Source organism: Candidatus Binataceae bacterium (assembly GCA_035294265.1).
GTDB lineage: Bacteria > Desulfobacterota > Binatia > Binatales > Binataceae > DATGLK01.
In genome coordinates, this window is sequence record DATGLK010000030.1 from 1 (window position 1) to 57,671 (window position 57,671).

Annotated in this window: 50 protein-coding genes and 1 tRNA gene (1 of these 51 running past the window's edge); 39 read left to right on the plus strand and 12 right to left on the minus strand. The window is 62.0% G+C overall.

Annotation, left to right across the window (positions count from 1 at the left end; translation table 11 throughout):
• The 3 genes from VKV28_05430 to VKV28_05440 all read left to right on the plus strand — a co-directional run.
• The coding region (locus VKV28_05430; GenBank protein HLH76233.1) for an ATP-binding protein at window positions 1–1,078 on the plus strand (1,078 nt) is incomplete at its 5' end.
• 250 nt (window positions 1,079–1,328) lie between these two features.
• Window positions 1,329–1,583 (plus strand): hypothetical protein, encoded by a 255-nt coding sequence (locus VKV28_05435; GenBank protein ID HLH76234.1) that lies wholly within the window; start codon window positions 1,329–1,331, stop codon window positions 1,581–1,583.
• Window positions 1,584–1,719: 136 nt separating this feature from the next.
• Window positions 1,720–1,795: transfer RNA gene (locus VKV28_05440), tRNA-Asn, on the plus strand.
• Between the two features lie 281 nt (window positions 1,796–2,076).
• On the opposite strand, the gene VKV28_05445 is transcribed toward VKV28_05440, so the two are convergent.
• Window positions 2,077–3,315 (minus strand): flavin-dependent oxidoreductase, encoded by a 1,239-nt coding sequence (locus VKV28_05445; protein HLH76235.1) that lies wholly within the window; start codon window positions 3,313–3,315, stop codon window positions 2,077–2,079.
• Window positions 3,316–3,499: 184 nt separating this feature from the next.
• Here VKV28_05445 and VKV28_05450 point away from each other — a divergent pair, with 184 nt between their 5' ends.
• Both VKV28_05450 and VKV28_05455 read left to right on the plus strand, forming a co-directional pair.
• The gene (locus VKV28_05450) at window positions 3,500–4,747 is read left to right on the plus strand and encodes a Rieske 2Fe-2S domain-containing protein (GenBank protein ID HLH76236.1); all 1,248 of its coding nucleotides are present in this window, start codon (window positions 3,500–3,502) and stop codon (window positions 4,745–4,747) included.
• A 31-nt stretch (window positions 4,748–4,778) separates the two neighbouring features.
• The gene (locus VKV28_05455; GenBank protein HLH76237.1) at window positions 4,779–6,077 is read left to right on the plus strand and encodes a Rieske 2Fe-2S domain-containing protein; all 1,299 of its coding nucleotides are present in this window, start codon (window positions 4,779–4,781) and stop codon (window positions 6,075–6,077) included.
• A 77-nt stretch (window positions 6,078–6,154) separates the two neighbouring features.
• Here VKV28_05455 and VKV28_05460 read toward each other — a convergent pair whose 3' ends face one another.
• Entirely contained in the window at window positions 6,155–7,126 is a 972-nt protein-coding gene (locus VKV28_05460; GenBank protein ID HLH76238.1) for a hypothetical protein, read from the minus strand.
• A 246-nt stretch (window positions 7,127–7,372) separates the two neighbouring features.
• Between VKV28_05460 and VKV28_05465 the strand changes: the two genes are divergently transcribed.
• From VKV28_05465 to VKV28_05510, 10 genes are all read left to right on the plus strand, one after another.
• Complete coding sequence (locus VKV28_05465; protein HLH76239.1) at window positions 7,373–7,981, plus strand: TetR/AcrR family transcriptional regulator; 609 nt, start codon at window positions 7,373–7,375, stop codon at window positions 7,979–7,981.
• Between the two features lie 49 nt (window positions 7,982–8,030).
• Window positions 8,031–9,482, plus strand: a complete 1,452-nt coding sequence (locus VKV28_05470) for an efflux transporter outer membrane subunit (protein ID HLH76240.1) — start codon at window positions 8,031–8,033, stop codon at window positions 9,480–9,482.
• 19 nt (window positions 9,483–9,501) lie between these two features.
• A complete protein-coding gene (locus VKV28_05475; protein HLH76241.1) occupies window positions 9,502–10,527 on the plus strand; it encodes an HlyD family secretion protein in 1,026 nt (341 codons plus the stop codon).
• A gap of 70 nt (window positions 10,528–10,597) precedes the next feature.
• Window positions 10,598–12,175: a DHA2 family efflux MFS transporter permease subunit gene (locus VKV28_05480; GenBank protein ID HLH76242.1), complete on the plus strand. Its 1,578-nt coding sequence runs from the start codon at window positions 10,598–10,600 to the stop codon at window positions 12,173–12,175.
• 109 nt (window positions 12,176–12,284) lie between these two features.
• Window positions 12,285–13,622 (plus strand): aspartate aminotransferase family protein, encoded by a 1,338-nt coding sequence (locus tag VKV28_05485; GenBank protein ID HLH76243.1) that lies wholly within the window; start codon window positions 12,285–12,287, stop codon window positions 13,620–13,622.
• 94 nt (window positions 13,623–13,716) lie between these two features.
• Window positions 13,717–14,985 carry a Rieske 2Fe-2S domain-containing protein gene (locus VKV28_05490; GenBank protein ID HLH76244.1) on the plus strand — a complete coding sequence of 423 codons (1,269 nt, stop codon included), beginning with the start codon at window positions 13,717–13,719 and terminating at the stop codon, window positions 14,983–14,985.
• Between the two features lie 23 nt (window positions 14,986–15,008).
• Window positions 15,009–16,274, plus strand: a complete 1,266-nt coding sequence (locus tag VKV28_05495; protein HLH76245.1) for a Rieske 2Fe-2S domain-containing protein — start codon at window positions 15,009–15,011, stop codon at window positions 16,272–16,274.
• 96 nt (window positions 16,275–16,370) lie between these two features.
• Window positions 16,371–17,051 carry a hypothetical protein gene (locus VKV28_05500; protein ID HLH76246.1) on the plus strand — a complete coding sequence of 227 codons (681 nt, stop codon included), beginning with the start codon at window positions 16,371–16,373 and terminating at the stop codon, window positions 17,049–17,051.
• Window positions 17,052–17,127: 76 nt separating this feature from the next.
• The gene (ilvA, locus tag VKV28_05505; protein HLH76247.1) at window positions 17,128–18,333 is read left to right on the plus strand and encodes a threonine ammonia-lyase; all 1,206 of its coding nucleotides are present in this window, start codon (window positions 17,128–17,130) and stop codon (window positions 18,331–18,333) included.
• A complete protein-coding gene (locus VKV28_05510) occupies window positions 18,323–19,357 on the plus strand; it encodes a tetratricopeptide repeat protein (GenBank protein ID HLH76248.1) in 1,035 nt (344 codons plus the stop codon). Before ilvA ends, VKV28_05510 begins: the two co-directional genes overlap by 11 nt.
• 11 nt (window positions 19,358–19,368) lie before the next feature.
• Here the strand turns inward: VKV28_05510 and VKV28_05515 are convergent, their stop codons facing one another.
• On the minus strand, window positions 19,369–21,120 hold the full coding sequence (locus VKV28_05515) for a chloride channel protein (protein ID HLH76249.1): 1,752 nt from the start codon (window positions 21,118–21,120) through the stop codon (window positions 19,369–19,371).
• A 210-nt stretch (window positions 21,121–21,330) separates the two neighbouring features.
• Here VKV28_05515 and VKV28_05520 point away from each other — a divergent pair, with 210 nt between their 5' ends.
• The 12 genes from VKV28_05520 (at window position 21,331) to VKV28_05575 (ending at window position 36,052) form a co-directional block, all read left to right on the plus strand.
• Window positions 21,331–22,524, plus strand: a complete 1,194-nt coding sequence (locus tag VKV28_05520) for an LLM class flavin-dependent oxidoreductase (GenBank protein HLH76250.1) — start codon at window positions 21,331–21,333, stop codon at window positions 22,522–22,524.
• 44 nt (window positions 22,525–22,568) lie between these two features.
• Window positions 22,569–24,131, plus strand: a complete 1,563-nt coding sequence (locus VKV28_05525; protein HLH76251.1) for a cyclic nucleotide-binding domain-containing protein — start codon at window positions 22,569–22,571, stop codon at window positions 24,129–24,131.
• Between the two features lie 9 nt (window positions 24,132–24,140).
• The gene (locus VKV28_05530) at window positions 24,141–25,028 is read left to right on the plus strand and encodes a hypothetical protein (GenBank protein ID HLH76252.1); all 888 of its coding nucleotides are present in this window, start codon (window positions 24,141–24,143) and stop codon (window positions 25,026–25,028) included.
• Window positions 25,029–25,036: 8 nt separating this feature from the next.
• Window positions 25,037–27,244 carry an NAD(P)-binding domain-containing protein gene (locus VKV28_05535; protein HLH76253.1) on the plus strand — a complete coding sequence of 736 codons (2,208 nt, stop codon included), beginning with the start codon at window positions 25,037–25,039 and terminating at the stop codon, window positions 27,242–27,244.
• A 74-nt stretch (window positions 27,245–27,318) separates the two neighbouring features.
• Window positions 27,319–28,788, plus strand: a complete 1,470-nt coding sequence (locus VKV28_05540; protein HLH76254.1) for a SagB/ThcOx family dehydrogenase — start codon at window positions 27,319–27,321, stop codon at window positions 28,786–28,788.
• Between the two features lie 167 nt (window positions 28,789–28,955).
• Window positions 28,956–29,132: a hypothetical protein gene (locus VKV28_05545; protein HLH76255.1), complete on the plus strand. Its 177-nt coding sequence runs from the start codon at window positions 28,956–28,958 to the stop codon at window positions 29,130–29,132.
• 456 nt (window positions 29,133–29,588) lie between these two features.
• On the plus strand, window positions 29,589–31,247 hold the full coding sequence (locus VKV28_05550) for an APC family permease (protein ID HLH76256.1): 1,659 nt from the start codon (window positions 29,589–29,591) through the stop codon (window positions 31,245–31,247).
• Between the two features lie 67 nt (window positions 31,248–31,314).
• On the plus strand, window positions 31,315–32,151 hold the full coding sequence (locus VKV28_05555) for a protein phosphatase 2C domain-containing protein (GenBank protein ID HLH76257.1): 837 nt from the start codon (window positions 31,315–31,317) through the stop codon (window positions 32,149–32,151).
• 54 nt (window positions 32,152–32,205) lie between these two features.
• Window positions 32,206–33,222, plus strand: a complete 1,017-nt coding sequence (locus tag VKV28_05560; GenBank protein ID HLH76258.1) for a serine/threonine-protein kinase — start codon at window positions 32,206–32,208, stop codon at window positions 33,220–33,222.
• Window positions 33,219–34,637 carry an ammonium transporter gene (gene amt / locus VKV28_05565; GenBank protein HLH76259.1) on the plus strand — a complete coding sequence of 473 codons (1,419 nt, stop codon included), beginning with the start codon at window positions 33,219–33,221 and terminating at the stop codon, window positions 34,635–34,637. Before VKV28_05560 ends, amt begins: the two co-directional genes overlap by 4 nt.
• Before the next feature lie 171 nt (window positions 34,638–34,808).
• Entirely contained in the window at window positions 34,809–35,459 is a 651-nt protein-coding gene (locus tag VKV28_05570) for a response regulator transcription factor (GenBank protein HLH76260.1), read from the plus strand.
• 152 nt (window positions 35,460–35,611) lie between these two features.
• Window positions 35,612–36,052: a hypothetical protein gene (locus tag VKV28_05575; GenBank protein HLH76261.1), complete on the plus strand. Its 441-nt coding sequence runs from the start codon at window positions 35,612–35,614 to the stop codon at window positions 36,050–36,052.
• A gap of 96 nt (window positions 36,053–36,148) precedes the next feature.
• On the opposite strand, the gene VKV28_05580 is transcribed toward VKV28_05575, so the two are convergent.
• Complete coding sequence (locus VKV28_05580; protein ID HLH76262.1) at window positions 36,149–38,242, minus strand: (Fe-S)-binding protein; 2,094 nt, start codon at window positions 38,240–38,242, stop codon at window positions 36,149–36,151.
• A 191-nt stretch (window positions 38,243–38,433) separates the two neighbouring features.
• On the opposite strand from VKV28_05580, the gene VKV28_05585 reads away from it, so the two are divergent.
• The gene (locus VKV28_05585) at window positions 38,434–40,062 is read left to right on the plus strand and encodes a lipase family protein (GenBank protein HLH76263.1); all 1,629 of its coding nucleotides are present in this window, start codon (window positions 38,434–38,436) and stop codon (window positions 40,060–40,062) included.
• 28 nt (window positions 40,063–40,090) lie between these two features.
• On the opposite strand, the gene VKV28_05590 is transcribed toward VKV28_05585, so the two are convergent.
• The 3 genes from VKV28_05590 to VKV28_05600 all read right to left on the minus strand — a co-directional run bounded on the left by VKV28_05590 (window position 40,091) and on the right by VKV28_05600 (window position 42,737).
• The gene (locus tag VKV28_05590; protein HLH76264.1) at window positions 40,091–41,062 is read right to left on the minus strand and encodes an electron transfer flavoprotein subunit alpha/FixB family protein; all 972 of its coding nucleotides are present in this window, start codon (window positions 41,060–41,062) and stop codon (window positions 40,091–40,093) included.
• A 43-nt stretch (window positions 41,063–41,105) separates the two neighbouring features.
• On the minus strand, window positions 41,106–41,855 hold the full coding sequence (locus VKV28_05595) for an electron transfer flavoprotein subunit beta/FixA family protein (GenBank protein HLH76265.1): 750 nt from the start codon (window positions 41,853–41,855) through the stop codon (window positions 41,106–41,108).
• Window positions 41,856–41,954: 99 nt separating this feature from the next.
• Window positions 41,955–42,737: an IclR family transcriptional regulator gene (locus tag VKV28_05600; GenBank protein ID HLH76266.1), complete on the minus strand. Its 783-nt coding sequence runs from the start codon at window positions 42,735–42,737 to the stop codon at window positions 41,955–41,957.
• Window positions 42,738–42,993: 256 nt separating this feature from the next.
• Here VKV28_05600 and VKV28_05605 point away from each other — a divergent pair, with 256 nt between their 5' ends.
• A complete protein-coding gene (locus VKV28_05605; GenBank protein HLH76267.1) occupies window positions 42,994–43,407 on the plus strand; it encodes a VOC family protein in 414 nt (137 codons plus the stop codon).
• Between the two features lie 52 nt (window positions 43,408–43,459).
• On the plus strand, window positions 43,460–44,575 hold the full coding sequence (locus tag VKV28_05610) for an aldo/keto reductase (protein ID HLH76268.1): 1,116 nt from the start codon (window positions 43,460–43,462) through the stop codon (window positions 44,573–44,575).
• On the opposite strand, the gene VKV28_05615 is transcribed toward VKV28_05610, so the two are convergent.
• Window positions 44,572–44,997, minus strand: a complete 426-nt coding sequence (locus tag VKV28_05615; protein ID HLH76269.1) for a CYCXC family (seleno)protein — start codon at window positions 44,995–44,997, stop codon at window positions 44,572–44,574. The genes VKV28_05610 and VKV28_05615 overlap by 4 nt on opposite strands.
• Window positions 44,998–45,135: 138 nt before the next feature.
• On the opposite strand from VKV28_05615, the gene VKV28_05620 reads away from it, so the two are divergent.
• Together VKV28_05620 and VKV28_05625 are read left to right on the plus strand one after the other, a co-directional pair.
• Window positions 45,136–46,101: an LLM class flavin-dependent oxidoreductase gene (locus VKV28_05620; protein HLH76270.1), complete on the plus strand. Its 966-nt coding sequence runs from the start codon at window positions 45,136–45,138 to the stop codon at window positions 46,099–46,101.
• Window positions 46,102–46,217: 116 nt separating this feature from the next.
• Window positions 46,218–47,204 carry a hypothetical protein gene (locus tag VKV28_05625; GenBank protein HLH76271.1) on the plus strand — a complete coding sequence of 329 codons (987 nt, stop codon included), beginning with the start codon at window positions 46,218–46,220 and terminating at the stop codon, window positions 47,202–47,204.
• Between the two features lie 10 nt (window positions 47,205–47,214).
• On the opposite strand, the gene VKV28_05630 is transcribed toward VKV28_05625, so the two are convergent.
• Together VKV28_05630 and VKV28_05635 are read right to left on the minus strand one after the other, a co-directional pair.
• Window positions 47,215–48,849 (minus strand): response regulator, encoded by a 1,635-nt coding sequence (locus tag VKV28_05630; protein HLH76272.1) that lies wholly within the window; start codon window positions 48,847–48,849, stop codon window positions 47,215–47,217.
• A 196-nt stretch (window positions 48,850–49,045) separates the two neighbouring features.
• Window positions 49,046–50,434 carry a sigma-54 dependent transcriptional regulator gene (locus VKV28_05635; GenBank protein ID HLH76273.1) on the minus strand — a complete coding sequence of 463 codons (1,389 nt, stop codon included), beginning with the start codon at window positions 50,432–50,434 and terminating at the stop codon, window positions 49,046–49,048.
• A 263-nt stretch (window positions 50,435–50,697) separates the two neighbouring features.
• Here VKV28_05635 and VKV28_05640 point away from each other — a divergent pair, with 263 nt between their 5' ends.
• On the plus strand, window positions 50,698–51,468 hold the full coding sequence (locus VKV28_05640) for a hypothetical protein (GenBank protein HLH76274.1): 771 nt from the start codon (window positions 50,698–50,700) through the stop codon (window positions 51,466–51,468).
• A gap of 463 nt (window positions 51,469–51,931) precedes the next feature.
• On the opposite strand, the gene VKV28_05645 is transcribed toward VKV28_05640, so the two are convergent.
• Entirely contained in the window at window positions 51,932–52,153 is a 222-nt protein-coding gene (locus VKV28_05645) for a hypothetical protein (protein HLH76275.1), read from the minus strand.
• Window positions 52,154–52,226: 73 nt separating this feature from the next.
• Between VKV28_05645 and VKV28_05650 the strand changes: the two genes are divergently transcribed.
• The 6 genes from VKV28_05650 (at window position 52,227) to VKV28_05675 (ending at window position 57,625) form a co-directional block, all read left to right on the plus strand.
• On the plus strand, window positions 52,227–52,487 hold the full coding sequence (locus tag VKV28_05650) for a cold shock domain-containing protein (GenBank protein ID HLH76276.1): 261 nt from the start codon (window positions 52,227–52,229) through the stop codon (window positions 52,485–52,487).
• Window positions 52,488–52,560: 73 nt separating this feature from the next.
• Window positions 52,561–53,073: a molybdenum cofactor biosynthesis protein B gene (locus tag VKV28_05655; GenBank protein HLH76277.1), complete on the plus strand. Its 513-nt coding sequence runs from the start codon at window positions 52,561–52,563 to the stop codon at window positions 53,071–53,073.
• Window positions 53,070–53,759 (plus strand): molybdenum cofactor biosynthesis protein MoaE, encoded by a 690-nt coding sequence (locus VKV28_05660; GenBank protein HLH76278.1) that lies wholly within the window; start codon window positions 53,070–53,072, stop codon window positions 53,757–53,759. Before VKV28_05655 ends, VKV28_05660 begins: the two co-directional genes overlap by 4 nt.
• Before the next feature lie 38 nt (window positions 53,760–53,797).
• A complete protein-coding gene (gene ispH, locus VKV28_05665; protein HLH76279.1) occupies window positions 53,798–54,736 on the plus strand; it encodes a 4-hydroxy-3-methylbut-2-enyl diphosphate reductase in 939 nt (312 codons plus the stop codon).
• 88 nt (window positions 54,737–54,824) lie between these two features.
• A complete protein-coding gene (locus tag VKV28_05670) occupies window positions 54,825–56,801 on the plus strand; it encodes a mechanosensitive ion channel domain-containing protein (GenBank protein HLH76280.1) in 1,977 nt (658 codons plus the stop codon).
• A 176-nt stretch (window positions 56,802–56,977) separates the two neighbouring features.
• Complete coding sequence (locus VKV28_05675) at window positions 56,978–57,625, plus strand: deoxynucleoside kinase (protein ID HLH76281.1); 648 nt, start codon at window positions 56,978–56,980, stop codon at window positions 57,623–57,625.
• A gap of 13 nt (window positions 57,626–57,638) precedes the next feature.
• On the opposite strand, the gene VKV28_05680 is transcribed toward VKV28_05675, so the two are convergent.
• Window positions 57,639–57,671 carry the final stretch of an NUDIX hydrolase gene (locus VKV28_05680; GenBank protein HLH76282.1) on the minus strand. 420 nt of this gene lie beyond the right edge of the window, so the window shows 33 of its 453 coding nt (coding positions 421–453); its start codon lies beyond the right edge, outside the window; it ends in the stop codon at window positions 57,639–57,641.

Below are 57,671 nucleotides of genomic sequence, written 5' to 3' on the forward strand. Positions count from 1 at the left end.
GTCCGACCGCATCCGCTGGGAGAACGAGCGCGGCAATGTGGTCGGCTCGATCCGCGCGATGACCGACGCAGCGCTCCTGGTGGACGGCGAAGGCGTTCTGCTGTTCGCCAACCGCGAAGCCCGGGAGCGCTTGGGCCTGGACGCCAACGGACTCAACGAGGGCAAGCCGTTGCGTTTGCTGCTGGGCGCCGCCCACCCCCTCATGCAACTGGTAGAGCCCGCCTTGAGCACCGGCACCGAGGTGCGCGGGGTGGCTTTTCGCCTGGATCGCGCCCATGGCGAACGAACCTACCTAGTGTCAATTTTTTCACTGGGCCAAGCCCAAGAATCCGCCGGCCTGCTGGTCATCATGCGCGACTTGCAGCAAGTGCGCGAGCTGGAATCGATCATCGAGCAATCCAGCCGCTTAGCCCGTTTGGGCGGCCTGTTGTCGGGCGTCGCCCATCAGATCCGCAAGCCGCTTAACGTGATGGTGTTACAGTTGGAGCTACTGCGTCAGGACGTGGAGGCAGGCAAGGCCCTGACCCCGCGAATCGAGCGCATCCGGCATGAAATCCGTCGTTTGGATGGTATAATCGATGCGCTGATGCGGTTTATGCGACCTGAGCAATTGAGACTTACGCAAGTTGACGTCAATCAACTGTTGCGGGAAATTGGCGCCCAAATAACTGCCAAGACCCGCGTCGAATACCAACTGGCCGAGACATTGCCATCGATTCAAGCCGACCGCGACCTGCTCGCCGAAGCCCTCAAGAATATCGCCAACAATGCGGTCGAGGCGATGGCCGAGGGTGGGGTTTTAAGTTTGCGTACCAGCAACTCGGGCGATGGTTTCGTCACGGTTCGAATAAGCGATCAGGGGGAAGGGATCGCGCCCGAAAACCTAGCCCACATCTTCAACCTCTATTTCACCACCAAAGAGGGTGGCAACGGGCTTGGCTTATCGCTGGCCGCGCGAGCGATCGACGTCCAAGGCGGATCGATCGATGTGGCCTCAGAAGTGGGCGTGGGGACCACCTTTACCATCAACTTGCCGACAGGCCAGAAAGCTCATGACCGGCTGGACGCCCAGGCGTAAGCCGGCCGGCTTGGCCTGCACTGCGATCCTGGCGGTGGGCTTAGCTGGCTGTACGACGCTCCCTGGCTTGCAAGCGTGGTGGCAGCCAGCGCCGCCCAAACCGCCGCCATCCGCGCCCGCCTCGAGCATGGTCCCCGCCGCGGTCTCGCAAGCGCCAACCGCGCCGCCGCCGCCGAAACCGCACACCGCCGCGCGCCGCCGCAAACCGACGCACAGCACGCCACCACCCACTGCTCCTAGCGCTCCGCCAGTGATCAGTTCCGACAGCGGCCTGGGGCAGGAGGATCGCCTGATAGCGCAGGCGGCGATCGACGCCGCCCAGCGGCAATTGCAGTCTGTCGGCCCTGCCAACCGGGCTCAGTTGGGCACCGCGCGGGCGATGATCGCCAGCGCTCGGCAGGCCTTCGCCGACCAGGATTATCTGAGCGCCCGCAGTTTGGCTCAAAAAGCCAGCGTGCTGGTCAGCCAAAGCACGAGCACCCCAACCGCCACTCCCTCGCGTTAGGCCTTTGCAGGACAATAAGCCACGACGGGGTAGATGTCATGACTTCCAAGCCGATAAATTGGCGCGCGCCCGGCAGGTCACGACTTGCTTTACCCCCGGCGAGTCGCTAGCTAAATAAGCTCCGCATGTTCGATGCTCCCCGGTAGCTCAGTCGGTAGAGCGGACGGCTGTTAACCGTCATGTCGCTGGTTCGAATCCGGCCCGGGGAGCCAACATTCTCTTAAAATAGAGCTCGGTAGGGCCGCGGACCGAGACCCCCATCATTGGCGGTCTGCCAGCAGCTCGGACGGTCTCCCAGGGTGCGCGCAGCGGATGCAAGCTGCTGTGAAAAATGGCGGCTGGCTGGGCGCGTGGCCTTAAGCCTACGCTATTGTCATCCAATGCATGGATGGCTCGCGCAGACCCAAGACGCCCCGACCCTTAGGGGAAGAAAGCCGCCTTTTACAACGGTGGCTGTTTGGCACAGCGTGCCTTGTCTCGCCCCGACCGGGGGTCAGCGCCGCTCGCCCAGATCTTCCATCGCAAAGCCGGCGATCTGCTTGTACTGGTTGGAGAGCGCCTGCAACTGGTCTTGTGTAATGTAGCGGTCGAGATCTTCGAAGGGGCGGTCGCCGACCAGCTCTTCCACCCGGATATTGATAATGTCGGGCGGATTGCTGCGGTTGGTGCGTACCACGCGGTTGGCGGCCGGCAGCCGACGGTTTTCGTATTCCTTGAGCGCGCGCGGAAGGCTCTCGTATTGCGCCAGGCTTTCGGCCAGCGTGCGCGCGTCGATCACACCTTGCGCCGCGCCGTTGGATCCGCGGGGATACATCGGATGAGCAGCGTCGCCCGCCAGCGCGACTCGCCCAAAGACCCATTGCTCGATGGGGTCCTTGTCCACCATCGGATATTCCAGGATGAACTCGGCCTGGCGGATCATCGCCGCCACGTCCAACCAATCGAAACGCCAGTTCTGGTAGATGGGATAGAAATCTTCCAATCGCCCTGGCGCGTTCCAATCGTTCTGGGTGAAGCGATCGCCCTGAATCTCCGCCATCCAGTTGATCAGTTGATTGCCGGCACCGTCATAGTTGTCGATGATCGGATAGACCACCAGCTTGCCGGTCATAATCGAGCCGATGCGCATGTAGCTGCGGCCGGTTAGGATCGGGGCGTGGCGGCTGACTCCACGCCAAGTGTTGATCCCGCCAAAGGCCAGCTTGTCATCGGGATAGAACTGCTTGCGTACCGCCGAATTCACCCCTTCGCAATCAATCACCGCGTCGGCTCGTTGCGCTTCTAAAGCCCGCCCGCTGGTGCTCTCCCTGAGATAGACCACAACCTGCTCGCCGTCTTGCTCCACGCGTACGCATTGATGGTTGGTCAGGATGCGCTCGGGCCCCAGTCGCTTGAGCGCCGCGCGGTAGAGAATCAAGTGTAGGCGGCCGCGATGGATTCCCACCTCGGGATAAGGATTGCCCCCAAACTTGCCGCGCGCCTCCTTGTAAATGAGTTGGCCGAAGCGATTGAAGAAGCAGCTCTCCTGGTTCTCAATCCCCTGAGCCAGCAACTCCTGGCTCAGCCCCAGGGCCGCGAACTCGCGCATCGCATGGGGCAACAGGGTGATGCCCACCCCCAGCTCTTTGACTTCGGCGACACGCTCGAAAACCCGGCAGGCGATGCCGCGCTGATGCAGATGCAGAGCCAAGCTGAGGCCGGTAATGCCGCCACCAATGATCGCAATTTCCACCGTAGGCGCGCTCCTTCTTCCGATTTTTGAAATCGTAGCGCCCGCAAACCCCGGGTGCCAGTGGCGACTCAGGGTTAACCCACGGTTTTCACGCGGCCAAAGATTTACTATCTTAAACAGGAGTTGATGCATCCGACTACGGGCCGGTGCGGGCCGAGTCAATCCTTATTCGGAGGCAAGGCTGATGTTGACCCACGCGGACAACGAGCTGCTGTGCCGGGTTGGACCTGGCACCCCGATGGGAGCGCTGCTGCGCGAATACTGGATGCCGGCGTTGCGCAGTGCAGCGCTGGAGGCCGACGGAGCTCCGGTGCGAGTGCGTCTGCTGGGCGAGAATTTTGTAGCCTTTCGCGCAACCGACGGTCGCGTGGGCTTCTTCGACGAAGGCTGCCCGCATCGCTGCACCTCCTTGGCCTTGGCGCGTAATGAAGACAATGCACTGACCTGCATCTTCCACGGCTGGAAGATTGACGTCTCGGGCAAGGTGGTCGAAGTCCCCTCTGAGCCGCCCGAGCGGCGCACCGAGTTCGCCGCCAAGGTCCGCGTGCGCCATTATCCGGCGCGCGAAGCCGGCTCAATGGTGTGGGTCTACCTGGGCACGCGCCCGCAACCGCCGCGCTTTTACGACTTTGAATTCAACCTCCTGCCCGACAGCCACGTCATCGCTATGCCGGCGATCATGCACGCGAACTGGTTCCAGGGATTGGAGGCGGTGCTCGATTCGGCCCACCTCGGAATCCTGCATTCGGGCCACATGCGACAGGCCGGAGCGTTTTCCAACAACGTCGCGATGTCGTCGATCAGCAGCCCCACCTTTGAGTTCGTGTTCAAGCCCTACGGCTTTCGCGAAGGCGCCCTGCGCGCCCTGCCCGACGGCCAGATTTACGCCCGTATCCGCGAGTATGTCGCCCCTTTCTTCTCGTTCATCCCCTATCCGCCCGATCGGCCGGGTTCGATTTTCATCTCCGTCCCGATCGACGACGAATGGACCAAGCAGTGGATGGTATATTGGTATAACGATCGAGCCTTGACCGCCGAGGAACGGCAATGGTTTTTGGATGCGGGTTCGGGCAACCCCGATAATTTTTCCGCTACCCTGGGCAGCGTTGATAATCTCTGGCATCAGGATCGCGCGTGGTTGAAGCAAGGGCATTGGACCGGAATCAAATCGATCCCCTATGAAGACTTCGTGGTCGAGGAATCGATGGGCGCCATTGTGGATCGCAGCCGCGAGTATCTGGGCAGTAGCGACACAGTGATTATCCGCGCCCGCCGCATGATGCTGGAGGCGGTCCGCGGCTATCAACAAGGGCAGGTGGCACCGTGGCTGGACGAGAACATCGATTTCCGCAAAATCCGGGCTTTGGCGATCAAATATCCTGAGAGTATGGACTGGCGCCAGATTGACACGCTTAATCCGCCTCAGCTCTGAGCGCTCAGCATGAGATTGGAGAAGTAGCGCGATGCTGACTCGCGAAGAAAACGAACTACTGACCCGCGTCGGCCCCGGCACCCCGATGGGCGAACTGTTGCGTGAATATTGGACCCCGGCGCTGCGCGGCGCCAAGGTGGAGGCCGATGGCGCTCCAGCGCGCGTGCGTCTGCTCGGCGAAAATTTTGTCGCCTTTCGCGCCACCGATGGGCGGGTGGGGTTTTTCGACGAGGGTTGCCCCCATCGCTGCACCTCGCTAGCGCTGGCGCGCAACGAAGACAATGCACTGACCTGCATCTTCCACGGCTGGAAGATTGACGTCTCGGGCAAGGTGGTCGAAGTGCCCTCCGAGCCGCCCGAGCGGCGGACCGAATTCGCTGCCAAGGTACGAGTACGCCATTATCCGGTGCGCGAGGCCGGAGGCATCATATGGGTCTATCTGGGCAAGCGCGAGCAACCACCGACTTTTTTCAATTTCGAGTTCAACTCGCTGCCGCCCAGCCAGTTGCTAATTCGCCGCGCCCAGATGCATTGCAATTGGTTCCAAGGGCTGGAGGGTGTGCTGGATTCCGCCCACCTCAGCGTGCTGCATTCAGGCTGGGTCCACGAAGCCCGCAAGGAGGGTCGCGGCCCCAAGGCAGGGCAGGAGAATCTGATGCCCGCCACCGCCAACAGCAGTCCAGTCTTCGAACTCTCGCCGCGTTCTTACGGTTTTCGCGAGGGTGCTTTGCGCAGGCTCAGCGACGGGACCATCTATGCCCGCATCCGGGAATTTGTCCTGCCCTATTTCTCCTTCATTCCCTTCGCCGCCGAGGTCAACTGCCTGATGATCTGCGCGGTCCCGATCGACGACGAATGGACCGCGCAGTGGTACGTCACCTACAACCCCCATCAACCCATTACGGCGGAGTACCGCGAGGACATGATGCGCGATACCTCGGGTGACTTCGACAATTTCTGCTCCGACATGGGCGGCTGGGACAACATGTGGCATCAGAACCGGCGTCTGATGAAAGAGGGGCATTGGACCGGGCTGCGCAGCGTCAATTTCGAGGACTTCATCGTTCAGGAATCGATGGGGCCCATTGTCGATCGCAGCCGCGAGTACCTGGGCCAGAGTGACTCGGTGATTATTCGCACGCGTCGGATGCTGCTGGAGGCTGCGCGCGCCTTTGCCGCCGGCAAGCCGGCCCCGGGTCAAGAGCAACCGCTAGATTATAGCTCCATCCGCGCCCTAGCGCTGCGCTATTCGGCCGAGCGCAATTGGCTGGAAATCGATCCGCACGCTCCTCCCGCGCCGCTGCCCGGCGGCCTGCTCCCGCCGAGCTGAGCCAGAGCAGCGCGCCACAGCCTTGGGAGATCGGATAAAAAGCCCAGTTGGAACTATCGTCCGTGGGCGCTGTTGTCTCAGACCTGCCGGTTCTGCCAGAAAAGCAGATAATGCCAGACGTCGAGCTCGCGATGGCGAAAAAAGAAAAATCCCAACATTCCCACGCAGGCCAACAGATTACCCGCGGTGATAGCCAATGAACCGACGACGTCGAACAGAGAGTCGTCGATCACGTTAATCACGCCCAGAAAGCAAAATTCCAGCAGCACAAAGGCAAGCACCAATCCAATTCGAAACAGCGGTTGGCGCTCCGAGGCCGCTAGCATCGCGGCGACGATCACGCCGAGCGCGATGAAAACCGAAAAGTGCAGCACGGTGTAGCCGATCACGAAAGGCGTCACGCTCTGGGTAACCATCCTGCTGTCGCCCAAAAAGGCCGCGCCCAGAGCCGCCGGAGTCCGTAACGGGGCACCCGCTCTTAAATCGAGCAACAAAAACCAGGCCGAAACAATGGAGCCGCCAATAACCCCGGACAAAATTCCCTCGGTAACCACGCTCAGACGCTCAGCGCCCAGCAAATTACCGCCCAGGGTGGGGTTGCGAACGAAGAAGTAGACGGTTATCACCGCGGTCGCCAATAAGTTAGCCACCAGCACGCTGAAGCCGCTAATCCAGGGCTGGAGCTCGGGCCGCAGGAGCGTCACCAAGCTGACGAAGAAAACCTCGAAGACCGCGAAGAGAGCTACCATAGCGAACAGGTAGCGCGGAGTGGGCCGAGCGAGCAGCATCAGCCACGCCATCGTCAAACCAAAAAGGGCGAAAATGGTAAAGTGAAAGACGCTGTATTCGAGCGCGCGAAGAGCGAAGGGTATCGTGTCCGCCGGCACAGGCGAGGCATGCAGCAAAGCCGAGCCGAGCATCGCAGGAGTCTGAAAAGGATGGCCGCGCGCGACATCAAAAAGCAAAAACCAAATCGCCACGGCCAAACCGCCCAGCAATCCGGCCGCCACTCCGTCACCCAATACACTGCGGGTACTCTTTGTCGTCATGGTCCGCCTACGCTTGCTTGCCGCTTCCGAGGGGTAAGCTATGTAGCCACTGTCACGGCAGCACCACAGCCGCTACGTGATTGACATCTTTCATTTTGACATATCGGAGGGGCTGGAAACACGGGTAGCGCGGGGTGTGTGTTACAAACACAGGTAAAGGCCGCGGCCTTAACCCTGGAAAATGCTTGCGGGGGGTAGGCGATCAGAACGGTTGCCTCAATAATTCACCAACTGGATAATAACCGGGTGTCCACCAAGCGTGACCTGGCCCGCACCCGCGAACAGCTGCGCAAGGCCGCCCTGGCCGAATTTGCGGCCCGGGGCTTTGCCGGGGCGCGCACTGACTTGATTGCCCGGCGTGCGGGCGTGAACAAGCGGATGCTGTTCTATTGCTTCGGCTCCAAGGCTCAGCTCTATCGCGAAGTATTGCAAAGCAAGCTGACCGAACGCACGGTAATGGTTGAGAGCACTCCTGAAGACCTGCCCAGCGCGCTGCGTCATTGGTCGCTTACTGCGGGGGCCGATCGCCAATGGGTGCGCTTTCTGCAGTGGGAAGCCCTGGAACAGAGCAGTAGGCTGGCGGCGGAGCGACCTCGGCGAGTACTATTCTTGCGCGTCTTGGAGCGCTTTAGGCGCTGGCAGGAAGAAGGGCGGCTGGCTCCCGAAATCGATCCCACGCAGGTGATGTTGGCGATTACTGCGCTTATCCTGTTTCCGGCCGCCTTTCCCCAGTTCGCCCGTCTGATTACTGGTGTACGCCCAGGCAGCAAGCGCTTCCAGCAGGCCCAAGACAATTTTCTGGACTGGCTGGCGATGCGGCTGGTCGAACCGGGCCGATGCCAAAAGGCGGGCTGAAACGCGAGCCCTTGGAGGCAGGGCAATAAACGTGCAAGCCTGCGATTACATGACTCGCAAGCGGCACAGCCGGCGAATCGCGTTCGCGGTCATGGCCGTGCTGGAATTCGGTTGCATGGTCGGGCCCAATTACAAGCCCCCGAATCTTGAATTACCCGCCGATTATGAAACCAATCTGAAGCCCTCTACTCAGGCCCCCCAGACCGACTTGGCGCAATGGTGGCACGGATTCCACGATCCGGTGCTCGACCGCTTAGTGGCGCAGGCCCTGAGCTCCAACCTGGATCTGATGGATGCGGTGGCGCGAGTCCGCGAGGCCCGCGCGCTACAAAGTGAAGCCAGCGCGGCCCTTTACCCCACGCTGGGCGCCAGCACTTCCTACACCCGCGTCCGCTATAGCGAAAATACGCCCTTCGGCTCCTTTCCCCAGATCTTTCCGGTCGAATACAACTTGTTTGAAGGCGGCTTCAATTCGAGCTGGGATCTGGATTTGTTTGGCGGCATCCGCCGCGGCATCCAAGCGCAGCAAGCCGAACTGGAACGCGCGGCGGAAAACCAACGCGACGTGCAAGTGGCGGTGCTGGCCGAGGTCGGCCAGGATTATGTCAATGTGCGTTCCCTGCAGCGACGCATCGCGATCGCACAAAGTAATAGCCAGGCGCAACGGGCTTCGTTGGAGCTAACCCAGGAGCGTTTTCAGATGGGCTTCGCGGCCGAACTGGACGTGGCACAGGCACGCTCCTTGATGCTGGCCACGCAAACCACGATCCCCACTTTGCAAACTTCGCTGGTCCAAACCATCCATCAGTTGGGAGTATTGCTGGGCCGCCCGCCGGAGGCGCTCAGTTCTTCGCTATCTACCACACACCCCTTGTTGAACGTTTCTCAGCTCAACCTCCTCAAGCTGCGTATACCCGCAGGCCTACCCTCTGAGCTACTGCGCCGACGGCCCGATATTCGCGCGGCCGAGCGCGAGATGGCCGCGGCCAGCGCGCGGGTGGGAGTGGCTACGGCGGCCTTTTTCCCTGATTTTTCGATGACCGGGACCGTCGGGCTGGAATCAATCGCGCTGAGCAATTTCATCGAAGGGGCCAGTCGCTTTTGGACTGTGGGCCCGACCCTAACCCTGCCGATCTTCGAGGGTGGTCGGCTGCGGGCGCAATTGGCCGCGGCCAACGCCGAGCAGGAGCAGGCCTTTCTCATCTACAAGAAAACCGTGCTTCAGGCCTTGGAGGAGGTCGAGGATGCGCTGAGCGCGTTTGCCCACGAGCGTGCGCGCCATCTCCTGCTGGCCCAGAACGTCGCCGCCGCCCAACGCACCACCGACCTGGCGGAGGATCGCTACACTCATGGAATTGGCAGCTATCTAGACGTGTTGGAGGCACAAAGGTCGCTTTATGAAGCTCAGGATCAATTGGCGCAAAGCCATCAACTGATGGCACTTGACCTCATTGCGCTCTTTAAGGCCTTGGGCGGAGGCTGGAGCCCCGCGCAGGGATGATGCGGTTGAAGTTCCAACAGTGGTAGAAGACAAAAACAAGGCCACGATTGCTCCGATGGCGGGACGCTCCTGGGGTGGATTGCTGCTGCGCGGTTTGGTGGTGGTCCTGATTATCGGCACAGGCGTGGTCGGCGGGCTCAAACTCTGGCGTTATCTAAACTCCTACGTTGCTACAGAAGACGCCCAGATCAGCGGCTACATCAGCCCGGTCAGTTCCCGGATCGACGGCACCGTGATGGCCGTATTGGTCCACAACACTCAATCCGTCAAAGCTGGGCAACTGCTGGTGCATATCGATCCACGCGACTACCAAGTGGCGGTCGAGCAGGCCCGCGCCAACCTGATCCAGGCCCAGGCTCAGGTAGAAACAGCAAAGGCCGATCGCATGACCGCGCTTAGCCGGATCGAGGCCGACCAGGCTAATTACGTCAAGGCCGCGCAGGACGTACCGCGCTTGCGCGTGCTGTCGCAGCGCGGCGCGATGCCACGGGAGAATTACTTGGAGGGAGTGCGTGCCGCCGCCGTGGCGCGCGCCAATGTCGCAGCCGATCGCGCGGAAGCCAACGCCGCCCTCAAGACCGTGCTCTCGCGCCAAGCTGCTGTGCTGGCGGCCCAGGCCGCGCTCGATCACGCCTTGCTGCAACTCAGCTACACTGAGATCAAGGCACCGGTGGATGGCGTGGTGGGCGATCGCACGGTTCAAGTCGGCGAGCGGGTACAACCAGGCCAGGGGTTGCTGGCGATTACCCAGCTCGGTCATCTCTGGGTCACCGCCAACTTCAAGGAGGGGGCCATCGGCGGGATCCATCCCGGCCAAGCTGCAACTGTTCATGTCGATGCGCTGGGGGTGGATTTACAGGGCTATGTCCAAGGCCTGGGTGGCGCTACGGGCTCGCTCTACAGTCTGCTGCCGCCCGAGAATGCCACCGGCAACTGGATCAAGGTGGTGCAGCGCGTGCCGGTTAGAATTCGCCTCGACCAGAACGAAGACCCGCCTAATCTGCGGCCGGGCCTATCGGTGGAAGTCAAAGTGTGGCTGCGCTGAGCCTCTCGCACACCGGCGCCGATCGCTGCGCTCGCGTGGCTGATAGTCAAGTGGCGGAGTAGAGATTCAGGTGGCCACCGCTCCGCGCCAAGCCTCTTCTCTTGCGCCTACCGCTAACAAGTGGCTGATCACCGCATCCATCATGTTTGGTACCGTGCTGTCGGTGATGGACGTCAGCATCGTCAACGTGGCAATGCCACACATGATGGGCAGCTTTAGCCAGGATCTGCTGACCATCACCTGGGTCTCGACCTCCTACAGCATCGCCGAGATGATCATGATCACGATGGCGGCATGGTGGAGCGCATTGTTTGGCCGCAAACGGCTGTTCCTAGCCTCGATGATCCTGTTTACCACCGGTTCGGTGCTGGCCGGAACCTCCCAGACCTTCGCTCAGATGTTGCTTTGGCGGGTGGTCCAAGGCACCGGCGGCGGCAGCTTGATCCCCTGCGCCCAGGCCATTCTCAGGGAAACCTTTCCCCCGGCCGAGCAGGGCATGGCGATGGCGATTTACGGCATGGGGGTGCTGTTGGCTCCGGCGGCGGGCCCTGTGATCGGTGGCCTGCTGGTGGACAATTACGGCTGGCGCTGGGTGTTTTACGTCAACGTGCCGTTTTGCGTGGCCGGTATCCTGATGGTACTGGCCTTTGTGCGCGACCCGCCCTATCTAAAACGCGGCTTGCAGCGGGTCGATTGGTCAGGGATAGCCCTGCTCAGCGTGGGGCTGACCGCCATGCAGATCGTGCTCGAACGCGGCCAGGAGGTGGACTGGTTCGCTTCGCGCTGGGTGCTTGGAGGTACGGTAGTGGCGGTGCTTGCGCTAGGCGCACTGGTGGCACGCGAGCTGCTGACCAACGAGCCGATCATCAATTTTCGCCTGCTGGCCAATCGCGAGTTGGCAATCGGCTCGGCGCTGGGTGGTTTGCTGGGCTTTGTGCTCTACGGCTCGACTTTTTTAATCCCACAGTTGACTCAGGACCAGTTGGGTTATTCCGCCTACCAGGCCGGTATCTCATTGATGCCGCGCGCGCTGGCGATGCTGACGCTGATGCCGATACTGGGCTGGATCTACAATTTCACCAGCCCTCGCCTGCTTACCTTGCTGGGCTTCTTCGCTTTGGTGGCCAGTCAGTGGCAACTGTCACACTTGTCGCTGGACATCGGGTTCTACACCCTAGTCCTGCCGCTGCTGCTGATGGGCGCCGGCATGGGCTTGTCGATGGTGCCGCTCAGCACGCTCTCGCTCAGTACCATTTCCCGCACCCACATGACTGACGCCTCAGGCCTGTACACTCTAAGCCGGCGTATCGCCGGCAACCTGGCCTACGCTTTGCTCGCCACCGTGATCGCACGGCGCGAGCAATTTCATCGCGCCGCTCTAATCCCCCATCTGACCAACGCCAGCCACAGCTACCTGCTGATGCGCCAGGGACTGGCAGCGCGCTTGCTGGCCGGCGGCTACAGCGCGCCCGACGCCGCCATGCGGGCGGTGGCCATCGTCAACCGCACACTGAACCAGCAGGCCACCATGATGGCTTATAACGACGCCAACTGGATCTCCTTGCTGATGGCGCTGGCTGTACTGCCGTTAATTTTTCTCCTACCCAAGCGACCGCCCCTGGGCGGGGGCGAAGTGGTGAGCGAGTAGCGCGACAAGGCCTCAGGCGCGCGGTTTGACACAGGAGCTGAGGGTGGGGAGTTATTCAATACAAGGACCGCGCTTGGCGCGTCCCAATCCCTCCAGCGGAGGCAAATGAATGGCTGATGCTGCCGGTCGCGCTCAGGCCGCGACGCCCAACCTTGAACATTTCTGGATGCCTTTTACCGCTAACCGCGACTTCAAAGACGCTCCGCGGATGTTAGTGGCAGCGCAGGACATGCATTATATCGCCGCGGACGGCCGACGCATCCTCGACGCCACATCCGGCTTGTGGTGCGTCAATGCTGGCCACTCGCGGCCCAAAATCGTGGCCGCAGTGCAGGAGCAGGCAGCGCGGCTGGATTTCGCCCCCTCTTTTCAAATGGGCCATCCGCTGGCCTTCGAGGCCGCGGCGGCAGTGGCAGAATTGATGCCTGCCGGGCTGGACCGGATTTTCTTCACCAACTCCGGTTCGGAGTCGGTTGACAGCGCCCTCAAGATCGCGTTGGCCTACCATCGCATTCGTGGCGAAGGACAGCGTCAGCGGCTGATTGGCCGCGAGCGGGCCTATCACGGGGTCGGCTTCGGTGGGCTTACAGTGGGCGGAATCGGCGGTAACCGCAAGCTGTATGGCGCGCTGCTACCCGGCGCCGATCATCTCCCACATACCCATGACCTAGCTCACAATGCCTTCACCCGCGGCCAGCCCGCCTGGGGTGAACATCTGGCCGACGCGCTGGAGCAGATCGTGGCCTTGCACGACGCTTCGACCATCGCCGCCGTAATCGTCGAGCCGCTGGCGGGATCGACCGGTGTATTGGTGCCGCCGCGGGGTTATCTGGAGCGCTTGCGCGAGTTGTGCACCCGCCACGCAATACTGCTGATCTTCGACGAGGTAATCACCGGCTTCGGCCGCCTTGGTGCCAGCCTGGCCAGCGAATATTTTGGCGTGGTACCGGACATGATTACCCTGGCTAAGGGGTTGACCAATGGCATGATTCCGATGGGCGCGGTGGCGGTGCGCCGCGAGCTTCACGACACCATCGTGCAAAGCGTCAAGGAGGGAATCGAGCTGCCCCACGGCTACACCTATTCCGGTCATCCGGTGGCCTCGGCGGCCTGCGTGGCGACGTTACAGACTTACGCCGAAGAGGGTTTGTTTGCCCGCGCTCGCGAACTGGCGCCCTATTTCGAGGATGCCGCCCACAGTCTGCGCGGCTTGCCCCATGTCATCGACATTCGCAATTTGGGCCTGGTCGCCGGCCTTGAGCTGGAACCAAGAGAAGGGCGTGCCGGCGCGCGTGGATACCAGGCCCTGAAGCGCTGCTTTGAGGCCGGACTGCTGATTCGCATCACCGGTGATATCATCGCGCTGTCGCCCCCGCTGATCGTGGAGCGCGGGCAAATCGACCAGATGTTTGATATCTTAAGCAAGGTAATCGGTGGGCTGGAGTAATTGATTTGACAGCCGCGACCAGCCAGTGCGAAAGGACAATGACCCGCGCCGGCTCTCATTACGCGCCTGTCGCCTGCAAGCCAGGAGGTTCATGATGCTGACCCGCGAAGAGAACGAATTGCTGACCCGCGTGGGTCCAGGTACACCGATGGGAGCGCTGTTGCGCGAGTATTGGATGCCCGCGCTGCGTAGCGCCGCGCTGGAGGCCGACGGGGCCCCGGTGCGGGTGCGTCTGATGGGCGAAAATTTCGTCGCCTTTCGGGCCACCGACGGGCGGGTAGGCTTCTTCGACGAAGGTTGCCCTCATCGCTGCACTTCGCTGGCCTTGGCGCGCAACGAAGACAACGCCCTTACCTGCATCTTCCACGGGTGGAAAATCGACGTCTCGGGCAAGGTCGTCGAAGTCCCCTCTGAACCGCCCGAGCGGCGCGCCGAGTTCGCCGCCAAGGTTCGCGTGCGCCATTATCCGGTGCGCGAGGCTGGGGGGATGGTCTGGGTATATTTGGGGCGACGCTCGTCGGCGCCCAGGTTCTACAATTTCGAGTTCAACCACCTGCCGCAGCCGCAGGTGTACGTGCAGCGCGCGGTGATGCATTGCAACTGGTTCCAGGGCCTGGAAGCGGTGTTGGATTCGGCCCATTTGGGCATCCTGCACAAGGGTTTCATCTCCGCCTATCGCGCCAATTCGATCGAGGACCTGGCCTATGCCAACGCCGACACTGGGCCGGTTTTCGAGATGCTGGAGCGGCCCTACGGTTTTCGCGAGGGCGCGCTGCGAGCACTGCCCGACGGCTGCAATTATGCGCGCATTCGCGAGGTCGTCCTTCCCTTCTATTCCTTCATCCCTAACAACCCCAATTCGCCTTGTAGCCTGATCTGCGCGATCCCGATCGACGACGAATGGACCGCCCAATGGTACGTGCGCTACGACCCCAAGGCACCGCTGACCCAGGCCTACCTGGATTCGCGCATCAAGGGGACCTCGGGCGACCCCGACAATTTCTGCTCCGACATGGGCAATATCGCTAATCTGTGGCATCAGGATCGCCGCGCGATGAAGGAAGGACATTGGACCGGGATCATGCACGTTGTCCCCTACGAAGATTTCGTGGTGGAGGAATCGATGGGACCCATTGTCGATCGCACGCGCGAATACCTGGGCCAGAGCGACACAGTGATCATCCGCACCCGTCGCGTCATGATGGAAGCGGCCCGCGCTTATGCGCGCGCCGGAGTGATCCCCTGGCAAAACGCTGAAATCGACTACAGCGCGGTACGCGCATTGGCGATCCGTTATCCCAAAGAGCAGGATTGGACCGAACTGGATTCCTTCAATCCGCCGCAGCCCGTGCAAACGGCCTGAAATCGCCGCCTGGACGCAAAATCATGCTGACCAGAGAAGAAAACGAATTATTGTGTCAGGTCGGGCCGTCAAGCCCGATGGGCGCGTACCTGCGCGAATATTGGACCCCGGCGCTGCGCGCGCAAAAGTTGGAGGCCGACGGGGCTCCGGTGCGAGTGCGCTTGTTCGGCGAGAACTTTGTCGCCTTCCGCTCAACCGACGGGCGAGTGGGCTTCTTCGACGAGGGTTGCCCCCATCGCTGCACCTCGCTGGCTTTGGCCCGCAACGAGGACAACGCACTTACCTGCATCTTCCACGGCTGGAAAATCGACGTCTCCGGCAAGGTGGTCGAAGTCCCCTCTGAGCCGCCCGAGCGGCGCGCCGAATTCGCCGCCAAGGTGCGGGTGCGCCATTATCCAGTGCGTGAAGCCGGCACTATCATCTGGGTATATCTAGGTCAGCAGGAAACACCCCCGCCGTTTTGGAATTTCGAGTTCAACAGCCTGCCAGCCAACCACATTTTGGCGCGGGTAGCGATCCTGCATTGCGGATGGCTCCAAGGCTTAGAGGGAGTGCTCGATTCCGCGCATCATGGAATCTTGCATCGCAGCTCGCTCAGCGCAGTCCGCACCGCCGACCGCGCCGATTATCGCTGGTCCAAGGCTGCCGCGCCGGTGTTCGAATTCGCCCCGCGCCCCTACGGCTTTCGCGAGGGCGCGCTGCGTCCGCTAGGCGACGGCACCAACTACGCGCGCATCCGCGAGGTGGTCTTCCCCTATTACTCTTTCATCCCCACCTTACCCATCAATCCCAGCTATATGATCTGCTCGGTACCGATCGACGACGCATGGAGCGCGCAGTGGTACTTCCATTGGGACGCCCAGCAGCCCATCAGCCAGCAATTTCTGGATTTGCCCTGGGTGCTTAAAGGCAGTTCGGGAAATCTCGACAATTTCTGCTCCGATATGGGCGGATGGGATAATCTTTGGCGCCAGGACCGGCGCGCGATGAAGGAAGGCCATTTCAGCGGCATCCCCGGTAACTTTGCGTACGAAGACTTCGTGGTGCAGGAAGCCATGGGTCCGATCGTCGATCGCACTCGCGAATACCTGGGCTCAAGCGACGTGGTGATTATCCGGGTGCGCCGCGCGCTCCTGGAGGCCGTGCGCCGCCATCAGCGCGGCGAGGGGGGTGTGGGCAGCGAGCAGAGTTGCAATTTGAGTCGGCTGCGAGGACTGGCAATTCGTTATTCGGCGGCGACCGATTGGCGCACCCTCGACGCCTACGCTCCGCCACCGCCGCTGCCCTAGCCGGCGCCATCGCGTAATAACGGTACGTGCTGCGGCACGCTCTGATCGGCGCGAACCCGGTTGAGAGGGCGGGGCCGCGACGATAAGCTTGAGCCCATGGCTCAACCGCTCAAACAGGTCGATTTGCTCCGCCACGAGTTGAAGGCACTGCGCTTCATGCTGGAATGCCTGGAGCAGGGCCGAACGGATAGCGCTGGACTGCTGGTGCGCGAGGATTTTCAATCCGCCGCCGGCCGTCAGCTCTTCGACGCCATCAGCCAGGCCCAGGACGGCGCGGCGGCGCGCGCGGCGATCGGAAAGTTGGACTTGGAGGGGGTCGATTTGGGATCGTTTCTGCGGCTTAACGGCGCCTCCTATTACTCCTATCCGGCGCTGGTCAAGCAGCGCGCGCGCGATTGGCGCCGGGCAACTCGAGGTGGAAACGGAATGAACGGCGCGCCGCCATCGCCGGAGCTTTATTTTTTGCTCGATCGCCACGGCGGGCTGATCGCCTTTCGGGAAAATTTGGCACCGTGGGCGGGCTTGTTGGCCTTCAGCAGCGATGAGGGCGCGCAGCAGTTTTGTCGAGCCAGTGGTGCCCAGGAAGCTGAAATCGTAGCTGTCGCCACCAGCGACGAGATTAGTCTAAGCGCGATCATTAACCAGGTTAAGCCTAAAGGAGTCCGCTACCTGCTGCTGGATTTAAACTACGCTGACGGCACTTGCATGCGCTACGAATTCGAGCGCGACGGCTTTGGCCCATGCACCCCTTTTCGTTTTCAGCCGCCCAGCCATTGAGACCTAAGATGTATCAGGCGCAGAGAGCCGGCCCCCCTGCCACGCAGGCGAGCGGGCCTTCACCGGAAGCGCGGCGATGGAGGTAAATATCGCGGAGATCGAGGCGGCAGCCGCGCGCCTGCGCTCGGTCACCAAGCCCACGCCCCTGACCCACAGCTCGACGCTATCACGCATGTTGGGGGCCGAGGTCTGGATCAAGCCCGAAAATCTGCAAAAGACCGGCTCCTTCAAGATTCGTGGTGCCTATAACCGGATTCGGGCGCTGGAGCCCGCGCAAGCTCGCCACGGCGTGATCGCAGCCTCCGCCGGCAACCATGGCCAAGCGTTGGCTTTCGCCGCCACCCAGGCTGGCATCAAGGCCACGATCGTGATGCCCGAAACCGCTTCGATTGCCAAGGTCCAGGCCACGCGAGGCTACGGCCAGGAAGTGGTGCTGCACGGGGTAGATTATCAGGCTGCGCGGCAACGGGCGGCGGAGATTTCGGCGTCCGGCGGTCCCAGCTTTATCGATGCTTATGACGACCCTTGGGTGATCGCCGGCCAGGGAAGCATTGGGCTGGAAATCGCGGCGGAAGTCGACGCCAACGTGGTGATGGTACCGGTGGGCGGCGGCGGACTTATCGCGGGGATTGTCCAGGCCCTGGCCGCGCGTGCGCCCGCCGCCGAAGTGATCGGGGTGGAAGCAGCCGGCTCCCCTCAACTATCTGTGAGCCTAGCACGCCAGGCTGCCAGCGGTGTGCCCGGACCGGTAGAAACCATCGCCGACGGTCTGGCCACCGGCAAACTGGGTGAGCTGCCTTACGCCTTATTGCACGGGCACCTGCGCGAGGTTGTCAGCGTAGACGATTTCGCGATAGGCGAAGCGGTCCTGCTGTTGTTGGAACGGATGAAGTTGTTGGCCGAAGGTGCGGGTGCCACGGCGTTGGCTGGAGCGCTTAAGCTGGGGCCGGCGCTGCGTGGCAAACGGGTGGTGATCGTGGTCAGCGGCGGCAATATCGACATCAATCTGCTTGACCGCATGATCGGCCACGGGCTGGTCAAAAGCGGCCGCCTGTGGCGCTTCAGCGTGAAGCTGGCCGACCGCCCCAGCGAACTGAGCCGAGTCCTGGCGTTGATCGGCAGCCGGGGCGCCAACATCCATGCGATCGATCATGAACGCAATCAACGCGACGTAGCACTGGGCGCGGCGCGAGTGCAGGTAGAAGTGGAAACCCGCGGTCCCGACCATATCGCGGAACTGAGGGAGGCACTGCAGAAAAACGGCTACCATCTTGAAAATTAGTGCGGGAGTGGTCTTAGCCGTGCTGCTGGTGGTCGCACTCGGCTGCGGGAACGATAGCCCGCGCGAGGTGATTACCATGTTGCCCCCCGACCAAGGCTCCAACCTGGGCCAGGCGCCAAACGGTGGGGCAGCCGCCATCGGCCAGCAGGGTGGCGGCCAGCAGGCGTTGGGAGCACCGGCCCCTCCGGGGACGGTGGCGGTAAGCGAATCCCACTACAACCGCGGCGTGCTGCTGGCCCAGCAAGGTGATCTCCAGGCGGCGGCCAGTGAGTTTCGGCTGGCCTTGCAAGACAACCCACGCGACGCCAAGGCGCACAACAACCTGGGCGTGTTGATGGAGCGCCAGGGCGACCTGCTGGGTGCAATCGACCAGTATCGGCAGGCCCTGGCAATCGACCCAACGCTAGCCCGCACTCATCGCCTACTGGCCCGGGCATTGGATTCCACCGGCGACTTCAACGGCGCCATCGACGAATATCGCGCCGCGCTGAAATTGGACCCCAACAATCCGGGCGCCCACAATGATCTGGGTGTCGCACTGCGGGGGCAGGGCGACCTGCGCGACGCCATCTACCAGTATCGGCAAGCACTGGCTCTGGATCCGCGTGATTTCGCCGCCCACGTCAACCTCGGTATTGCCTATTATCAAAGCGGCGACGTAAACGCCGCCGCTAAGGAGTTGCAGTACGCCACTCAAGTCAGGCCGGACAATGTCGTCGTCCATAATGTGCTGGGATTCGTGCTGTTCGACACCGGCAATATCAACGGCGCGATGAATCAATGGCAAACCGCGGCCAAGCTGGATCCGCACAATCCCGACGCACTGGCGGCGATGAGCATCGGCTACGCACGGCTGGGGATGCCCGGTCGCGCGCTGGATAGCTACCGGCAAGCGGTGGCGCTAGCGCCCGGCTATCTATGCAACAGCGAGCAGTTGCGCAACCAGGGGCACTGGGGCGGACCTGCCCTCACCGCGCTGCTCCAGATCGGGCGTCAGCCGGATGCGCCCAAATGTGGCGACTAGGGGCGGCCGGCTCAATGATGGTTGCGGCCTCCGGCCTCCAAGGCGTTTAGCACGTCGCCGTTGGTAAGGATGCCCACCGGCGCGCCGTTGGCATCGAGCACCAGCAGCAGGCGATCGCGCTGCTCCCGAGTCAGCAGCCGTACCGCCTCGCCCAAGTCCGCTTCTTTATCGATTGTGGTAATCTCACGCCGAGCGATCTCGCCTACCACGGTCTGATCCCAGCGCTCGGGGGGTAGCTGACTAACCTCCCACCAGGAGACCATCGCCACCGCACGACCGTGCTCGAAGACCGGATAAACCGGATGGCGCTGGGCGCTACCGATACGCGCGACGAAATCGCGTACGGTGCTGCTGGCTTCCACACCTATGACGTGCGGCTGCATGATCTCACTGACTTTGATCCCGGTGGGACCGCTCAGCCGGGGCATCTGATGAAGCCGCTGATCGCCCGAGACCGAGGCTTCGCCCGATACCGCGTAGGCGACCGCGGCGCCAATCAGGCTGGGAATAAGAAAGGCGATACCGCCGGTAGTTTCGGCCACGAACAGCACCGCCGCCAACGGAGTTTTGTAGGCGGCGGCGATGAAGGAGGCCATCCCGACCGCGGCGAATAGATCGACCGTGGTGGCGTGGAGCACGGATTGACCGAAGATATTGCCCACTGCGCCACCTAATAACAGCAGCGGCACGAAGGCAGCGCTCACACCACCCACACCTAGGGTAAAGATAGTGGCGGCAGCCTTGAGCAGAAAAAAGCCGAGCAAGCAGGTGGAACTATGGGGACGGGCAAGCATCTCGCGCACCACCTCGTAATCGGGCCCCAGCGGAAGGAGCGGCTGGCTGAAGAGCGACACGAAGATTAGGCCGCAGGCACCGGTGGCCAGGCCGCCTACCAGCATCTTGAGTGTGTGGGGCAGCCGGCTGCGCACCGCCGCGCCGCGCACGCGGCGGAAAAGGATCGCAAAGCACATCGCCAGCAGGCCGCAGACCAGTCCCAGCAGCGCCGCCCACACCAGATCCATCGCCGCGAAGCGGATGGTGCCGACGAAATAGAACAGGGGCTGCGAACCCAGCACCGCGACCAACGTCGCGTAAGCCACCACTGCAGCGATGAAGGCCGGCAGCAAGGCTTCGTGCGCGAGATCGTCGCGAAAAGGCATCTCCAGGGCGAAGACCAGCCCGGTGAGCGGGGCGCGAAAGACCGCCGCCATTCCGGCGGCCGCGCCGCTTATCAGCATCGTGCGGCGGTCCTCGGGCCGCAGCTCCAGCCGACGCAACCGGCTCCACAACCAGGAGCCGATCGCGCCACCGCCGTAGATGCTCGGCCCTTCCAGCGCCGCGCTGCCCCCGAAGCCTACGGTAAACAAGGCGGCGAACAACTTGAACCAGAACGGGCGCGGGTTAATGTCACCCTGGTGCTCGTGGTACGAGCTGATGATCTCCTCGGTGGAATGGAGGTCGGGATTGTCGGTGAGAAATTGCATTATCAAACCCGCGAGCACGAAGCCCGCGGCCACCACCGGTATGATGAGCCAGTGATGGGCATAGAAGCGGGGCAGAAAAAAGCCCCAGGCGCGGTCGAGGATCGCCACCGCCACCCCGGTGATAACTATCCCGGTAACGACTCCGATAATGGGCGCGATCAGCAGCCATTTAAGAACGTCGCGCGAATAGACCGCATTTAAATCTTGTTGTAATAGGCCCAGGTACTTTCCTACTCTCAGCTTGCCCAGCCCGAGGCCGGAATCATGGGATGATCTCACTCCTGGCAACTCCCCTCACAAAGATAACTTTCGAGTACGGTGAGCCCGAACGGCGGCTGTGAGCACCGGATGTGCCGACGCTAAAGCAGATTTACGACAAGCTCGCTTTCAAAGATAGCATCGTGGCCATCCTTGATATGGCGGCTAGTAGCGTTCGCGTCGGCAAGCGTAGACTTGGGGCCAGGCCCCTACCAGCGCGCGGAGGAAGCGATGAAGTTCGGCTTGTTCTACGAATTGCAATACCCTCGACCATGGAGCACCAATGGCGAACTGGAACTGCTTGAGCAGGCCTTGGCGCAGGTCGCTCTGGCCGACCAATGCGGCTTCGATTACGTCTGGACCGTGGAGCATCACTTCCTGGAGGAATACGCGCACAGCTCGGCGCCCGAGGTGTTTCTGGCCGCCTGCAGCCAGCGCACCCGTACCATTCGCCTGGGGCACGGAGTCGTGCTGACGGCGCCGCCCTATAATCATCCCGCGCGAGTGGCCGAGCGGATCGCGATGCTCGACCTGATAAGCCACGGCCGGGTGGAATTCGGCAGCGGCGAGTCCAGCTCCGAGATTGAGTTGGGGGGCTTCAACCTGGCGCGCTCAGACAAGCGCGCGCTGTGGCAGGAAGGGCTGGAGGTTGCCTGCCGCTTGATGGTGGAGGAACCATTCAGCGGTCATCAGGGCGCTTATCTGCGGATGCCGGCGCGCAACCTGGTGCCCAAGCCACTGCAAAAACCTCATCCGCCACTGTGGGTGGCTTGCTCCGAGCGCGAGACTATTAAGCGGGCCGCGCGCCTTGGGCTGGGCGCTCTTAGCTTCGCTTTTATCAGTCCCCAAGAAGCGCGCCAATGGGTGGACGAATATCACAGCATCCTGGAGCGGGAATGCGAGCCTATCGGCTATACGGTCAATCCCCAAATCGCGATCGTGGTGCCGATGATGTGCGCTCAAAGCCAGCGCCAGGCCTGGCTGAAAGGCGGCGAGGGGTTTCGCTTCTTTGCCTATGCCTTGGGCCATTACTACGTCTTCGGCCAGCATCAACCCGGTCGCACCGATATCTATTCGCAGTTCAAGCAAGCGGCCAACATGGCCGCGGCCGCGCCTCCAGGCTTCACCTGCATCGGCACTCCGGCGGAAATCGGCGCCACCCTGCGTGCCTATGAAGCTGCGGGTGTGGACCAGGTGGCATTTGTTTCGCAGGCGGGTAACAACCGCCATGAAGACATCTGCCGCTCATTGCAACTGTTTGCGACCCAGGTGATGCCCGAGTTCAGGCAGCGCGAGCTGGAATCCGCCACGGCCAGGCAGGCGCACCTTGCGCCGATTATCGACGCGGCCCTCGCACGCAAGCCCGCGGCCGCACCGGCGGGCGAGATCGCAGTGGTCAAAGCCGCCTCCGGCGGCGTCTTCTAAGGTGTTGTTGACAGGGCGGCTGAGCTGAGGCTAAGTCCGGTGCTGTGTCTGGACTGCCGCAGGAGGATGCCGATTCGGCGCTGTGGGCGCGGCTGGCGAACCACCCACTGTTCGCCGACTTCAGCGCCGAGCAGCGCACGGCCTTGCTGCGCGCTGCCGCCGAGCCCGATTCGGGCTTGCGCCTGCGCCGCTTCTCGGCGGGCGAAGTCATCGGCCGCAAGGGTGAGTATGAGCTGACGCTGTGCTGCGTGCTCGGCGGCGTCGTCGATCTACTCGATCCCGTACCCCATCGCCAACCCATCCTGGTCAGCAGCGTGGGCGCAGGAGAATTTTTCGGCGAACTGGGCGCGATGGGCGGCCTGCCCCGCACCCTGGATATCGTCGGCCGCGAGGACGGCGAGCTGTTCGAGATCTCGCGCTATGCCCTGAAATTCGTCGAGGTTAATGCGCTGGCGCGCGCCCGCCTGGCTCAGCGCTATCGGGACCGGGCAGTGCGCGCCACGGTGTCTCAGATGGACTTGTTCGCCGGGGTCACGCCCGAGGCGATCGACCACCTGGTGCCGCGCTGCGAAATCGCTCGCTACGAACTGCGCGGCCTGCCCCTGCTGCTGCAGGGCGAGGCCGCCGACGCACTGTATATCGTGCGCGACGGTTTCGTTCAGGTGGTGCGCGAGCAGCCTGATGGCGGCAAGCGGGTGCTCGCTTATCTACGAGCCGGCGATTTTTTCGGTGAGATGGCCTTGTTCGACAACGGCCCGCGTACGGCCAGCGTGCTGACTGCGGGCAAATGCGAGCTGATCAAAATCGGACGCGAGGATTTTCTCGAGCTGTGCCGGCGCTTTCCCCAGGTCGAGGCCCAGGCCCGCGCGGTGATCGCGCGCCGGCGCGAGCAGGAGGCGCGCCTGACCCCGGAAATTTCCGAACTGCTGGCCAAAAGCGGCCAACTCGGGGTAATCCAGTCCGACGCCCTGCTGGTAATGGATCTTGATCTGTGCGTGGAATGCGACAATTGTGTCAGGGCCTGCGAAGCGCTGCACGGCAAGAGCCGTCTGGTTCGTAATGGCATCCAACTGGGCAAGTACCTGATTCCCGCCGCCTGCCGTCATTGCGACGATCCTAAATGCATGAACAGTTGCCCCACCGGCACCATCCAGCGCCGGCCCGAGGGTGAGATCTATTTCGAGTATGAAAAATGTATTGGCTGCGGCAACTGCGCGATCGCCTGTCCCTATGACAACATCGCGATGGTCGATACGCCCACTTTCGATCACGCGCAAAGCCTCAAGGCCAAGACCATGAAGGACCCGGCGTTCTTTCGGCCCTATCCGGTGGCCGCTCATGACGCCAGTGAGCCGGGGCTGTGGAGTCGAATGCTGGCGGCGGTGGGTGGACGCAAGCCGGCGCCATCCCAGGCGCCGGTACCCACGCACATCCCTGCCAGCTTCCCGATTAAGTGCGACCTGTGCGACGGCCTGCCATTCATGGGGTGCGTGCACAACTGTCCCACCGGCGCCGCGATGCGCATCGACCCAGCCGAGCTGTTCGAGGGCACCGGAGCAGTGCGCGAGGGGGCGCGGGTGCGCAAGGCATGGGGCGGCCGCGATTAATTGTTCGCCGTGAGAACTCAAAGCGCCGGGCGGCGGCATGTAACGGTAGCTTCGGTCACTGGCTGGACCTTGGGTTGCGCGCTACTGGTGGTTGTCGTTCACGCCCTTACCCCGAGCGCGGCGGCGCGCCTGGGCAGCTATCGCAGTGGCCTGCTCACCCTACTGCTGTTCGCCGCCGCCGCGCTTTATAGTCTGCGCAAGCGCGATATCCGTTTATCGTTGCGGATCATGCGCGTGGTTGCTTATTTGCCCGCCGCGCTGGCCCGCCGAATCGATTTGCTCGATCGTCTGGAAACCTGGCGGCTGGGCCATCTGACCGTGGGAGTGAGCGCGGCCCTGCCATTGTGGTGGCATCTGGAGTCCGGCCACGCCAGCCCACTGGAATTTGTGCTGAAGGGCGCGGTTGTGCTGTTGCTGGCGAGCGGCTTCGTCGGCCTGCTGATTCAGGAGTTTTTGCCTGGCCGGATGCGGCGGCAGCCCGACTTCGAGGTTCGCTTGGAAGATGTCGAGAAGGGGCTGCATCAACTTTATGTCGAGGCCGAAGAAAGCGTGCTGGGCCATTCCGAGGCCCTATTGCAAGCCTACCTGCGCAACGTACGCCCCCTGCTCAATTTCAACATGGGCTGGGGCCGGATGCTGTGGGCGACCGTGCGTGGTGTCCCAGCCCAGCCGCCCGCGTACCGGCGTGCGCGCCAATTAGGCTCGGAGCTGGGAGCAGAAGCGCAGGTCTATAGCAAAGTGCTGGAAATCGCCCAACGCAAATTGCGTCTGGAGCAAAATGGCTTCGAGTTGAGGCTGAGCCGCGACTGGCTGCTCGTTCATATTGTGTTGGCGCTGACCACTTTCGTTCTGATCGGCTTTCACGTAATCGGCGTGTTGTATTTCAACGGCTTGTGAAACGCAGCTTGTCATGGATAGTCAGCGGCTTCGCGCTGACCGTGCTAGCAGCGATGCTACTGGCTTCTCATCGCAGCTATCAGCCCGGCGCGCTGCTTGCCGATCACGCGCAGTTGGACAGCGATTGCGGCAGTTGCCATGAGCCCTGGCACGGCCCTACCAACCGCGGCTGTATCGCCTGCCATGGCAAGCTGCGCAGCACCAATAAGCATACCCGAATCGACCCTACCGATAAGGCCACGGGCCTCATCCCGGGCCACCGCTTGAAGCTGTTCGACAGTCAGCTTAGTTGCCGCAGTTGCCACAGCGAGCATCAAGGCGCGACAGTGGATGTAAAGACAACCGCCGCTGCAGCCTGCACTTTCTGCCATCAGCACTACGACATCCAGGCCGTTGACAAGCATCGCGCTGCCACCCTGACCCGGCCAGTGAGCTTCGATCACATGTTCGCAAATCCCTTCAGCCACATCGAGCATCGTGTCCTGCTGGCCTCGTCTCAGCCAGCCCGCCCCTTTAGCTGCACCTCCTGCCATTTGGTCGAGCCGGTGCAGCCGGGAGCGGCAGAGCGGATGAGCTTGCGCTGGAGCGGATGCGCAGGCACGCAGTGCCATGTACAGCCGCAGGGAGGCGACCTGGATTTGCCGGCCAACTTGGGAGTAGCGCCTTCCACCCTGCCGTTCAACATCAGGCCCGCCCATCTCAATGCCGTGTTTGTCCATTCTGCCGGCCATTTGCAGACCGCCTGCGAGGGTTGTCACACCCAGACCGGCAACAGCAAGGAGCCCGAGGACAGCGCGGCGCTTACGGTCAGTCAGTGCTTTAGCTGCCACGCCCATCAGGCGCTTCCCGCCGGCGCAACCCGGGCGCAGACCGATCACCTGTGGAGCGCAGTGGCATGGGGCGCGCCGGCGGTCCAACGGCGGGTGGTGGCTTGCGGCCAATGCCATCTGTTTCATGTCTACGGGATGGTTCCGCTGCATGATTTTCCCAAGCCGGCGCCGCGTTTTCCGGCCCATCCGCGCGCCATCATCACGATCAATGTGCCAACCCTGGCGATGGCGCGGGCACCGCTTATCAAGCTGGTCTGGTATCCCCATCATCTGCAACCTTGGTGGCTGGGTGCGGTGGCGGGGGTCGGGGTCGCGCTGCTGTTGGCAGGTTACATCGCCACGCTCCCGCCCCAACCCGAGGCGGCGGCAAAAAGCGGGGTGGCGCCCCAGCGCGGCCATCAGTTTCCGGTCCTCGATGATACGTTCGAGACCAACCTGGCCAATCTCTATGTGGTAGGTGAGGCCGCGGGTACCGCCTCGATCAACTTAGCGATGCGCTCGGGGCGCCAGGTGGTGCAAGCGATCGCGACCCGCCTGCGCCATCTCAATCCGCCTCCCCAGGCCAACTTGTATGACGTAGTAATCGTCGGCTGCGGCCCCTCAGGCCTGGCCGCCACTGCCACCGCCAAGAGCATGGGGTTGAAATATTTGAATCTGGAGAAGCTCACCCCAGCGGCGACCTTGCGCTCATATCCGCGAGCCAAATTCGTGCAGGCCACCCCGATCGAGGTGGAAGAATACGGCTCCTTTTTCCTAGAAGGGGATAATTCGCGCGAGCAGCTGATCCTGGAATGGGAAAAGATCATCCGGCAGATGGGGCTGGTGATCAACGAACGCGAGGAAGTGGTAGAAGTGCGCACCGAGCCAGATTTTTTCCGCCTGCGCACGCGCCGCGGCAACACTTATCAGGCGCGCTTTGTGGTTCTGGCAATCGGTGTGCGCGGCAATCCGCGCCGCCTCAACCTCCCGGGCGAAGAGGTCGCCGGGCGCGTGCACTACAATCTAATCGAGCCTGCCGAGTTTACCCAACAGCATATTCTGGTGGTGGGCGGCGGCAACGGCGGAGCGGAAGTGGCGCAAGCGCTCGCCGACCCCAAACTGGGCAACACGGTGAGCTACTCCTTCCGCTCGCCGGCCTTGAGCAACGTCACTCCATTCAATGCCGAGCGGATAGCCGCGCTGCGCGCCAGTGGGCGCATAGCGCTTTATCCCGGCACTGTTTTGGTGGCTATCGAAAGCGGCCGAGCGGTAATGGAGCGAACGGGGACAGGCCGCGCGGAGCCGATAAGCCTCAAAAATGACGTGATTTTCGCCATGCTCGGAGCCGAATTGCCCATCAGCTTCTTCCGCGCCATTGGCATCAAGCTGGCCCCGCGCGGCCGCTGATGGCGTGACCTATCTGAACCCGCGGCCAACACAGCGGCCGGCGCTGGTGCTATGCTAGGAAGGCGAGGAATGAAATGGCATCCGATCGGACGGCCGCCGCGCGCGCCTATCATGAACTGACCGCGCATTCGTACACTAGCGTACGCAGTGATGGGCATATCTTGGACTGGGATAACAAGCCCTTCCCTTTCAAAATTTATCCTCAGTCAGGGCTGGCCCTGCCGCGTGACTTGCATCTCTCCACCCGGCCAACCCTGGCGACCCTAGCACAGGGCGAAATTGAACCGGGTCGCCATCTGAGCCTGGCCGGGCTGACCCGGGTCCTTTATTGTGCCGCCGGCCTCACCCACCATCGCCGGGTGGGGATGGAGGTCTATCATTTTCGCGCCGCGGCTTCCGCCGGGGCGCTTTACCCAATTGAGCTTTATCTGGCCAGCGGCAGCGCTTTAAAAGAAGAGTTGGAACCGGGTCTTTACCATTTCGCCCCCGCCGATCTCACCCTGCGCGGGCTGCGCCGAGGCGACTGGCGCGAAGCCATCGCGCGCGCGGCCGCAATGCATCCCGGATTGGCGCAGGCTGAAGCAATAATCATCTTGAGCGCGATGTTCTGGCGCAGCACCTGGAAGTATCGCGCGCGCGCCTATCGCTATTGTTACTGGGATGCCGGCACGATAATCGCTAACTTGCAGGCCGCGGCCACCGCCGAGCAGGTTCGGGTCCAACTCCTGGTCAATTTTGTCGATCGCGAGCTGGAGCTGCTGCTTGGGGTGGATGGCGAGCGTGAAGGAGTGCTTGCATTGATTGGGCTGGGGGTGGGCCCAGTGGCCCCACCCTCCCCGGACTTGGGGCCGCTGGCGCTGGAAACCGTGCCCTTGTCGCTGCAAGAGGTTCAATACCCCGAACTGGTGGCGATGCATAAGGCGTCGAAGTTGCTGACCTATGACGAGGTAGCCGCGCTTGCCGCGCACTACCGTCCCACGCCAGCACCAGCGCTGCCTTCCTCGAATCTGCCCAATCTAGGGTTGGGCGCCACGCTTGCGGCGCGTGGCTCGACCCGCGTGTTCTCGCCCGCGGGACTGCCGCTGGCCGAATTGCAGGCGATTTTGGCGGCCAGCGCAGTTCATCTCGGCAGTGATTTTCCGCCATTGAGTTCCAGCTACCTGATCGTCAATGCTATCGATGGGATCGAGCCAGGGAGCTATCATTACGACGGCTCAAGCGGCAAGCTCGAATTGCTTAAAGCTGGTAATTTTCGTCAGCAAGCGCGCTATTTATGCCTGGAGCAGGCTTTAGGTGGTGACGCCGCGGCGTTACTGATCTGGATGGGGTCTTGGGAGAAAATCGCCGAACTGGGCGACCGCGGCTACCGTGCGGCGCAACTCGAAGCTGGCATCGCGGCAGGACGAGCCTATCTGGCCGCCTACAGCCTGGGGCGCGGCGCCAGCGGTTTGACGTTTTACGATGACGACACCACCGCCTTCCTAAGTCCGCATGCAGCAAGCAAAATAGCCTTGTTGATGTTAGCAATAGGAGTACCGGCGTGAGTGAAGCAGCGCCACCGTCGCCGGGCCCCTCGGTTTCGGTTAGTGATGTGGCACGCAGCGGATTAGTAGCATCGTCAGCAAACCCGGCGGCAAGCGCGGCAACCCCGACAACAACACAAACGGTCAATCCTCCGCCGCTAGTTCCGATGCGCGCGCGGGAGGTGGTCATGGGACTGGAAACCACCGTGGTCTTGGTCCTGCTGTTAATCGGCGGCCAGCTTTACTCGCGCTGGCGGCGCGGTAGCAGCCACGGGCGAGGAAACAACGCACCCAAGCGGCCGGCCGCACCACGCCGTTCGACTGATCGGCGCAACCTGCGTTTGATCATCAATAAGCGGCGATAGCGCCTCGGTCCAGGCGCAGGGTGACCGCCCCCGAGCGTTTGTGATCACCGATACCGGGCAACTCACATCTCTGTGAGCCGCGTCATTCGCGCGTTAACCCCCAATCCACAAATTCGTCGATAGCGGCGGGCTCAAACAGCCCCCAGAGGTCGTTATGTACCAGGCCAGCGTTGGCAGCTTGCGGCGTAACCGCTTCTCTGTCTCTGGTTACGTTAATTAAGAGGGGGAATGCAGGCTGCGGAGGCTCTTTCAGCGCCCTGCCCGGGGTCCTACTATCGCAAAGCTCCAGCTCTTTTCTGGTTGGGCTGAGTGACTATCCCACAGGCTTGTGCTTGCAGCTTAGGCAGCGTGTCGGGGCGCACGCTTGACATTGCAAGCTGCAATATTGGGCATCCTTCTTGCCAATGCCTTCCTGATGCCGCCGCCTGACAGGGCGTGCCAATAGGGAGGTTAGGGATGGCCGAAAAGTCCGAAGCTAAGATGGTACCCACGCTGGGGTTAACCGGAGTCACGGTCAACGCCATGGCTTTGATCGCACCGGGGGCCTTCCTGTGGATCACGTTCGTGGTCCAGGCGGGTTATTCCTTTCCCTCGGGAATGGCGATGTGGGCCGGAATCTTCGCGGCTCTGCTGCTGGCGTACGCAACGGCGATCTCCTACTCGGAGTTGGCCAAGCTCTACCCCGGCGCGGGCAGTTCCTATCTGTTCGCCGAACAAGCATTCCTCAACCAGACTCGGGCCTATAAGTTCGCGCGCATCGCCAAATTCGTCATCGGCTGGGCCTCACATCTGTACTATTGGGTCTATCCGGGCGCGATGGTGGCGACGATGGGGATCATGGCCGGCTATATCGTTGGCAATGTTATCCCCAGTTCGATCAACGCGGCGATTCCGGGCCCAGTGTTCATGGCGCTCATCGCGATCATCTTCGCCTATGCGGTCGCCTATATCGCCTATCGCGGAGTTTCGGGCTCGACCAATGTGGCGATCGCGATTAACGCCATTCAAATCACCGCCCTGCTGATCTTCTCGGCCTTGGCGATCGCCTACCGGGTCGGCCATCCCGACGGCTCGACCGGGATGGCGTTGGATGGCACTAGCAAAGTGCTGCATTATGCCTTCAGCGGCAGCGCCCCGGCCCATCCCAGCGCCTTTTCCGTCATCGCTCCGCACAGCTTCAACTGGGTGATGCTGCAGGCGACGATCGCTATCTTTTTGCTGGTCGGTTTTGAATCGGTAACCTCGCTGGGCGAAGAAGCGATCAACCCCAAGCGGGACATTCCGCGCGGTGTATTACTTTCGCTCACTATACAGGGGTTGTTTTGCTACTTAATCGAGTACTTTGCCGCCAACTATTTCATGAACAGCCTTTACAGTCTCAACGACGCCAAGGGTTCGGCAGCGCCGATTGGCGACATGATGACGATTATCGGCAACACATTGCTGGGCGGCCATGGTCAGGCCTTCATGTTCATCGAGGCGATCACCGTGTTCCTGGCCTTGATCGGCACGACTTTGAGCTGCATCAACACCGGTGCCCGCGTGACCTACGCGATGGGTCGAGACGAAGAAGTGCCGGAACACTTTGGCCTGCTGCACGGTGAAAATCTTACCCCGCATCGCGCGATCTGGACTTTGGCCACCATCTCGGCAGTGCTGGGCGCCTACGCCGCGCTGTATTACTTCGCCGGTGGCTCAGCGCCCGACGACAAGACCATCGCGACCCTGCCCCATAACCTGTGGTACGCGATTGGGATGAGCTCCAACGCTTACCTCTCGGCACTACCTAACGGTTTGGCCCTGGTCACTTTGGTTTCCAACTTTGGCACCTTCGTCCTGTACGGCCTAACCAACATAATCTGTATCGTCGCCTTCCGCGAGCATCACGAATTCAACGGGCTCAAACACATGGTCATTCCGATCTTCGGCGCGTTAGCCAACTTTGCCTGCATGGCCTTCTACATCATCGGACCGATCGAGGGGTTGGGAAGCGTCAAGGAGCCCTTGATGGCGGTAGCGATCGCGGTCATCTGGGGTATCTATGGCGCCTTCTATTTCCTGCGTAATTCCAAGAAGAAGGGGCGCTCGACCTTGGTGATGGCGAGAACCGCCTAGGTCCGGCATGACTGCCTTTCAACCGGGCGGGGTGGACCGCGCTTGAGGCGGTCCGCCTCGCTCGCCCGTGGGCAGGGAGGAAACAGCGCTGAACCCGCAAGCAGGCGCGGCCCACTTCGAGCTGGCTGCACTTACCGATATCGGCACTGATAGGCCTAATAATGAAGATGCCTGCGGGGTGTGGCAGGCGGGGCCGGACGAGTGTCTGATGGTAGTGGCAGACGGAGTGGGTGGCTATGAAGGCGGCGAAATCGCCAGCCAGATGGCGGTGGAAATCAGCATCGCGGCCTATCGCGACGGCGATCCCCAGGTGGCGGTGGCCAAACGTCTGCTGCGCGCGGTGCAACGCGCCAACATCGAAATCTACAACCGTCGCCTGACCGTGCCCGAACTGGGCCGCATGGCCACCACCGTGACCGCCGCGGTACTCTGCGAAGGCATGCTCTACGCGGCCCACGTCGGCGACTGCCGGCTGTACCTGGTTCGCGCCGGCAAAATTCGCCAGCTGACCAAAGACCACACCATGATCGGCGAACGCGTGCGCCTCGGACTGATGAGCGCGCAGGAGGCACGGATGCATCCCGAGCGCAACGCGCTCAGCCGATGCCTGGGACACGAGTTGATTGTCTCCATCGATCGGCTGACAATCCCGCTGGTCCGTGGCGACCAGGTGCTGCTGTGCAGCGACGGTGTGCACGGCACTCTGGCCGAGCGCGACTTGATGCAGCTCATCCACGACCAGCCGCCGCTAATGGCCTGTCGGCGCCTAATCGAGGAGGCCAATCTGCGCGGTGCGGCAGACAACGTCACCGCCGCCGTGATGGCAGTCCATCAGGGTTGCTCCAGCCCAGCCCCGGCGGGCTTTTGGGCGCGAGTGCGAGGGCTGTGGGAGCGACGTGGTTGACCGCGGCGGCGAGCCGATGGTAGCGTGCGCGCGGGTTGAGGATTAGGCCGACCAGTGGTGCGCGAGGTCAGCGTTGGTCAGCAGCTGGACCAATATCGGGTCATCGAGCTAATCGCCCGCAGCGGGATGGCGTCGATCCTCAAGGCGATCGATGAGGACAGTGGCCAGATAGTCGCGCTCAAAGTCCCCTATCCCCAGTTCGAATCCGACGTGGTCTTCTATGAGCGCTTCCGCCGCGAGGAAGCGATCGGCCAGCGCTTGCGTCATCCCAACATCATCCGAGTCTTCACCCCCAGGCGCAAAAGCCGGATGTACATCGCGATGGAGTACATCGAGGGACAGGCCCTGCGCGCGCTGTTACGAGGCGGACGGCCGCTGGTAAATGAGCAGGCCTTGGACTATGCCCGCCAGTTGGGCAGCGCGCTCGTCTACATGCATAGCCAGGGCGTGGTGCATCGTGATCTGAAGCCTGAAAACCTGCTTATTAACGAGCAGGGACAGATCAAGATCATGGACTTCGGCATCGCTTTGGACGAAAGCGCGCGCCGCCTGACCTGGGCCGGCCTATCCAGCACGATCGGCACGCCTGATTACATGGCGCCCGAGCAAATCAGCGGACGGCGTGGCGACGCCCGCACCGACATCTACGCCTTGGGTACGATCCTTTATGAGATGCTGACGGGGCACCTGCCCTACAGTGGCCCCAATGTATACGCGGTGATGAAAGCCAAGAGCGGCGAGGATCCGCAGCCACCCAGCCATTGGAACCCCGAGCTGGATCCCAAGCTGGAAGAGATCGTTTTGCATGCAATCGAGCGGCTGCCCCGCAATCGTTATTCTGACGCCGCCCAAATGCTGGCCGAGCTGGAACGGCCCGAGCATGTCCGCGTCACCGGCAGGGCCACCCAACTGCATCCGCGCGCCGATTGGCGCCGCCTCAAGAGCTATCTTATGACCACCCTGTTTTTTGCTTCCTTAGCCGCCATCCTGGGCTTGCTAGTGTGGCTCGCACGACGCTATCCGGCCGCCCCAATCCATCCCCAGAGTTCCTATCGAGGACAAACCCGATGAGCGCGTGGACTGGCCGTAGGTTGGGATTAACCGCCGCACTGCTGGTCTGGGCGGCGCCCGCGCACGCCGCCTCTGGCGCGGCCAATCCAGCGCTGGACTTGAATATGGCCTGGGTGCTGCTCGCCGGCTTCCTGGTGATGTTCATGCAGGTCGGCTTTGCGATGCTGGAGACCGGCTTCACGCGGGCCAAGAACGCGCTTCATACCATGGCCATGAACCTGATCATTTATCCAATCGGGATCATCGGCTTCTTCTTCACCGGCTATGCGCTGCTGATGGGCGGTGTGAGCCGGTTCCCTTCGCTGGAAACCACCCTCCTGCCCCATCGCGAGCTTACCTTGCACCTGTTTGCTCATCCCTTCGGGCTGCTGGGGCTGAGCAAGTTTGCCCTGATGGGGGTAGCGGGCGACCCCGGCGTCTTGGCGATGTTTCTGTTCACGGCGGTCTTCATGGACACCGCCGCCACCATACCAACCGGAGCGATGGCGGAGCGCTGGAAGTTTTCCGCCTTTGCCATCTATGGCCTGTTCATGTCGATGTTTCTCTACCCGCTTTATGGCAACTGGGTGTGGGGCGGCGGCTGGCTGGCCCAGTTGGGCGCCAATTTTGGCCTGGGTCACGGGCAAGTGGATTTCGCTGGTTCGGCCGTGGTCCACCTCACGGGCGGAGTGACTGCGTTGGCCGGAACCTTGGTCTTGGGCCCGCGCATTGGGCGCTTCAAACGCGATCGGGTGGTAGGAGCAATGCCCGGGCATAACCTGCCCATGGCGTTAGCGGGCACCCTGATCCTGGCCTTCGGCTGGTTCGGCTTCAATTGCGGCTCAACCCTGGCCGCCAGCGACCCCCGCATCGCGCTGATCGCGGTCAACACGCTACTGGCCAGCGCCGCCGGTGCGCTGGCGGCGTTGTTGTTTGCCTGGCATCGCTTCCACAAGCCCGATGTCGCACTGGCCTGCAACGGGCTGCTGGGCGGCCTGGTTGCGATTACCGCGCCCTGTGCTTTCGTCTCGCCTCCGGCCGCGCTGCTGGTGGGCTTGATTGCGGGCTTGGTCGTGGTGGGCACGGTGGTGGTGCTGGAGTTGCATCTGGGGGTCGATGATCCGGTGGGCGCGATCGCGGTGCATGGCGGCTGCGGGTTGTGGGGCGCGCTTGCCCTGGGGCTGTTCGCCGACGGTACGTACGGCGTCGGTTGGAACGGGGTAGCCGGGCCGGTACGCGGCCTGCTGTTTGGCGATAGCGGTCAGTTACTGGCGCAAGGGATCGGGGTAGCGACCAATGCGCTGGTCATATTCCCGTTAGCCCTGCTGTTTTTTTCGATTATCGAACGCACCATCGGCAACCGGGTCGCGGCGGAAGTGGAATGGTCGGGATTAGACGCGTTAGAGATGGGCAGCGAGGCTTATCCAAAAAATTAAACGCTCACGCCGAGCGTTTGGGCTCGCTCACCAACAATGGTATGGTGCCAGCACCGATAGCAGCTTGAGCGACTTTAACTGGCCTGCACTTGAGACCGGGCGGAAGTTTCGCGCAAGGTCTTAGCGGCTGCGATTCTTTCACGCGCCGGCGGATTGCGCATTAAGGAAGCGATGGCGATTCGAGTCGTATTGGTCGATGACCATACCCTGATTCGGCAGGGCCTCGGCCACATCTTGCACAGCCATGAGATTGAGGTCGCGGGCGAGGCCGGTACCGGAGCCGAAGCTCTCGCCGCGATTCAGGCCACCCAGCCTGACGTCGCCATTATCGACGTGGCTCTACCCGATGCCAGTGGAGTGGAAGTGGCACGCGAAGTGCGCCGGTTGTCGCCGCGCACCCGCATCTTGATGCTCAGCATCCATACCGAGGCGGAATTCGTACGGCGCGCGCTGGAGGCGGGCGCTTCGGGTTATCTGCTCAAGGACGCGATCGAGGAAGACCTGGTGCGCGGCGTGCATGAAGTGGCGGCGGGAGAAAGCTTTTTCAGCCCACGCATCGCCTCGATGTTGGCCGCCGGCTATCGCGATCCGAGCGCGCGACAACCCGATCCGCTCACTCCCCGCGAGCGCCAGGTACTGCACGGCATCGCGCGCGGCAAGACCACCAAGGAGCTGGCCAACGAACTGCATCTGGCGCCCAGCACGGTGGAGACTCATCGCCGCCGCATCATGCGCAAGCTTGATGTACACAACGCCGCCAGCTTGACTCTGTACGCGATCCGCTCGGGCGTGCTGCCGGTAGCGGCGCCACCCCGTCGTTGATCGCGCACCATCGTACTTGCTTTCGGATACGCTTGGTTACTCGTTTTTTCTCCGCAAAATCCTAGCCGCTTGGTGTTCGTCGCGAAGCCTCTTGGGGCTAGCGTGGATCGCCTAAGTGAACCGGCCCGCGAGGGTCGGAGCGGGAGGAAGAGATGGAGATTATCGATCGCCTCGAAGAATCGTTGCCCGGTAGGTTTGAACCCGACACCCTGCTGCCCGCGCAGTTTTATGAAATGCTCAAACGCCACTACGCGCTGGAGGGGGAACGCAAGCTGATGTTCGCGGTGCTTGAGGACGCGGTCGAATGTTACCTCAAGAACATGAATGCTCGCTCGCGCAAGCAGCGGGTGCTGTTTTATGAAGCGCAAAGCTGGATCAATGCCCGTAACAAGGTCGGCCTATTCGCTTATGAAACCCTGTGCGAGGCCCTCAACATCGACGCCGGAGCTTTGCGCCGAGCCTTGGAGCGGCGGCGAGTTAGGCGGCAAAGCGGTAGCCTGCGCGCACCCTTGTCTCCCCGGCGTGAGGCTGCCCTCCGCGAGCATTCCGACACCCCGGGCTGGAGCAATGGTGGCGCGGCCGCTCAAATCTGAACCGCGACGAGGACCGCAAGCGGTTGAGCCACTGCCGCCGAGCCACTGCAATCGATGGCCTGCGCGCGCGCTGCGGGGAGCGCGCGCGAGAAGCCCTCATTCAGCGGAAGGCGTGTGCGCGGGCACGCTAGCGTCGGCGACCAATTCCACCAAGTCGCGCACCCGAAGTTTTTCCTCCAAGCCCTGCGCTTTGACCGCATCGGTCAGCATGGTCATGCAAAACGGGCAGCCGGTGGCGATGGTCTCCGACTGCCCGGCTCGCAGTTGTTCCAAGCGGGCCGCATTGATGCGATGGGGCCCGGCTTCTTCCTTCCAAAAGCAGCCACCCCCCGCACCGCAACAATAAGTACGATTTCGCGACTGCTCGATCTCGGCCTGCTCGCTGCCCGGAAGCGAAGCCAAAACCTCGCGCGCCCCCGTCCATTTGCGGTCATGGCGAGCCATGAAGCAGGGATCGTGGTAGGTGACACGCCCGGTGGTTGCGCGCGCGGGCTTGAGCCGATGGGTCGCGATTAGTTCGGCTATGAACTCGGCCTCGTGCACGACCTCGTAACCCACCGAGCCAAAGTCGGGATATTCCTTTTTGAGGTTGTGATAGCAATGGGGGCACTGGGTCACGATGCGGGCCGGGCGGTAGCGATTAAGCGTCTCGAGATTTTGCTGAGCCATTGCAGCGTATAGATATTCGTTACCCAGGCGACGCGCCGGATCGCCGGTGCATGACTCCTCAGTGCCCAGGATTGCGAAGCGTACCCCCGCTTGTTTCATCAGGCGGGCGAAAGCGCGCGAGACACGCTGGTTGCGCTCATCGTACGAACCTGCGCAGCCGACCCAGTACAATACTTCCAGCGCCGCCGGATCTTTGACCTCGGTCATCTGCGTCACATCCAGGCCGGCCGCCCACTCAGCGCGCTTCTCCTGGGCCAGCCCCCAGGGATTACCTTGCACTTCGATCCCGCGAAAAGCGGCGGTGGCTTCACTGGGGAAGCGACTTTCCATCAACACCAGATGACGGCGCATATCGACGATGCGCTGGATGTGCTCGATTCCCACCGGGCAACCCTCTTCGCACCAACCGCAGTTGGTGCAATCCCAAATCGCCGGCTCGGTGGCCACTTGCGTGATCAGATCGGCGCGCGGCGCGCTGGCGGAGGTGGCCCTGCTGAGTAGCGCGGGCGCGACTGCCAGAAGGTGCTCGCGCTGGGCAATCACCAGATGCTTGGGATTGAGCGCTTTACCGGTGGTGGCGGTCGGACAGTTGATTGTGCAACGACCGCATTCCAAGCAGGAGGCCATGTCGAGCAACTGCTTTTTGGAATACTGCTCGATGCGCGAGACCCCAAAGGTGTCGGCATGCTCGAAGTCGAGGATCGGAGCCAAGCGGCCACGCGGTCCTAGATTGCGTAAATAAAGATTGACCGGTGCAAAAGCGAAGTGGCGCAGCTTGGAGAAAGGGAAGGCGAACAGCAGACCATATACCAGCAGCATGTGAGTCAGCCACAGCCCGCGGTGAAAGCCCGCGCCCGCGTCCAGCGCGCCTTCAAGCGCGCCGAGGCGGCGCCCCAGATACGCCCATTCTGTGAAGCCCGGATGGGTGGCGTTGATGCGTGCCCCTTCCAACATCAGGCCGCTCAGGGTTACCAGCCCCAGCATCAAGAGCGGATACCAGTAGCCCAAGCGGTTTTCCAGATTATCGAGCATGCGATCGGCACGCGGCTGATCGAGCAGGGGGGGACGAATCAAAAACCGGCGCGCGCTGGCGGCCAGCGTGGCCCCGAGCACCATCAGAAAGAAGGTGTCCATGAAAGCTTTGAACACCAGGTAGAACTCACCGTAGTAAAAATAAAAGGGGAATCCCAAGCGCTCAAACAACAGTCGCACATCGCTGTTGATCATGACGATGGTCGTGCCGCAGAGCAGGCCCACGAAGCCAACGATCATCGCATAATGAATACAGCCCCAGGACTCGCGCACGACCGCGCCTTGCCCCACCCCCTCGCGCAATGCCAGCCACAGCCGCCGGCGCGGCTGGTCGCGGCGCGGCGCGCCGGCCGCACCCAGCGCGATGCGCCGGTACCAATAGGCGCCAGCGTAAACGCACGCCGCCATCAGCGCGGCCAACAGCAGGTACATCGCGACGATAAAGGAGGTGGGAACATTCCATAAAATCTGGCGGGTCACCTGATGCATTTGCATTGCCCTATCAAGCTCGGCCCCAGACAAGCAAGCTCCGGGATGGCTTGAGGCCTGGCCCGGCCTCGGTAAGCGCCGACGGCTTAAAGCTCTTCCTGCCGATACCGTTTATCTACTCAACAATTTGCTCTGGCTGGTTTCGATCTGTATAAATCTCCATCAGCTCGGATGCAGAGTTGGTTTTTTCGATGAAATCAGATCCGGTCGTGATTCACCATTGGGGTTGGCTTGGGTTGGGGTGGTTGCCGCTGGCCTGTTTGCTGGCACTAACCGGCGGTGGCTGCGGCGGCAACAGCAACTCGACGCCGGCACCAACGCCTACACCAGCACCGCCCGCCCCCTTTAACGCCAGCAAGAACGAAGGCTTGTTGCTGGGCGCGCAAACCGTGATCGACTATCCCACTCTCAGCGCCGGCACCACTACTGGTCTAGACAGCTTTTACAGCGGGGTAGTTTGCGGGGGTCTGAGTGCGCAGGATTGCACGACCAACGAAACCAATCTAAATACCGCACAGTTTGGCAACTTCAACCTGGCAGCCAATCCGATCGGCAAAAACCCGCTGGGAATCGCCACGGTGACGGCGGCAAAGCTTGACTATATCGCCATCAACGTCGATCAGACCGCGTTGCAGGTTTCCGGCGGGGTCCTGGTTCCCAATGTCAACCCGGCCTCGCTCAAAGGGCTGATTCTGTATTTCCACGGCACCACCGTCGATCGCTCTTACGTACCCTCCAACTTCACCCCGCTGAGCAATACCAGCAGTTATACTGACGGCACGATGCTGGCGGCGACTTGGGCCTCGCAGGGTTATGTGGTGGTGATGCCCGACTATATCGGCTTGGGTGACGACACCGCTCATGTCCATCCTTACGTAGTCTATCCAGGCACTAACGCCCAGAGCGGGCTGGCGATGGTCAAGGCGGCGCGCGCGTACCTGGCCAACTCCTTCAATATCGACGGCACACTGCCTTTTTACCTCAGCGGCTATTCCGAAGGCGGCGCCTACGCACTACAGGCCGAGCATATGATGCAGAGCAACCCGCTCTATGCTTCGAGCTTGAACGTAACGCTCAAAAAGACGGTGCCATTGTCGGGTTTCTTCGACCTGTCGGGGGTTGGACTGCCCTACCTGTTCGACAACATCAGCGCAACCAACAACAATTGGTACTCGCTCAATCCCACGATTTCGGCGCTGAGCAAGCCCTATCTCAGTGCTTATCTCGTGTTGAGCTTCGCCGCCTATTCGGGCATTTCACCGGCCGCGATTTTAGCCCCTGACTCTTACAATTGTCCTGCCAGCAGCAGCACTTGCGGCGCCAGCAACAACCTCACCGGGCTTTATTTCACCGCGCCGCAAAGTGCCGGCTACAATCAGCAGGTGGCCCTGCTCAGCTACGCTCTGGCAACCACCACAGGCTGGAGCACGAGCAACAATGCGATCACGCCGCTGTTGACCCAGGCTTACGCGACGGCCCTGCAAAACCAAGATCCCGGTAATCCACTCTACCGGCAACTGACCAGCGCCAATACCTACCAATTTACGCCCACGACGCCGATTACCCTGGCCTCGCTGGAGCAAGACTCGGTGGTAACGCGCAAGAATTCCGACACCGCCTTCACCTACTTCACTCAGCAGAACCCCCAGGGCCCTTACCAGGAAGAGCTGGTGAACAACAACAACTTTCTGGTGGCCAGTGGCTTGGGCGTGGACTACCTGAGCTCAGGGCTCACCGCGGGCAGCTCACCAGTGGATCACTTGACCGAGCTGCCCTTCATGAGCGTGCTGATATTGAACGAATTCAACCTCGCTCCGTAAGGCGCGGGGTTGGGCTGCCATCCGCGGCTCAGCCCTTCTTGAGCTTGGCGATTTCTTGAGTCAGTTCGGGGACCGCGGCAAAAAGGTCGGCGACCAAGCCATAGTCGGCAACATTGAAGATCGGCGCCTCGGGATCCTTGTTGATCGCGGCAATCACCTTGGAATCCTTCATCCCGGCTAAGTGCTGAATAGCGCCCGAGATACCCACCGCCAGATAGAGGTCGGGTGCCACCACTTTACCGGTCTGTCCGACCTGTAGATCGTTGGGCACGAAACCGGCGTCCACCGCTGCGCGGCTGGCCCCCATCGCGGCGCCCAGCACGTCGACCAGCGGCTCCAACACTAGCTTGAAATTCTCGCCCGAGCGCAACCCGCGTCCGCCCGACACGACGATCCTGGCCTCGGTGAGTTGAGGGCGGTCGTTTTTGGTTTGGTTGAACCCGATGTACTCCATCTTCAACTGCTCGGCCTTGAGTTCCACCGCCACGGTTTCGATCGGCGCGGCCGTCGCGCCGGGCTGCGCAGGCTCGAAGGCGGTCGCGCGCACGGTGACGACTTTGCGCGGACCCTCCAGCTCGATCGCGGCCAGGACATTGCCGGCATACATCGGGCGAATCAGCGTTCCGTCGGTTTCGATCGCCACGATGTCGGAGGCCATCGGCGCATTCAGGCGCGCCGCTAGCCGCGGCATCAAATCCTTGCCGCGCGCGGTTGCGGTCGCCAGCAAATATTCGGCGTCGACCTGCTCGGCAACAGCGGCCAGGGCTTGGGCATAAGCATCAGCAAGATAATTTTTAAGCGCGGGGTGTTGCACCGCCAGCAGCTTGCACCCGTATTGTGCCAGCCCGGGACACAAGGCGGCGATGTCCTCGCCTAAAATCGCGGCCAGGCATTGGCTGCCGATGCGCTCGGCCAAAATCGCTCCGGCCTGTAACGCGACCAGAGTCGATTTGGGAAATTGGCAGTGGTGATGCTCGGCAAAAACTACGACATTGCCCATGGGCTTGTACTTCTTCGGGAAAGATGGATTAAAAGCGTCTAAATCAGATAAGCTTAGCTTCGCCGTGCAGTAGCCTGACCATTTCCTGAACCGATTCTAGTTTGCGCCCGGCTTGGCGTTTGGGTGGAGCGCTCAGACGTTTAATCCGCAGCCGCGGGGTGAGATCGACGCCCAAAGTACTCGCCGCGACCTCCTGTAACTCCTTGCGCCGGGCTTTCATGATTCCTGGCAACGACGCATAGCGCGGCGTATTGAGTCGCAGGTCGGTGGTAATCACGCCCGGCAGGGAGAAGCCGACTTGCTCCAGGCCGCCATCGACTTCGCGCGTGACCGTGCAGCGCCCATCCTCCAATTCGACCTTGGATGCAAAAGTGGCCTGCGGCCACCCCAGCATTTCGGCCAACATCTGACCGGTCTGGTTGGCGTCGTCGTCAATGGCTTGTTTGCCGACAATGACGAGGTCGGGATGCTCTTGCTTAACTACGGCCGCGATCAGCCGAGCGATGGCGAGCGAGTCCAGATCCTGGTCGCTCAGGATGAGCTTGGCGCGGTCCGCGCCCATCGCCAGGCCGGTGCGCAGTTGTTCCTGCCAGGCGCTGGTTCCGATCGCCAGCAGGAGCACTTCGCCCTGGCCCAGGCGCTCCTTGATTCGCAGCCCTTCTTCGATCGCGATTTCGTCAAACGGATTGACCACCCACTTGATGTTTTCGGTGACGATCCCCGAGCCGTCGGGGCGCACGCTAATGGTCGTGGCGGGATCGGGGACCCGCTTGAGCGGCACCAGGATTTTCACCGTTTCACCCTTTCGGCCCTTGTTAATGGCCAATTAACTTAGCTGGCGCGCACCTCTCACGAAAGCGGGCGCTTGCAACGTTGCCTACCGCGCCCGCGCTCACTCCTTGTAGCCTAGCCGTTGGGACAGATCACTGCCCGCGTCCATAATCGCCGGCACGATCTCGGCGATTATACGCTCCTCGGACAAACGGTAAGCGGGACCAGCCACTGCCAGCGAACCCACCACCGAGCGGGTGTAATCCCGGATCGGAACCGCGACCGAACAGACGTCTTCCAGGTACTCTCCACGATCGACGGCATAACCTTCGGCGGCCATAGCCCGAAGCTGTTCAACCAACGTCTGGCGGTCATGAAGCGTGCGCGTGGTGTGGCTGGGCAATTGCGCCGGTATCGTGGTGGTCAGCTCGTCCTCGGGAGCAAAGGCCAGGTAAACCTTGCCCGCAGCAGTGCAATACAGGGGCAGACACTGACCAATGGGCAGAGTAATCTTGACATGGCGGTCCTCGGGCTCGGCCGCCTCCAAAGGCACCACGCCCTCGCGGCGAATGATGCCGATGAAGGCGCTTTCACGGCATCTTCGAGAAAGCTCTGCCAGGATCGGGCGGGCCTGCCGCACCAAACCCATATGGTCGATGTACCAGCGACCGAGGTTCAGACAACGGATGCCCAAGCGATAATTCTCCGTGGCCTTGTTCTGCTCGATATAGCCGCGCGCCTCCAAGGTCGCCAACAACCTGAAGACGTTGTTTTTATGCAACTTGAGTCGTTTGGATAGCTCGGTTACCCCCAGCTCGTCGACTTCGTTGGAGAATTGTTCCAAGACGTCCAGGGAATGAGCCACCGACTGGATGACATAATTGGTTTTATCTCGGCGCATCATCGGACGTTCTCTCTATCTTGTTCCATTAGGGCACGAATCCCCCACGGCAGCACCACTCAAGACCCGCCAGTTCAATTTTGGGATACTGTTTTATTCTATGGCGAGCGGGATGCCCTGTCAACGCGGACGTGCTACCGTGGGCGGGATCTTTTTACCTCGGGTAGAGGGAGCATGGCTGGCATGCATGGTCCCGCCTGGGTAAAAAATAGTTGTCCTCGGGCAGATACAAGCGGCATCGCCGCGCGGAGCGTGTAACATGATTGAGACCCTGGGGTTGCGCCATGTCGCGCTGCGAGTCGCAGACCTGGCGCGCGCCAAACGATTTTATTGCGAAAACTTCGGCATGCATGTGACTTGGCAGCCCGACCCTGACAACGCGTATTTGAGTTCGGGATGCGACATCCTGGCGCTCCACCGCGAGCCAACCACGGCGGATACGCCGCAGTCGCGGCTGGATCACATCGGTTTTTTCGTGAGCGACCAGGCCCGGTTAGAGGAAGATTTTGCCTGGGCCCAGCGCCAGGGACTTCCGATCGTCCATCCTTTACGTCACCATCGTGACGGAACCTCCTCGTTCTACCTGCGCGATCCCGATGGCGTGGTGATTCAGGTGTTGTACGATCCAAGCCTCAAATCGGCGCCTGGTGGCACGCCACACAGCGAGCGCTGAGCCAGCTTCACTGGCGGTGGGTTTCAAGATTGCTCGCAGATGGGATGTATAAATGATTCGCGGGAAAGCGACTGCACACGGCACCGCGGGATACGCGGCGCGTTTTGCCAATTTGCCGGGCAACTTTCGCCCGCTGCTCGGGTTGCAGGCCAGCTCTTTAGGGCTGGGTACTTATTTGGGCGAGATGGATGTCGAAACCGACGAACTCTACCGCCAGTGCGCCACGACCGCGCTCAGCCGCGGGATCAACGTGTTGGACACCGCTGTCAATTACCGCTTTCAGCGCAGCGAACGGGCGCTGGGCGCGGCAATCGCGCAGCTCGTGGGCGAGGGCAAGGTGCAGCGCGAGGAAATAATCGTCGCCACCAAGGGCGGGTACATCACCTTTGACGGCCAGATGCCGCCTGACCCGAGCGCCTGGTTCGAGCAGCATTTCATCGCCAGCGGTTTGATCCCGCCCGCCGAGCTGGTCGACAACTCCCATTGTCTCAATCCCCGCTTCTTGGCGGCGATGCTGGAATGGAGCCGCACCAACCTGGGCTTGGAGGCAGTGGACGTATATTTTCTGCACAATCCCGAGACCCAGCTTAACGAAGTCCCGCGACCGGAGTTTTTGCGCCGGATGAGGGCGGCCTTCGAAATGCTCGAGCAGCAGGTGGCGGCCGGCAATTTGAGTGCTTACGGGACCGCGACCTGGAGCGGCTATCGCACCGCCTCGCGCAATCGCGACTACCTGTCTTTGGCGGAGTTGGTCGGCTTGGCGGGCGAGGTAGCCGGCCAGGAGCATCACTTCAAGGTGATCCAGTTGCCCTTCTCACTAGCCGCTCCCGAAGCCCTGACTTTGGCCAATCAGTCGCTGCCCGGCCATTCGCAGCCGGTGACTTTGCTGGAGGCTGCGGGCGAACTGGGCGTCGCGGTGTGGGCCAGCGCCTCGCTCATGCAGGGACGGCTGGCCGTCAACCTGCCGGCGCTGGTACGTGAGGCCATGGCCGGCTTGCGCACCGACGCTCAGCGTGCGCTGCAATTCGTGCGCTCCACCCCAGGTATCGCTGTCGCCCTGGTCGGGATGAAGTCACCGCGCCACCTGCTGGATAATCTGGAAACGCTGGCAATCGCGCCGGCAGCTCAACAAGCCTATATGAAGCTGTTCAAACCAGCCGGTAACTAGCTGTTACCGAAACGGCTTTTCAGCGCGGCCCGGATCGCCTCGATGCTAGCGCCCTGGTCAAACATCCGCGCCGCCTCCAGCGCCTCACCGGTGCAGATCCCACAGGTGGCGCCGTGGAGATCGCGATAACAATCGAGCAGATTCTTATGACCGGCGCTTTTGTCGCAACCGCAGTAGCAATGCAGTTGCACGAGCAGATCCGGATGATCCTTGGCCACCTGATAGGCTTGGCGAATGGGTCCGTTGAATTGCGAGGGATTAAGCACGGGGCGGTCATGACTCGGGCCGCTGCTCCTGATGCAACAGCTTGGCGCAACCGGCTTGGCGCTTTGCGCGTAAGCCAGCAACGTCGGGCCAAAAGCCAAGGCCAAAACCACGCCAACCCATCCGAGTTGTTGTGCCGCTCTCCGCGCCTGTTTCATCGTTCAATCTCCTCGCGCCGGCCAAGCGAGCCCGCTACCCTGATGGTAATCGATTAGGCCGCCCACCGCGAGCGCCCGCTAACCCCTGACCCGGCGATTGCGGTAATATGGAGGCTATCGCCCCTGAGGAGCTTTGCAATGAGCAAACTGGGAATTTCCATCGCCTCTACGCCGGGCAATATCAACTTGGCCCCGGAACTCGCACGCGAGGCCGAAGCGGCCGGCTTTGTCGGCACCTTCACTCCCGAGGGCGGGACCAACGACGGGCTAATGACCTGTTTCACGATTGCGCGTGCCACCTCGCGCATCGGCATTTATACCTGGATCACCAACATTCACTTTCGGCTGCCCGTGCTTTGCGCCGGCTCGGCGATGATGGTGCAGGAAGCGGCGGCGGGCCGCTTCGTGCTGGGCCTAGGCGTCAGTCATCGGCCAGCGATGGAAGCGCTGGGGGTACGGGTAGAGAACAATCGCGACAAGCTGCGCGCTTATGCCGGAGATTTGCGCCGTATCTTCAATGGCGAGGTACCTGGCGGGCGCGGCCGGCCGGCAGCCAAGCCCTCCTACCCCATGCCGATTTACTTCTCCGCCCTGTCTTTGGAAACCGCTCGTCTGGCGGGCGAAATGGCCGACGGCATGGAATTGCTGATGTGCTCGCCCGAGCGCGCTCGCCGGCAAGCGGAAGTTGCCTGGGAAGGCGCGCGCGCGAACCAACGCGATCCTCAGGCCTTCAAGGTCACCGTGGGGACTCCGGTCTATCTCAGCGACGATCTTGATCGCGCTTACCAAGCGGCCCAGGAAAATCTGGCGCCCTATCTGATGCTGCCTTTCTACCAGCGCCAATGGGTGCGCAGCGGGTTCGAGGCCGAGGCCAAGGCCGCCCAGGAGGCGGCACGCCGCGGCGATAGCGCCGGGCAGCGCGCGGCGGTCTCGCGCCGTTTGATCGACTCGGTAGCGCTGGTGGGATCGGCCGCCCGTTGCGCCCAGCGTTTGGCCGATTATCAAGCAACTGGTGCCGAGATTGTCGTGCTCAGTCCGCGTCCGGTACAAAATGACATGGCCACTGCCACCCGCGCCGTCATCAAGGCCTTCGGGTCTAACTAATCAAAATGCTAGGCGGGATTTATTTGACCACGAAGCAGGCGCATAGTTAGCGCCAATACCGGCACCGCCCACAGGCCTGGATGACGCGGCCAAGAAATGGGCGCGAGGAGTAGCACATGGCTGAGATTATTATCGGGATGGCATCCCCCAATACGCCGATGCTGGCGATGGCACCGGAGCTCTGGGAGGAGCGGGCGGCCGCAGACCGGCGCAATACAAACCTAGTGGATATCGACGGCCGGGTCTGCACCTACGAACAACTGGCGCAGCGTACGGGCAATCGCTATGCCACATACGCTACTACTACGAACTTCAAGCAACAGAATGCCGCCGCGCAGGCCGCCCTCGATCGGCTGGCAGCCGAGCTAAGCGCCGCCAAGCCCGATCTGGTGGTTCTGCTAAGCCATGACAACCGCGACCTGTTCACGCCGGAAAACCAGCCGGTGATGTGCGTCTACTACGGCGACAAGCTAATCACGCAGAAAGCCAAGCTAGCGGCCGATGCTCCGAGCTGGCAGCGTCAACTGGCCAAAGCCCAGGGCCAGGACGAGCACCACGAGTTTCCGGTGGCGGCCGAATTTGCCCGCGAGCTGATCATCAAGCTGATGGCGCACCAGTGCGACACCGCTTCGGCCGATGAAATTCCCCAGCCCGACCAACAGGCCTTCGGATATACCTTTTCCTTTCCGCTGGTGCGGTTGGTTGGCGCTGTGCCGGTGGTTCCGGTGATCCTCAATGCTCTGCTGGCACCCAACCAACCCAGCCCACGCCGTTGCTACGAGTTGGGACGGATTTTGCGCGCCGCCATCGCCGATACCGCGCCGGGAGCGCGCGTTGCGCTACTGACCTCGGTCGGTATGTGTCACTTCGTGGTCAACGAGGAACTGGACAAGCAGGTTCTGGGCGCAATCAAAAACGGCGATAGCCAGACCTTGCGTACCATCCCAACCAAGCTACTAGCTGGCAATAACGGCCAAATCCGAGACTTGATCATGACCGCCGGCGCCATGGAAGGACGCGCGTTGGGATGGAGCGAGTATATTCCGGTATATCGCACCGCCGCTGGCACCGGAGTAGGAATCGCGGCGCTGCGCTGGCAATAAGACGCCCCCCTCAGGCATGGGCGCTGGCGGCGATTACCTTGACCAGGCTGAGCGCTTCGACAGGCTTGAGCAGGTGAGCCGAAAAGCCCGCTTGGCGCGCTCGCTCGACATCGGCCGGCGCGCCATGGGCGGAGAGTGCCAGCAGGGTCAAAGGCCGGCCCTGGGCATCAGCGCGCAGATGGCGCGCCACGTCATATCCATTCATCCCGGGCATCGCCAGATCGCATACCACGACGTCGGGCCGCTCGCTGTGGGCGCGCTGGATGCCTTCTTCGCCACAGGCCGCGGTGGCAACCTGCGCTCCCTGGGCTTCGAGTAAAGCCGCCACCGCTTCGCGCGAATCCTGATGGTCCTCGATAAGCAGGACCCGCACTCCGTCCAAATCGCGCCCACGTGCCGCGGTGGAATGGCCGGCCCCAGCGCTACCCGGCAGGCGCACCTCGAAGGACACCCCGGTCCCGGGTCCCGCGCTGCCCGCCCGCAACTCACCGCCTTGACGCTCAATCATCGGGCGGATGAGGGCCACCCCAACGCCGAGTCCCGCCGCACTGGTGGACGCTTTGTGGGCTGTCTGGGACTCCTCGACCAATTCGACCGTGCGCTTGAAAGAAGCAGATTCAAACCCGCCTTGGGGGTTGCTGACCTTGAGCACCACGGCGTCGTTTTCGGTCGTTGTGCTCAGTGCGATGAACCCACCCTGGGGAGCGTTGCGTACCGCATTGCGTAAGAGATTGGCGATAACCTGCTGCAATTGGCGCGGCTCCGCCTCGATCGCTGTCCCATCCGCGGGCCGCTCGACCCTCAGCTCCACCTGTCGGGCTTGGGCTTGAGCGCGCACCGCGTCGGCCGCAGCCTGAAGCTGTTCGCCGACGTCGACACGGTGGGGCCGGCCCGCGGCGGGCGGGTAGCCGGCGATGCCCAGCAGATCGTCGACCAGCCGGACCTGCTCGCGGGTATTGCGCTCGATCACTCCGATTGCCTTCTGCCAACGTCGTTCCAGGCGCGCTTGGCGTGCGAGGATCTGGGTCCAGGTCAGAATCGGGGTCAAGGCCGCGCGCAATTCGTGCGAGAGCTGAGCCAGCAGCTCGCGCCAGCCGCGATTGGCATGGCGCAATTCGTCAACCAGTTGTAGCTGCTCGGTCATGGCCAGCGCGCTGCCAATCACCGCGGCCGCTACCTTTGCTAGCTCACGGGCCGCCGGGTCAGAAACGCGCTGGGGACGGCCAACAACCAACAGCAAACCGCCGACCTGACCGGCAGTCAGCGGAACCGCCAGCACACGACCTGGCCCCAACATAGGGGGCAGCGCGGCGACTTGGCGCGGAGTTTCAATTGCGCTGGGCTGACCGGCGCGCAGTAGCCCGGCGGCCAAGCTCCCTTCCTCAAGACTCAGGCACAAATCGTGGATAGCTGCCGGCGATAAACCCAGCCCCGGCGCCCGCCCGCGCAATTGCCGACCGCCATCTTCGGGCAGCATCAACACCACCACCCGCGCCTGCAGCGCCTGGCCCAGCAATCGTTGAATTTCGGCTACGCTTTGTTCGTGGGCAGCTCCGCCGAGTGCGGCGATCTTCGCCGCATACTCCAGCAGGTAGCTGTCCGGCACAAGTTCCGATTTGTGACCACGAAGCTCAGCGCTGGCCATAGAGACACCTACTGCTAGGATTTTGGTCGGCAGAGGAGATGAAAGGAAGGAAAGTCTAAAGCGCCAGAGGCCCCACCACCCAATTCCGATTATAAAATAAGACAACCGTCAGCAGCAACCACGTGGCGCTCGCCTGTGCTAGTGGTTTATCCACAGTTCGCGCCACAAATCTGCGTACGCTCTTTAGGCAAGATTTTCAGCTGGTGGACTCGCCGGCTTCGGGTCCTTCCCGCCGCTCGCGGCGCTCCAGCCGATTGTAAAGTGTCTTGAGGCTAACGCCCAAGACCTCGGCCGCGCGCGTTTTGTTGCCGCCCATAAACTCAATGGTACGCGTGATGAGCTGTCGTTCGACCTCCACCAGCGAACTACCCAACGTAACCAGCAGATGAGGGTCGGGGGTCGTCGCCGGCTGCAGCTCGGGCGGCAAATCGGCCACCTCCAGCACTGGAGCACGGCTGACGATGACCGCGCGTTCGATAACGTTGCGCAACTGGCGTACGTTGCCCGGCCAGGGGTAGGCCCGCAAGACCTGTAGGCATTCGTGACTTACCCCACGGATGGGATGATGAGCCTGGCTCTGAAACTCGCGCAGGGTGGCCTCTACCAGCGCGTCGATATCCTCGGGCCGCTCGCGCAGAGAGGGCAGTTCCAGAGAAAACACAGCCAACCGATAATACAAATCCTCACGCAGGCGTCCTTCACGCAGCGCCCGCCCCAACGGCCGATTGCAGGCCGCCAGGACACGTACGTCCAAGCTAAGCTCGCTGCTGCCGCCGACCCGGCGCACGCGCCGCTCTTCGATCGCCCGCAACAGTTTGGCTTGCAACTCGGGTTTCATCTCGGTGATCTCGTCAAGCAACAGGGTGCCCCCGTTTGCCAGCTCGAAACAGCCCTCGCGCCGGCGTTCGGCGCCAGTGAAAGCGCCCTTTTCATGGCCAAACAGCTCGCTTTCCACCAAGGTTTCGGGCAGCGCCGCGCAATTAATTGCCAAATAGGGGGCCTGGCGGCGAGGCGAGAGTTCGTGAATGGTGCGAGCGGTCAGATCCTTGCCGGTGCCGCTTTCCCCGCTGATTACGATAGAGGCATGGGAGGGCGCCACCTGTTCGATCAGGCTCATCACCCGGCGCATCGCCAATGACTGGCCGATAATCGGGCCTAGCTCGCCTATACCCAGCAGTCGGCAGCGCAAGCGAGCGTTTTCCAGCCGCACCTCCAGATGCTCGCAGAGATGATCGAGCAGCGCCCGCAGGCGGGCGGGATCTATCGGCTGGCACAGATATTCGCACGCACCCAGCTTCATCGCCGCGACTGCGTCAGAAATTTCGCCATGGGCCGAAACGATAATCGGGGCCAACGCCAGCCCGCGCTCGCGCAACTCGCGCAGGAGTCCGAGCCCATCCAGCCGCGGCATCGCTAAGTCCGAAATCAAGATGTGCGGCTCCTCAGAGCTGGCCATTTCCAGAGCCTCCTGACCATTGGCCGCCAGCAGGACGGTAAAGCCCCACGAGCCTAACAGTTCGCGCCAGCCCTGACGGGTGGTCGCGTTACTGTCCGCTACCAGCACTCGTTTTTCCGCACTGACCATCGCACACCGAGCATCGAACACCGAGCCACCTACACCATGCAGCCAAGCCCAACTCTCGGCACTATTTTTTACGAGGTTTTGGAACCCGGACCCGGTTCCCGTCGGTTAGGCCTCCACGTTAGCATCGCCTTGTACCGAGGTAAACCAACTTTGCTGGAGCCAAAGTCTAGCCGCCAGAACACCTTCCCGCGCTGTTTCGTGAATGCCGGCACAGTGGCATCATGGGGTCGGAACCGCGGGCGATTTTGAAGGAATTGCGATCCATGAAAATCCCGGCGCGATGGATGGCTGTGGGCTTGCTTCTGAGCCTGGCACCGGCCACCGTGTGCCGAGCTTCGGATGTGCAGTCATTTTTGGCCGCGCCCACCGAGATCAAGGTCTACGACCCCAGTGGCACGCGAGTGACCGGTCATGGCCACTACAACTTTGCCCGGCATGGCGTGCAAATCTTGCTGGACGGCGAGATTAGCTATTTGGATGGTTCGCGCGACCTGGAACATGCGGTGATCGCTCAACCGCCCAACAGCAAGCCGATGTTGCGCCATTTCGAGGCCGACTTCTTCAGCCCCCACGGCAAGCTGCAGCTTGTCGAGAAGGCCAATTTCAGCTCGGGCAAAGCCTCCTGCCTTTGGTCCAACCGCTGGCGCACTGGGGATTACCGCGCGCAGCTTCACTTCCCCGGCGATGCGTCGGCGGGCGCGCTGGCGGTGTTGCCCCTGGAGCAGGCTTTCAGCCATGGCGAACGCTCCACCAAGCTGCACCTGTTCGAGTGCGCGCCCCGGCCCGAGATCATCGATGTCGACGCCAAACTGACGCCTAAAAACCAAGCCCGTTTTGCGCCGGGGGCGGCCCAGTTGGAGCTACTGCCTGACCTTGGGTGGTTGACCGCGCTGGCTGGCCCCTTCCTGCCCAAAGCTTCGGTGTGGCTCAACCCGCATGCCGACTGGGGCTACGTCGGCACGCTCAAAGAGCGCTACTACCGGGGGCGGCGCGAACTGCTGGTCCGCCAGCCGGCCAACCGCCAAGGTAGTTGAGTACGCCAAGCCGCACTGAGGGGCCTAACCGCGCACCCCCTTGGTCTATACCAACGGACCCGCCGCGGCGGGCTTGGAATTAAAAGTGAGTGGCGCCCTCGCCGGGCTGGTGTCTAACCAGCGACGGCTTAGGCTTACGGTATTGAAAGACAGTCTGGCAATGGGCGCACACGCCCTGAGGTTGTTCGACCCCCGCGCGCTTAATCAATTTGGTATAGCGCACGCTGCCATCGCAAAGGTGGGCGGCAACCGGGAAGTCATACACCGTCCGAACCGCAAAAACTTGTTGCTCCATCTAACTCGGGGGCTCCCTCATGCAGAATTTGTCCTCGGGTTGCGCGGCCCGAAAGGTAAGCAGTCCGCAGGCGGTGGCCGCGCCGGTTACTGACCGCACACTAAAATTAAACGATTGTTGAGAAGGGTCAATAATTTTCCCCGCTCGATGAAAAATTTTTCCTCATCCTCAGCCGCCCGCCGCCCGCAGCTGCTGTTCCAAACCACTCAACCACTCGTCCAATTCGCCCTCGCACTCGACCACGATCTGCAATTTGCCGCTGGCCAGCCGCCGCACCTGCCCGGGATGGCCGGGGCGCAGCGGAATCTCCACCATCTCGCGCGAGATTCCCAACCGGTCGAGGATTTCGAAGATCCGCTCGATTTCCGCCCTCGTCACCACCTTGAGCATTTGTCACCTCGCCCACAAAGCCCTGTGCGCGGCCCTGCGGCTGATTTATCATATAAACAGGCAAGCGCAGGGCGTGGAAGCGGGCGCCCAGCGGGCGTGCGGCTTGAAATTACCGCTTAGTGAGGGTCGTGTGTACGGCACCATCAAGAAAATCGTCAAGGACAAGGGCTTCGGGTTCATCGCTCCCGACGACGGCGGCGACGAAGTCTTCTTCCATCGCTCGCGCCTGTCGCCCAAGGTTTACTTCGAGGACTTGCGCGAAGGCAGCGAGGTCCAGTTCGAGGTTCGCCCAGGAGAAAAGGGGCCGCAGGCCTTTAATCTGCGCCTGCGCTAAGCTCCTCGCCCAAGCCCCGGGGCAACGGTAGAGCCACTCGTAAGCCAAAGCGAGGATGGTATACTAAGCCGTCGTGTCGGAGCATCAACACCATCACCACTCCCAGCGGCCCGGACGGCGCAATTTGCGCGCCGCCGTTGTTGTTGCCAGTGACAGCCGTACCGCCCGCGACGACGTCAGTGGCAAGCTTATCGCCGAATTGCTCGCCACTGCCGGCGTGGAAGTGGCCTCCTACCAGGTGCTCCCCGACGAGCCGGCGCAAATAGCGCAGGCGGTGCGAGGCGCGCGCGCGGAGTTGGATTTGGTGATTATCAGCGGGGGCACCGGGATCGGCGCGCGGGATAACAGCTACGAAGCGCTAACTGGGCTTTTGGACAAGGAGCTGACCGGTTTCGGCGAGTTGTTTCGCATGCTTTCCTATCAGGAGATCGGCGCGGCCGCCTTTCTCAGCCGCGCCACGGCCGGTATCAGCGCCGGTAAGCTCGTCGTTTGTCTGCCTGGAGCGCCGGCGGCCGGCCGTCTGGGAGTGGAAAAATTGCTTCTGCCCGCGCTGGACCATATCGCCGAGCTGCTGGAGTTGGGATGACCTTGCGGCTGAAATTTTTTGCAGTCTTGCGCGAGCGAGTAGGCCGGGGCGAGCTCAGTGGCAATTTCGCCGACGGAGCCAGCGTGGGCGAAATCTGGCAGCTCCTGCAGCAAGAGTATCCGGGCCTGCAGGGACAGGGCGAGGCCCTGTCCTTCGCGGTCAATTGCGAATATGTGGGCGCCGATTTCTGTCCGCGCGAGGGCGACGAGTTGGCTTTTATTCCTCCCGTCAGCGGCGGCGCACCGGTAGCCGCGGCTCGCATCGTGCGCCAGACCATCGACGTCGCCGCCCTGGAGAGCGCGGTGGCTGATCCAGCGGCGGGCGCGATCGTGAGCTTCGTTGGTACCACTCGCGATAACAGCGCCGACCGACGAGTAGTCGGGTTGGAGTACGAGGCTTACGAACCGATGGCGCTGCGCGAGATGGAAAAGTTGGTGGCCCAAGCCTACAGCCGCTTTGGCCTGGTGCGCGCCGCCGTGATCCATCGCATCGGCCGGCTCGAGATTGGGGAGGCCTCGGTGGCGATCGCGGTGGCAGCCGCCCATCGCGCCCAAGCCTTCGAGGCCTGCCGATTCTTAATCGATCGGATCAAGGAAAGCGTGCCCATCTGGAAAAAAGAATTTTTCGAGGGCGGCGAGGTGTGGGTCGGCTGTCAAACCTCTCACCCACCTCACGACGCGCACTGAGCACCGCCCCTGCGGCATCTATAGTACGGAGCAACTGGATGGCAATTGAACAGAGCACAGTGGAGAAGGTGATTCTGGCCCAGCCGCGCGGTTTCTGCGCCGGGGTCGAGCGAGCGGTGGAGGCGGTACGCAACGCCCTGCAGGTGTATGGGCGCCCGCTCTACGTGCGCCATCAGATTGTCCACAACCGTTTCGTCCTAGAGGCTCTGGAGCGTGAGGGGGCGATTTTTGTCGAGAGCCTGGATCGCATTCCCAACGGCCACCGAGTGATTTTCAGCGCTCACGGAGTCGCCCCCAGCGAATGGCAGCGGGCCCAGCAACGCGGTTTGCGGGTGATCGACGCGACCTGCCCGTTGGTCACCAAGGTCCATCTCGAAGTCGAGCGCTACGCGCACGAGGGTAAGACCATCATCCTGATCGGTCACGCCGGTCACGAAGAGGTCAACGGTACCTTGGGCGTGGCGCCGGGCAAAGTCATTTTGGTGGCGACGGTGGAAGAGGCTCGCACGGTCACGGTATCCGATTGCTCGCAGGTCGCGGTAGTAACGCAGACTACGCTGAGCGTCGATGACACGCGCGAAATCATGCTGGCGCTGCGGGAGCGTTTTCCCAACATGATCACGCCCAAGACCGACGACATCTGCTATGCCACTCAGAATCGGCAGAATGCGGTCAAGGCGCTCAGCGCGGTGGCGGACACGATCCTGGTGGTGGGTTCCAAACAAAGCTCCAATGCCAATCGCCTGGTCGAGGTGGCCCAGACCTGCGGCACCCCCGCCTATCTAGTAGATTCGCTACGCGACCTCGCCCCCGCGATGGTAGCAGGCGCGCGAACGCTGGGGTTAAGCGCGAGCGCCTCCTCGCCGGAGTGGCTGGTGGAAGAAATTATCGGGGCGTTTGCGACCCAGGGGGCGCAGATCGAGCTGTTGCAGGTAGCCACCGAGAAGGTGCATTTCGCCGCGCCGCTGGCGGAATGAAATTGCGCGCCTATCGCCACCGGCGTAGTTCAGTTTGCGACACATAACTGCTTTGTGGCCTAGCCGCGCCGGGATATCATCGGGTCCGATGATACTTTCGCCGATAGGCCGCGCGCGGCTGAGCGTCGCCATCCTGGCGCTGGCCGCCTGTGTGGCCCTGACCCCGGCTTTTGCCGCAACCCCACAACCCGTAGCCTCGGCTTCCAGACCCCCGAGTGCCACCCCTACTCCCGCGCTGACCCGGCGCGAGCGGGTGATCTCGTTTTTGGACCGCGTTATCACCTGGTACCACAACCTCAACACCGAGGTGGCGTTGGCCGAGCAGCCCAGCGAGATGCTTTATGTCAATGACGACCGCAACTTGGCTGACAGCCTACTCCAAGTAGCCTTCCAGTACGCGCGCGCGGAAGCAGAACTACTCAAGACAAGTACGCCGGCCACCACCGCTGACAAACTGGCCGTGCCCACGCCTCAGGGTACGCCGGGCTTGGCAGCGCTAGCCGCGCAGACCAAAACCACCATCGAGTCAGACCAGCGTAAGATCGCCCAGATCCGCGCCGAGCTGACGCGAGCCAAAGGGGCCGATCGCGCCAATCTGGCCAGCCGCCTGGTCGCGCTGCAGGCCGATTTGCAATGGCAGCAGGCACGCGCCGGATACATCGGAGCGATGCAAGCCTTCGAGCATGGCGGACCCAGCGCGACCCTGGGACAGAGCGATTTAGACGAGCGCATCGACGAGCTTCAGCGGGCTGTCTCGGCCGCGCAAGTCAAGCTTCCATCCCCGACCTTCAACCCTCCCCCCGAGCCCACGGGAGTCATTAGCTTGGCCCAACATCTGCTCGAGGACCAGCGCAGGCTCCAGCTTCTGGATGGGCGGCAGGCCGCGACCCAGGCGCTGGCCACGCAAAGCCGGGCCTTAGCCGCGCCGCTACGCCAACAACTCATGGAGCTTGATCGGCGGGCGATTGCCCTGAGTCATCAGGCGCTGGGTAGCGACCCGGCCAGTCTGGAAGAGCGCAGCCGTGATTTTGCCGAGCTGATCGAGCAACGCAAGCTGATAGCCGAGGTGCTGCTGCCGCTGGGCGAGTTGGGCGTGGCCATCAACCGCTACAGCACCAACCTCGGACAGTGGCACGCCGTGGTGGTCCGGCACATGAGCCAGGGACTGCACGCCCTGGTGGCGCGCTTGGCCGGGTTGCTGTTTTTGATCGCGCTGATCATCGCGTTGTCCCTGATCTGGCGCCATCTCACCATGCGCTATGTGAGCGACAATTATCGCCGGCGCCAGTTGCTCAAAATTCGCGATATTACCGTCCTGTGCTTGATTGCTTTGGTGTTGATTTTTAACTTCACCACTGAGTTGGCGGCGCTTGCCACCATCCTGGGTTTCGCCGCCGCGGGCATCGCAGTCGCGCTGCAGGACGTTATCCTGTCGCTGGCCGGCTATTTCCGCTTGAGCGGACGCTATGGGATGAAGCGGGGCGACCGGGTGGAATTACTTGGCGTGCGCGGCGAGGTGCTGGAAATCGGCTTGACCAAACTGACCCTTATCGAGCTGGGAAGCGATTCCTCCAATTCCAGTCCCACTGGCCGCTTGGTGGTGATACCCAATTCGTCGATCTTTCACGACAAGTTCGTCAATCATCCCCCCGACACCCGGCTTATCTGGAACGAACTGAGCTTTACGCTCGCACCCGAGTGCGACTATCGGGTAATCGAAAAATTGCTACTGGAGGTGGTCGAAGAAGTGTTTGCGCGCTACCGTGATCGGGCCCGTCGCCAATTGCTCGCGATGGAGCGCACCATCGATACCAGCGTGGAGTCACCCAAGCCGCAAAGCCGCTTGCGCCTGCGCGCCGATGGGCTAGAAATCACCTTGCGCTATCCCGTGGAAGCTTCCTACGAGGCTCAGGTGACCGATGAAATTTCGCGCCGCCTTCTCGACACACTGGCTCGCCAGCCCAATCTGCGTTTCGTGCCCAGCTCCGCACCCAACATCCAAGTTAACACGGCGCCGGTGGTCGGCGACGCCGAACTGGTTCCCTCGCAAGCCAAAGCCGAGTGATAAGCGACCGGAGGCCATTTTACGTGTGAATCGCCCTTGTATATCAAGTGCCCACCTTGGCATTATTCTGGCTGATGCTGTTGCGCGCCTTATCCAGGAGTCGGAAATCGACCGGTCATGGCTGGCCTGCGCCGCAGGGCCCAGTTCTAAGGTCACGCTGTGCCAGCCCCTAGCGCATGAGTCCGCCGTCGCCCAAGGCTGTCCGTTACGTCGCCATCGAAGGCCCCATTGGAGTGGGCAAAACCAGCTTGGCCCGCGAACTGGCCCGAGTGATGGGAGCGCGGCTGGTCTTGGAGGAGGTCGACAACCCCTTTTTGGCCCGCTTTTACCGCGACCCCGAGCGTTACGCCTTTCCGACCCAATTGTATTTCCTGCTTACCCGCTGTACCCAGCAGCGTGAATTGGCCCAGCAGGAACTTTTCGCACAACGCACCGTAGCCGATTACCTGCTGGCCAAGGACCGGATTTTCGCCGCCCTTAACTTGGCCCCCGATCAGCTCGCGCTGTATGAGCAGGTTTATCGGCTGATGCAAACAGCGGTAACCAAACCGGACCTGGTGGTGTTTCTCAACGCGCGGGTGGAGGTGCTGGTGCGCCGACTGCGCCAACGCAATCGTGACTTCGAGCGCTGGGTCAGCGTAGAGTACCTGGAACAAGTCGCGGCCGCTTATCGCGACTTCTTCTTTTACTATGAGGAAACACCTTTGCTGGTGGTCGATAGCTCGCAGATTGATTTCTTGTCCGACCCCGAAGCGCTAGCCAAACTCCTGCAGGAGATCGAACATGCCGGGCCCGGAATTCAACATTACGTCCCGCGCAGCTAGGCAGGGCGTGGCGCTACCCCTGGCGCTTGGCCTTCAGATCTTTCGT

Excerpts from the sequence above, each read along its gene's own strand:
- VKV28_05450 (HLH76236.1), top strand. The coding sequence starts at position 3,500 with ATGTTGACCCACGCGGACAACGAGCTGCTGTGCCGGGTTGGACCTGGC.
- VKV28_05455 (HLH76237.1), top strand. The coding sequence starts at position 4,779 with ATGCTGACTCGCGAAGAAAACGAACTACTGACCCGCGTCGGCCCCGGC.
- VKV28_05460 (HLH76238.1), bottom strand. The coding sequence starts at position 7,126 with ATGACGACAAAGAGTACCCGCAGTGTATTGGGTGACGGAGTGGCGGCC.
- VKV28_05470 (HLH76240.1), top strand. The coding sequence starts at position 8,031 with ATGACTCGCAAGCGGCACAGCCGGCGAATCGCGTTCGCGGTCATGGCC.
- VKV28_05485 (HLH76243.1), top strand. The coding sequence starts at position 12,285 with ATGGCTGATGCTGCCGGTCGCGCTCAGGCCGCGACGCCCAACCTTGAA.
- VKV28_05490 (HLH76244.1), top strand. The coding sequence starts at position 13,717 with ATGCTGACCCGCGAAGAGAACGAATTGCTGACCCGCGTGGGTCCAGGT.
- VKV28_05495 (HLH76245.1), top strand. The coding sequence starts at position 15,009 with ATGCTGACCAGAGAAGAAAACGAATTATTGTGTCAGGTCGGGCCGTCA.
- VKV28_05500 (HLH76246.1), top strand. The coding sequence starts at position 16,371 with ATGGCTCAACCGCTCAAACAGGTCGATTTGCTCCGCCACGAGTTGAAG.
- ilvA (HLH76247.1), top strand. The coding sequence starts at position 17,128 with ATGGAGGTAAATATCGCGGAGATCGAGGCGGCAGCCGCGCGCCTGCGC.
- VKV28_05520 (HLH76250.1), top strand. The coding sequence starts at position 21,331 with ATGAAGTTCGGCTTGTTCTACGAATTGCAATACCCTCGACCATGGAGC.
- VKV28_05540 (HLH76254.1), top strand. The coding sequence starts at position 27,319 with ATGGCATCCGATCGGACGGCCGCCGCGCGCGCCTATCATGAACTGACC.
- VKV28_05545 (HLH76255.1), top strand. The coding sequence starts at position 28,956 with ATGGGACTGGAAACCACCGTGGTCTTGGTCCTGCTGTTAATCGGCGGC.
- VKV28_05550 (HLH76256.1), top strand. The coding sequence starts at position 29,589 with ATGGCCGAAAAGTCCGAAGCTAAGATGGTACCCACGCTGGGGTTAACC.
- amt (HLH76259.1), top strand. The coding sequence starts at position 33,219 with ATGAGCGCGTGGACTGGCCGTAGGTTGGGATTAACCGCCGCACTGCTG.
- VKV28_05570 (HLH76260.1), top strand. The coding sequence starts at position 34,809 with ATGGCGATTCGAGTCGTATTGGTCGATGACCATACCCTGATTCGGCAG.
- VKV28_05575 (HLH76261.1), top strand. The coding sequence starts at position 35,612 with ATGGAGATTATCGATCGCCTCGAAGAATCGTTGCCCGGTAGGTTTGAA.
- VKV28_05580 (HLH76262.1), bottom strand. The coding sequence starts at position 38,242 with ATGCATCAGGTGACCCGCCAGATTTTATGGAATGTTCCCACCTCCTTT.
- VKV28_05585 (HLH76263.1), top strand. The coding sequence starts at position 38,434 with ATGAAATCAGATCCGGTCGTGATTCACCATTGGGGTTGGCTTGGGTTG.
- VKV28_05590 (HLH76264.1), bottom strand. The coding sequence starts at position 41,062 with ATGGGCAATGTCGTAGTTTTTGCCGAGCATCACCACTGCCAATTTCCC.
- VKV28_05600 (HLH76266.1), bottom strand. The coding sequence starts at position 42,737 with ATGATGCGCCGAGATAAAACCAATTATGTCATCCAGTCGGTGGCTCAT.
- VKV28_05605 (HLH76267.1), top strand. The coding sequence starts at position 42,994 with ATGATTGAGACCCTGGGGTTGCGCCATGTCGCGCTGCGAGTCGCAGAC.
- VKV28_05610 (HLH76268.1), top strand. The coding sequence starts at position 43,460 with ATGATTCGCGGGAAAGCGACTGCACACGGCACCGCGGGATACGCGGCG.
- VKV28_05615 (HLH76269.1), bottom strand. The coding sequence starts at position 44,997 with ATGAAACAGGCGCGGAGAGCGGCACAACAACTCGGATGGGTTGGCGTG.
- VKV28_05620 (HLH76270.1), top strand. The coding sequence starts at position 45,136 with ATGAGCAAACTGGGAATTTCCATCGCCTCTACGCCGGGCAATATCAAC.
- VKV28_05625 (HLH76271.1), top strand. The coding sequence starts at position 46,218 with ATGGCTGAGATTATTATCGGGATGGCATCCCCCAATACGCCGATGCTG.
- VKV28_05630 (HLH76272.1), bottom strand. The coding sequence starts at position 48,849 with ATGGCCAGCGCTGAGCTTCGTGGTCACAAATCGGAACTTGTGCCGGAC.
- VKV28_05635 (HLH76273.1), bottom strand. The coding sequence starts at position 50,434 with ATGGTCAGTGCGGAAAAACGAGTGCTGGTAGCGGACAGTAACGCGACC.
- VKV28_05640 (HLH76274.1), top strand. The coding sequence starts at position 50,698 with ATGAAAATCCCGGCGCGATGGATGGCTGTGGGCTTGCTTCTGAGCCTG.
- VKV28_05645 (HLH76275.1), bottom strand. The coding sequence starts at position 52,153 with ATGCTCAAGGTGGTGACGAGGGCGGAAATCGAGCGGATCTTCGAAATC.
- VKV28_05660 (HLH76278.1), top strand. The coding sequence starts at position 53,070 with ATGACCTTGCGGCTGAAATTTTTTGCAGTCTTGCGCGAGCGAGTAGGC.
- ispH (HLH76279.1), top strand. The coding sequence starts at position 53,798 with ATGGCAATTGAACAGAGCACAGTGGAGAAGGTGATTCTGGCCCAGCCG.
- VKV28_05670 (HLH76280.1), top strand. The coding sequence starts at position 54,825 with ATGATACTTTCGCCGATAGGCCGCGCGCGGCTGAGCGTCGCCATCCTG.
- VKV28_05675 (HLH76281.1), top strand. The coding sequence starts at position 56,978 with ATGAGTCCGCCGTCGCCCAAGGCTGTCCGTTACGTCGCCATCGAAGGC.